Here is a 55,616-nt window from a genome sequence, read left to right as displayed (position 1 = left end):
GCAAAGGCTGTAGATAGTCCTCGCGTAGCACTTCGCCAGGGTGTATAGGCCGCATGCCGTTTTTGCTCATGATGTGCATCCCTCCAATTTACAGCCCATCCCCGCTCATTTCCCACCCCCCACTCCTAAGCCCTTGATCCAAAACCACACCCTCCAGATCCCCCTTCGCTTATCCCCGAGCTTGTCCACAATTTTCGTGGATAAGTTCAGCACAGCGGGTTATTTTTGTGCGCTGCACCCAAGTCCTTGATCTCCCGGCATAATCAGTAGTAACCCTTGGTTTATCCATGACCTTATCCACACGAGCGGTGGATAAACCAGCCGCGCCACACGCCAACAGACGCTGGTCAAATTTCCATCATCATCGATAAGCATTTGATTGGAAATAACAAATCACCGCGATCCCAGACTTGTCCATGACCTTGTCCACAATCCGCGTGGACAAATCCGGCACGGTAAAATCCTCCGGTCTTTCCCAACTACATAAATGGCCTAATCATGGAACAATTCCGAATTTTCTGGGCATCCATGCCTGACTTTCAAGACGCCGTCGTGCACTTGGCCGTGACCTTGCTCATCCTGATCATCGGTTGGGCGATTTCCAATCTGCTGGGTCGCCTGGTGCGCCGTCTGGCGGATCATTCCTCGCGCATCGACCCCACGGTCATCCCCATTTTGCGCAGCGTCACGGTCTGGTCCGTGCGCACGGTCGTGCTGTTGGCGGTGCTGGCCCGTTTGGGGGTGCAGACGGCCAGCCTGGTGGCGATGTTGGGGGCTTCCGCCCTGGCCATCGGTTTGGCTTTGCAGGGGACGCTGCAGAATTTCGCGGCCGGCATCATGCTGCTGCTGTTGCGCCCGGTGCGGGCAGGCGAATTCGTCTCGGTGGAAGGCAAGGGCTTGGGGACGGTCGATGAAATCGGCCTGTTCATGACGCGGCTGGTACAGGTCGATGGCATTCATCTGCTGCTGCCCAATTCGCTGGTGTGGGGCAACCCTATCATCAATTACAGCCGCAACGCCACACGCCGTCTGGACCTGATGGTGGGGGTGCGTCACGACGACGATCTGGAATCCGCCCTGGCGGCCTTGCAGCGGCTGGTGGACCAGCATGCCGACGTTCTGAAAGACCCGGCGCCGGAAGTCATGGTGATGGAATACCGTGACAGCACCGTGATGCTGAACATCCGTTTGTGGACGCTGTCGGATAAATATTGGGATGTGCGCTTCGATCTGCAGCGCCGGGCGCCGCAGACCTTGCGGGATGCGGGTCTGCGCAGCCCGATTCCGCTGCGCGAGGTGCGCACCACGGTGGATGCGGCGGCTTAATCCACCATCCGGTTCAGGCGCTCCACATCCAGCGGGCGCTGACCGTTTTCAACACGCTGGCCCAGGTCTTCCATGGCCTGGCACAAACGATGAATGCGTTTGTCCTGCTGGGCGGTGTGGTTGATCAGTTCGTGCAGCACCTTGACCAGGGGGTCGTCGTCCGCGCGGCCTACCCCGTAGGCGGCGAACTCCTCTGCCGGATCGGCAGGGGCGGCAGGACCGTCTTCGTTGGGGCGGCTGCGCTGCAGCAGTTCCTGCAGGGGGCGCGCGGTCCACTCGGACTGGCAGGGCAGCTCGTCTTGCGCCGTGGATGCAGCGGGCGCCGGCGCCGGTTCTGCCGCGCCGGATGCGGCATCTGCCGCGTGGTCCTGCGGCAAGATGATGCGGGCCGGATTGCCGACGGCAGTGGCGCCGGACGGGACAGGCTTGATCACCACGGCATTGGACCCGATGCGGGCGTGGGCCCCCACGGTGAATCCGCCCAGGATCTGTGCGCCGGCGCCGACTACGACGCCGGTTTCCAGGGTGGGATGGCGCTTTTCGCCTTTGTACAGGCGGGTGCCACCCAGGGTGACTCCCTGGTAGATCGTGCAGTCGTCGCCGATTTCAGCGGTTTCCCCGATCACGACCCCGAATCCGTGATCGATGAAGACGCGCCGGCCGATCTGGGCGCCGGGGTGAATTTCAATGCCGGTCAGCAGGCGCCCGCAGTGCGAGACGCAGCGCCCGGCCAGGTACCAGCCGCGCCGCCACAGGCCGTGGGCCATGCGATGGATCAGGATGGCATGCAGGCCGGGATAGCAGAGCAGGATCTCGATGCGGCTGCGGGCGGCCGGATCGCGTTCGTGGATGCAGGTGATTTCTTCGCGGAGCTGTTCAAACATGATGGTTCAGACGGGGTCCTGGGAGTGGGCGCGTCGGGCGGTGCGGATCATGGCGGTGCACAGGCCGCGCAGCATGTCGACTTCGTCGATGCTCAGGCGGTTGCGCGTCCACATCTGGCGCATGCGGGGCGCAAGTTTCTTGGGGTGCTGCGGGTCCAGAAATTCGACGGCGATCAGCGCCTGTTCAAAATGATCCAACAGGGCCTGGACGCGGTCGCTGCCGGCCGGATCGGCGCCGGGGTCGTGGCGTCCGTGGGTGTCGGGCAGGCGGGCCTGATGCGTCAGGGGCAGCAGGGCATAGCGCATTTCCCAGGCCGCCAGCTGCAGCGCCTGCGATACGTTCAGGGAACTGTAGACCGGATTGGCCGGGATGTGGCAGATCTGCTGGCACAGCATGATGTCGTCGTTCGACAGGCCGGATCGTTCCGTCCCCAGCACGATGGCGACCTGGGCGTCGGCTTGCGCCAATTCAGCTGCGGCCTGTGTGGCGGCTTCACGGATATCACAGGGCGGGGGGCCCAGGGCGCGCGCACGGGCCGTCAGGGCAAAGGCCAAGGTGGTCGATCCCAGCGCCTCGGCCAGGCTGCCGTGGATGCGGGCCTGTTCCAGGATGTCGCCCGCCCCGCTGGCCAGGGCCTGGGCGTCGGGGTGGCTGAGCACATCCGGGTCGCCTGGCGCGACCAGATGCAGGTCGTGAAACCCCATGGTCTTGATGGCCCGCGCCGCCGATCCGACGTTGCCGGGATGGCTGGGGCTGACCATGATGAAGCGCACCCGGGCAAAGATATCCGGCCCGCAAAGGGGTGAATCGGAGGAAACTGGTAGAGTCATTTAAAATAGAGAACTTGTTACCCGTGATCTTTGGAAACCTATGCATCCGATGCTTAACACCGCCATCAAGGCGGCACGCCGTGCAGGCGCCATCATCAACCGCGCCAGCCTGGACCTTGAACGCCTGAATGTGGCGCGTAAAGGCCCAAAGGACTACGTGACCGAAGTCGATCGCGCGGCCGAGGAATCCATTATCGACATTTTACGCACAGCCTATCCCGAACATGGGTTTCTGGGCGAAGAATCCGGCGAACATGCCGGGTCTGGCGGCGCGGAACCTGAATTCCGCTGGGTGATCGACCCCCTGGACGGCACCACGAACTTCATTCATGGCTTCCAGCACTATGCGGTATCCATCGCCCTCATGCATCGCGGGCAGGCCGCGCATGCGGTGGTCTACGATCCCGCCCGCAATGAAATGTTCACCGCCAGCCGGGGCAGCGGCGCTTTCCTGAACGACCGCCGCGTGCGGGTGTCGTCCTGCCTGCGCTATCACGACGCGTTGCTGGCCTCGCACATTCCCCAATCCACGGCGCTGCCGGCGGGTTCGCCGTTTGTGCCGCTGCTGGCCGATTGCGCCGCCGCTCGCCGCACGGGGTCCACCGTGCTGGACCTGGCCTGGGTGGCCAGCGGGCGTCTGGACGGTTTTTGCGGCGTCAGCCTGAAACCCTGGGACATGGCGGCAGGCAGCTTGCTGGTGCTGGAATCCGGCGGGTTGGTGGCGGATTTCCAGGGCGAGCAAACCTGGATGAAGTCCGGCAATGTGCTGGCAGCCGCACCCAAGATCTTCGCGCAAATGATGACCCGCCTGCAGGCCTGATAAGGAAATATGATGGAATGGTTGCTGGATCCGGCAGCCTGGGTGGGCTTGTTCACCCTGATTGTCCTGGAAATCGTCCTGGGCATCGACAATCTGGTTTTCATCGCCATTTTGGTCGACAAGCTCCCCCCCAAAGAGCGCGATCGGGCCAGGGTGCTGGGCCTTAGCCTGGCTCTGATCATGCGGCTGTTGCTGCTGACCCTGATGTCCCATCTGGTCAAATTGACCGCCCCCTTGTTCCACCTGGGTGACATGGGGTTTTCGGGGCGCGATCTGATCCTGATCGTGGGCGGGTTCTTTCTGCTCTTCAAAGGCACGTTTGAGCTGCATGACCGTATCGAAGGCCGCACGCAGCACGCGACCGGGTCGCGCATCCATGCCGGTTTCTGGGTGATCGTCACGCAGATCGTGATTCTGGATGCGGTGTTTTCCATCGATTCCGTCATCACGGCCGTCGGGATGGTGGACCATCTGGAAATCATGATGGCGGCGGTGATCATTGCCATGGGGGTGATGTTGGTGGCATCCAAGCCGCTGACCGCCTTTGTCAATGCGCACCAGACCGTGGTCATTCTGTGCCTGGGCTTTTTGTTGACGATCGGATTTTCGCTGGTCGCCGATGGCTTCAAATTCGCGGTGCCCAAAGGCTATCTGTACGCGGCCATCATATTCTCGGTGCTGATCGAAACCCTGAACCAATGGGCCAAGCGCAATGTGCGCCGGGCGGAAATGCGCCGGCCTTTGCGCGAACGCACTGCCGAAACCGTGCTGCTGATGCTGGGGCGCAAGCCCCTGGTCGGCCCGGAACCCGAATCCGATCAGACATCCCCCCAGCCGCTGCAGGCGTTCGTCGACGAGGAACGCAATATGGTCAGCGGCGTGCTGACCTTAAGCGACCGCAATGTGCATTCGGTCATGACACCGCGCACCGACGTCTCCTGGATCAATCTGGCGTCTTCGGCGGAAGAACTGCGCGAACAGCTGATCCGGGAACCCCATAGTTTCTTCCCGGTCTGCCGGGGCACGCTGGACGAAGTCGTCGGGGTCGGCCGGGCCAAGGAACTGCTGCTGGACCTGCTGGAGCACGGCCATATCCGCGAAACCCGGCTGCGCGAACCGATCATCGTGCATGAAACCATCCAGATCCTGCAGCTGATGGAAACGCTCAAGCGCGCCCATGGCCTGCTGGTGCTGGTGGCCGACGAATTCGGTTCCATCGTCGGGGTGGTGACGCCCATCGATATTTTCGAGGCCATTGCCGGCGAATTCCCGGACGAGGACGAAGCCCCCGACATCATCGACCAGGGGCATGGCCGCTGGCGGGTGGATGGCGCGGCCGACTTGCATCATCTGGAACAGATCCTGCATACCGACGGCCTGGTGGGCGACGACGAGGAATACTCCACGCTTGCGGGCTATCTGCTCAGCCGCTTCGGGCGCCTGCCCGAAGTGGGCGACCAGTGCGAACTGGTGCACGATTACGATGGCTTCCGCTTTACGATTGCCGCCCTGGAAGGCCGCCGGATCGCTGCCGTGCAGATCGAACGCCTGGGTCCGCTGGGCGTGGACCCGGATGTCGAGGTCTTAGGGTAGGGGCGGCCACGGGTGCATCCGCACGCCGTCCGTCTTTGAAACCGAAATCCAGCCGCCGCGCGGCGGTTGGGCATGGTCGCATTCCCAATCGGGCAGCACGTAGCGTTGCGCGGGGCGGCCATCCAGATCCAGCGCATGCACGGCAGGCCGGTGCGTGTGTCCGTGGATCAGCACGTCGCAGCCAGCGGATTGCAGCGCCTGCGTAACGGCTTGGGTATTCACATCCATGATCTGCAGCGGCTTGCCTTGCTGGGCCTGACGGCTGCGGTTCCGCGCCCAGCCGGCGATCTTGCGGCGCAGGGTCAGCGGCAGCGCCAGAAACAGGGATTGAATCCAGGGTGTGTGCACCACGCGCCGAAAACGTTGGTAGGCCAGGTCGTCCGTGCAGTATTCGTCGCCGTGCGCCAGCAGGATGGGGCCGGCGTCCGTATCCAGGCGGATAGGGGCGGCCATCAGCCGTGCGCCCAGCGCGTTCGCCAGGGCCTTGCCCATCAGAAAATCACGATTGCCCCGGACCAGCCAGACGGGGATGAGCTGCGCGGTCAGGCGCAGTTCGTGCAGCGCGGTCTCCAGCCAGTCGGGCGGCTGGCGCAGCGCATGGTCGTCACCGATCCAGGCATCGAAAATGTCGCCGCACAGGATCAGAGCCTGCGCCTGCGTTCGGGCGTGCGCCAGAAAATCGTAAAAGGCGCGGGCTGTCTGCGGGGCAGCCGCGCCCAGATGGATGTCCGAGGCGATCCAGAGATCGCCTGGCAGTGCGGTCTTATTCAACCAGCGTCGCGCTTTCGAGGATCACGTCCTCGACGGGGACGTCTTGGTGAAAGCCCTTGCTGCCGGTCTTGACCTTTTTGATCTCGTCGACGATGTCGGTGCCTTCGATGACCCGGCCAAAGACCGCATAACCCCAGCCGTTGGACGTGGGGGCGGTGAAATTCAGGAATTCGTTGTCCGCCACGTTGATGAAGAACTGTGCGGTGGCCGAATGCGGGTCGGACGTGCGGGCCATGGCCAGCGTGTAGCGGTCGTTCTTCAGGCCGTTGTTGGCCTCGTTTTCCACGGGGGCGTGGGTCTGTTTCTGTTTCATGCCGGGTTCAAAGCCGCCGCCCTGGATCATGAAGTTGTTGATGACGCGGTGAAAGACCGTGCCGTTGTAGAAGCCTTCCTGGACGTAGCTCAGGAAATTTTCGACCGTCTTGGGCGCCTTTTCGGCATCCAGTTCGATCAGCATATCGCCCTTGTTGGTATGCAGCTTGACGTGCGGGTTTGTGCTCATGGATGTGCCTTGGGTGGATTGAAGAGGAGTGGTCTGGGCGCTTGACAGGCCGGGGGCCAGGATCAGAGCGCAGCCCAGACTGAGGACGCGCATTCCGGTCAGGATGCGCGGAGAGGAAAAGGGGTGGGACATGGCGGGATATGTGGAAAGAAAAGAATCAGCGGGATGCCGGCGTGGGCGATGCGGCTGGCTTGGCTTGTGCTGCCCGCGCCTTGGCAAAGGATGCCTGGGCCAGCGCCATCTGCACGTGGCCCAGGTTTTCCAGGGCAGGAGCAAACGACGGGTCGGATGCCAGGGCCATGTTCAGCGCATTGCGGGCCAGCTCCAGCTGGCCCTGGCGGGCATATTCGATGGCCAGGGCGTTCCAGGGTTCGGGCAGTTCAGGATAGTTTTCGGTCATGGACTGCCACAGGGCCTGGGCCTGGTCGTGCTGCCCCAGGGCGGCCAGAGCGCGGGCTTTTTGATAGTCCAGCTGGACGTCCGTGCCGATCGGGTCGGCGGCTGCGCGGGCGGATTCGCGTTTCTGGATCAGGTCCAGCGCGTCCTGGGCGTGGCCGCTGTCGGTCAGGGCGGCGATGCGGTCCGTGATCTGCGATGGCGTCAGGGGAATCCCGGTATTGACCGACGGGGTGATTTTCTGCAGCAGGTCGGCAAAGGCCTGCCAGCCGCCATCGGGCGTTTCGGCAGGGGTGAATTCCCCGGTGCTCGGGTCGAACGTCAGGTCTTGGATCGTGGTCGCGGACGCGTTAGTATCAGGGGATGCGCCCTGGGCCGGCCCTGCAGCCAGGCCGGCGTACACAGCAAAGAGAATCAGAAAAACACGGATCACGACACGCAGCGCCTAATGAGGGGGTTTCAGAGATGAGTCCGGGGGACGGTATACTTGGCAGTCCATTTTACATCCCATCGCGCAGCCAGCCGGCCTGGCGCGTCGGGATGGCTTGACCTTATCCGACCGACATGCTGCACATTTATAACACCCTTTCGCGCCAGAAAACCCCGTTCAAGACAGCGGAATCCGGGGTGGTGCGGATGTACGTCTGCGGCATGACGGTCTACGATTTCTGCCACCTGGGCCATGCGCGCATGCTGGTCGGCTTTGACATCGTGCAGCGCTGGCTGCGGGCTTCGGGCTATCAGGTGCGCTACGTGCGCAACATCACCGACATCGACGACAAGATCATCCGCCGCGCCGTCGAGCGCGGGGTGCCGATCAGCACCCTGACCGGGTTCTTCATCGATGCCATGCACGCCGACGAACGCGCGCTGGGCGTCCAATCGCCGGACGACGAGCCCCGCGCGACCGAACACGTGGCGGGCATGCTCGACATCATCGGCGTGCTGCAGGCCAAAGGCCTGGCATATCAGGGGGGCGATGGCGACGTCAATTTCTCCGTGCGCAAATTCCCCGGTTACGGCAAATTGTCCGGCAAGTCGCTGGACGATCTGCGGGCGGGCGAACGGATCGCCGTGTCCGCCGGCAAGCAGGACCCGTTGGATTTCGTGCTGTGGAAGTCAGCCAAGCCTGACGAGCCCGCCGATACCCGCTGGGATTCCCCCTATGGGCCGGGGCGTCCGGGCTGGCATATCGAATGCTCGGCCATGAGCCACAGCCTGCTGGGCATGCCGCTGGATATCCACGGCGGCGGGCCGGACCTGAAATTCCCCCATCACGAAAACGAGATCGCCCAAAGCGAGGGCGCGTTTGGCGGCACGCTGGCGACGACCTGGATGCACTGCGGGCCGATGATGGTCGATGCCGACAAGATGTCCAAGTCCCTGGGCAATTTCCGCCGCATCCGCGATACGGTCGCCGACACGCTGTCCGATGATGCCGCCGACTACACGGCCAATCCCCGCGAATCCGAAATGCTGCGTTTCTTTCTGGCGCGCAGCCACTATCGCAGCGTGCAGAACTACACGCCCGACAACCTGCAGGATGCCCAGCATGCGCTGGACCGCCTGTATCAGGCGCTGGCCAATGTGCCGCCGGCATCCGTCGCGATCGACTGGCAGTCGCCCCAGGCCCAGGCCTTTCAGGCGGCGATGGACGACGATTTCAACACAGCCGGCGCTGTCGCCGTACTGTTCGATCTGGCCAATCAGGCCAATCGGGATGCCGATGCGCAGGCCAGCGGTCTGCTGTTGGCCCTGGGCGGCGTGTTGGGGCTGTTGCAGGCCGATCCGCAAACCTATCTGCAGTCGTCCACCCGGTTTCTGCCGGGGGGCGCCTCGTCGGCGCAGTTGTCGGCGCAGGCCGTCGAAGCCCTGATCGCTCAACGCGCCCAGGCCAAGACGTCGCGTGACTTTGCCCTGGCCGACCAGATCCGTGCCGATTTGCGTGCGCAGGGCGTGGAATTGGCCGATGCCGCGGGCGGTGCAACGCAATGGCGGCGGGTATAACCATGGACATGTCCTATCCCGAATCCCAGACGCAGCGCCCCGCCTACTGGACGCAAGCCTGCCAGGACCTGATGCAGCGCGACCGCATCCTGCGCAAATTGATTCCGGTCTACCGGCAGGAATGCATCCAGGCGCAACATGGCCCGTATCAGACCCTGATCCGCATCATCGTGGGCCAGCAGGTGTCCCTGGCGCTGGGGCGCAAGCTGTGGCAGCAGCTGGCGCAGGCCTGCGGCCAGGACTTGCGGCCGGACTGCATCATGGCGCATTCTGAAACCGATCTGCGCGCCATGGGCCTGTCTTTGCGCAAGGCGCAGTACGTGCGTGATGCCGCCCAGTATTTCAAGCAGGGTGATCGTCTGGACCCGGCCTGGTGGCAGGGGCAGGACGATGCCGCCGTCGTGACGCAGCTGTGCGAAATCCGCGGGGTAGGACGCTGGTCGGCCGAGATGTTCCTGATTTTCTTCCTGGGGCGCCCCGACGTGCTGCCGCTGGATGATACGGCCTTGTTAAAGGCCATTTCCCATCATTACTTCAGCGGCGAACCCGTGTCGCGCTTCGAGGCTCGCGAAGTCGCGCAGGCCTGGGCGCCATGGCGCACCGTCGCCAGCTGGTACTTGTGGCGCAGCATGGATGCCGCTGCCGTCGAATATTGATTTTTCCATTCTGGAAATCCCGTTCTCATGCGAAATACCTTTCTTGAATTCGAACAGCCCCTGGCCGAACTAGAGCAGAAAATCGAAGAACTGCGCTATGTGCAGACGGATTCTGCGGTGGATATCTCCGAAGAAGTCGGGCGCCTGCAGCAGAAAAGCCAGTCTTTGGCCAAGAACATCTATGCCAAGCTGACCCCCTGGCAGACCGCCCTGGTGGCCCGCCATCCGCAGCGGCCCTACACGATGGATTACGTGCAGGCCCTGTTCACCGATTTCCACGAGCTGCACGGCGACCGCATGTACGCCGATGACCAGTCCATCGTGGGGGGGCTGGCGCGGTTCAATGGCACGCCCTGCATGGTGATCGGTCACCAGAAAGGCCGCGACACCAAAGAACGCGCTATGCGCAATTTCGGCATGCCGTTGCCCGAGGGCTACCGCAAGGCCCTGCGCCTGATGCGCCTGGCCGAAAAATTCCGCCTGCCGGTCTTTACCTTTGTCGATACGCCGGGCGCATACCCCGGCGTGGGGGCCGAAGAACGCGGCCAGTCCGAAGCCATCGGCCACAATCTGTTTGCCATGGCGGGGCTGAAAGTCCCCATCATCGTCACCATCATCGGCGAAGGCGGTTCGGGCGGCGCCCTGGCCATTGCCGTGGGCGATACTGTCATGATGCTGCAATACGCCACCTATGCGGTGATTTCCCCCGAGGGCTGCGCGTCCATCCTGTGGCGCAGCGCCGACAAGGCCGCCACTGCCGCCGAAGCCCTGGCCATCACGGCGCCGCGCCTGAAAGACCTGGGCCTGATCGACCGCGTGGTCAACGAACCGGTGGGCGGCGCCCACCGCGATCCGGATACCATGGCGCGCCAGCTGCATCGTGCGCTGGCTGATGCCCTGCGCGAATTGTCCGGCCTGGATACCGACGAACTGCTGCGCCGCCGCCTGGAACGCATCACCGCCTATGGGCGCTTCCAGGAAGCGCGCTGATCATCCTGCCGTGACCCGGTGGCGGGCAGCCTGCGACGATGATCTGCTAGCCGCCGTGCGCGGGGCGCTGGCCGGTCTGCCGGCCGATGCCGCCATCGGCGTGGCGCTTAGCGGCGGGGCGGATTCCGCCATGCTGGCCTTGCATGCTGCGGCAGCGGCGGATGGCCGGCCCCTGCATTGTTTCCATATTCATCACGGCCTGCAGCAGGCGGCAGACGACTGGCTGCAGCACGCGCATCGTTTATCCGGCTTGCTGGGGGCGTCTTGCCATAGCCGCCGCGTCCAGGTCGTCATCCAGGGAGACGGCATGGAAGCCGCTGCCCGGGCGGCACGCTACGCCGCCTTGGCAGATCTGGCGGCTCATGCCGGGGTGGCGTGCATGCTGCTGGCCCATCACCAGGACGATCAGGCTGAGACCGTCTTGCTGCGGCTGCTGCGCGGCGCCGGGCCGCTGGGGCTGACCGCCATGCTGCCTGTCATGCAACGCCAGGGGGTAACTTACCGCCGGCCCTGGCTGGATCAAGCAAGAGACCGCATCCTGCAGGCGGCAGAACAGTTTGCGGCGCTGAGCGGCTGGCATGCGGTACAGGACCCCAGCAACCAGGATGCCCGCTACAAGCGCGCCGCGCTGCGCCAGGATCTGGCCCCTGTGCTGGATGCGTATTGGCCCGCCTGGCGGCGGACGCTCGGCCGGCACGCCCGCCAGGCGCAAGACCTGGCGCAGTGGGCGCAGGATGCCGCCCATCAGGATTGGCGGGGACTGGACCCGCAAGACGCGGACGCCAGTTTCTCTTTGGCCGCCTGGCGCGCTCTGCCGGCGGTGCGGCAGGCGCCGGTGCTGCGCTTCTGGTTGCAGGATCAAGGCCTGCTGATGCCGACCGAAGCCCGCCTGGATGATTGGCTGCGGCAATTGCGCGAAGTCCATGCCCTGGGACATGACCGCCAGGTGCGCCTGCGCCACGAAAAACACTGGATCGTGGTGCAAAAAGGCCGTGTTCGGCTGGTATCAGGGCTATCTGACGAAAACATCCGCAAAACCCAGTTAGAATAATCAGCTTGTTTTCCTGCCTGCCGGGTTTGTTTCCTGCAGCGTTTCACTGTCTATCCATCATGCTCATCGTCCAGAAATACGGCGGCACCTCCATGGGTTCCGTTGATCGCATTCAGAACGTCGCCCGGCGCGTAGCCAAATGGCATGCCGCAGGCCATCAGGTCGTTGTCGTGCCGTCGGCCATGTCGGGGGAAACCAACCGTCTGCTGGGACTGGCGAAAGAAATTTCCCCCCAGCCTGACCTGCGCGAACTGGACATGCTGGCTGCGACCGGCGAACAGGCCAGCAGCGCCTTGCTGGCCATCGCCCTGATGCGCCAGGGGGTCGCGGCCCGCAGCTACGCCGGTTGGCAGGTGCCTGTGCGCACCGACAGTTCCTACACCAAGGCCCGCATCCAGTCGATCGACGATACCCGCGTGCGGGCCGATCTGGATTCCGGCCGGGTGGTCATCATCACCGGCTTCCAGGGCGTCGATGACGACGGCCAGATCACCACGCTGGGCCGAGGCGGTTCCGATACGTCCGCCGTGGCGGTGGCCGCCGCCATGAAGGCCGACGAATGTCTGATCTTCACGGATGTCGACGGCGTCTACACCACCGATCCGCGCGTGGTGCCGGAAGCCCGCCGCATGAATGTCATTTCCTTCGAGGAAATGCTGGAAATGGCGTCTCTGGGATCGAAAGTCCTGCAGATCCGTTCCGTGGAATTCGCCGGCAAATACCAGGTGCCCCTGCGCGTGCTGTCGTCCCTGACCGATCCCTTGATCCCGGTCGACGTGGAAATGCATTCGGGCACGCTCATTACTTTCGAGGAAGATCACAAAATGGAATCCGCCGTTGTCTCCGGCATCGCCTTCAGCCGCGACGAAGCCAAAGTCACCCTGCGCAACGTCCCCGATACCCCGGGCGTCGCTTATTCGATCCTGGGGCCGGTGGCGGCCGCCAATATCGACGTCGACATGATCCTGCAAAATATCTCGCAGCAGGGCATGACCGACTTTTCTTTCACGGTCAACCGCAATGACTTTGCGCGCACCCTGGATCTGCTGTCCAACCAGATCGGCCCGGCCGTCGGCGCGGGCGATGTGGTGTCAGACGACAAGGTCGCCAAGGTCTCCATCGTGGGCATCGGCATGCGCAGCCACGTGGGCGTAGCCAGCCTGATGTTCCGCACCCTGGCCGAAGAAGGCATCAATATCCAGATGATCAGCACCTCGGAAATCAAGACTTCCGTGCTGATCAACGACAAATATATGGAACTGGCCGTGCGCGCCTTGCACAAGGCCTTTGAACTGGATCAGGAACCGGCCAAGGCCGAAGCCTGATTCATGGCACAACTTGCCGTCGGCGCCAGGCGCAGGCGGCAAGGATGCGGAATCCGGGTTTTTCGGCCAGCCTGAATTCCTATGCTAGAATGCCGGTCTTGCGGGAGACGTGGCCGAGTGGTTGAAGGTACTCCCCTGCTAAGGGAGCATGCGGCTTATACCCGCATCGAGGGTTCGAATCCCTCCGTCTCCGCCAATCCGCAAGAGTCAAAGCCCTGTTCTGCAGGGCTTTTTCTTTTGGGCTGCCTTCAGAACCAGGGCATCATGTCGCCATGGTCGTACATCGGGTCCGGCCCTGGGTGGAATTTCGTCACCTGGCCGCCATCGGGGCCCATGAACACATACATCAGCGAATTCCAGACGTGGTCCTGCTTGTAGCGGTAGCTCCAGACGATCTGGCGCACGCTGGGCAGACCGGCTGAATCGACGATGGCCGGCGGACCGAACTCGCAGCGCACCTGATCCGCCGTCCAGACGCCTTGTTTCAGCACCTGGAAATGCTCGTCGGTCAGAACCGGCTGGATCGGCCCGACCCGGCCCTGATCATCCACTGTCGCGCCCCAGGCATATTGCCCGAACGGCTGCTGTGACCAGACGGCGCGCGCCTGTCCCTGCCGGTCGATACATTGCAGGGTCGGGGCGCCGAACTGCGCCGTCACCTGCGCCAGGGGCGTACCCGGCGGCGTACTGCCGATGCTGGCGCAACCGGCCAGCGTCAGGCTGGCGCCGGCCATCAGACCGATCAAGAAGGTTCGGGGCAGGGAGCGATGCAGCATGTTGGTCTCTTGCAGAGGGTGGAGGGCATAACGATCAGCATATCCCGAAAGCGCCGGACGCGAATACCCTACAATCAGCCGGAGTCCGTCGGCAGAGGGCCGGGGCGGGCAGCTTGGGGCGGGGGATTCTCCTGTCCTTGGACCAGGAGATCATCGTGGAATCGACCTTCATGCAGACCGTGCGTATGCGCACCGATGCGGCCATCGCCTCGGGCGATCTGCAACCCATCCAGGCGGAACAGGTGGTGCTGCAGGATCAGGGCCTGCCCTTTATCGTGCGCTGGGTAGCCGCATTGGCTGCCAAGGATGCGGCAGGCAAGCCGGCGTCCCAGGGTGCTGCCGCGACGACCCTGCCCGGCGGGCCGCGCGATCCCGATTTCAATCCCTTCCTGAGTCCTGATCCGGCCCTGCTGGTGGGCCCGGTAGGCGATCACCACGTCGCCATTCTGAATAAGTTTCCCGTCTGCCTGCACCATCTGGTCCTGGCGCGGCGTGAATTCGCAGAACAATGTTCACCATTGGAAGCCATCGATTTTCAGGCGCTGGCCACCGTGCTGTCGGCGCAAGGCGGCCTGGGGTTCTATAACGGCGGCGCTGCGGCCGGCGCCAGCCAGCGGCACAAACATGTGCAGTGGATTCCTGCGTCGGACCAGAACGCCTCGTTGCGGGCGTTGGGGGCGGGTATGCCGAGTGATTTTCCCGTGGGGAATCTCGCCCGCCATCCGGTGCTGCCGCTGACGCATTGTTTCGTGCGGGTGGATGCCGGGCAGGGGGTGGATATCCAGGCCAGCGCCGCCAGCATGCTGACGGCGTTCAGCCAGGCGTGCGTTGCACTGGACTTGCGGGCGGACGCCGCCGGTTTGTTGCCGCCGTGCAATATGCTGGTGGGCGATGGTTGGATGCTGGTGCTGCCGCGCAGCCAGGAACATTTTCAAGGCGTGTCCCTGAATGCTTTGTCTTTCGGCGGCACCATCTATGTGCGCGACCCGGCTCAGATCGATGCTATCCGTGCTGCCGGGCCATTGCAGGCGCTGGCGAGCGTGGCTTATTGACCGGGAAGGAAGGCTGTGAAATATTTGCTAACCTGAATTGACGATTTTTGATAGTTGTTAAGACTAGTCACAGGCACTGCCGATTTGTATAATGCAACATCATTTGTAATGCGTTTCATATAGAAACGCCCTCAAGACGTAGGTTTATGCTTCAAGAATACCGGCCAGAAGCCGGTAGCTCCGACCTGCGCTCAGGCTAGCTGGCCTGATTCAAAAGGCTGAACCCCTTCCATGAAGGTTCTTTCTATATTCGGGACGCGTCCCGAAGCCATTAAGATGGCGCCGTTGGTGCGCCAACTGGAACTTACCCCTACTGTTCATAGTCTAGTGTGCGTCACAGGTCAGCACAGGCAGATGCTTGATCAGGTGACTGCTCTGTTTGATCTGCGGGTAGATCATGACCTGGATGTCATGGTGCCTGATCAGACTCTGAATGGACTATTCGGACGGGCGGTGCATCGGCTAGATGCAGTGTTGGCGGCTGAGTCTCCAGATTTGGTGTTGGTTCATGGCGATACGACTACGGCGTGCGCGGCCTCGATAGCCAGTTTCCATCGCCGCATCCCGGTTGGGCACGTCGAGGCTGGTTTGCGGACCGGCGATCTGAGCCAGCCTTTCCCGGAAGAAATGAATCGGCGCGTCATCGACAGCATGAGCCAGTGGCTGTTCGCCCCCACGGCTCAATCCGCTGCCAATCTTGCCAGAGAGAGCCTCTCTGGTCGAGTCTATGTGACAGGCAATACAGTGATCGATGCGCTGGCCTGGACGTGCGATATCCTGGCTCCGGGCTCGCAGCATAGCTTGGTGCTGGAGAATAAATATCCCTGGCTGGAGCCTCAGAAACGTTTGATTCTGGTGACGGGCCATCGTCGGGAAAATTTCGGCAGCGGGTTCGATAATGTTTGCGCCGCTTTGGCTACTTTGGCTAAACGCGACGATGTGCAAATTGTCTACCCTGTACATCTCAACCCTAAGGTGCGTGAGATCGTCATGTCCCGGTTGAGTGGCTTGTCTTCCGTGCGTCTGATCGATCCGTTGGCTTACCTGGATTTCGTCTGGTTTATGCAACGGGCCGATATCATTTTGACTGACTCCGGTGGAGTTCAGGAAGAAGCTCCCTACCTGGGGAAACCCGTGCTGGTCATGCGGGAAGTCACGGAACGCCCGGAAGCGGTGCAGGCCGGTACGGTGGTGCTAGTGGGGACTGATCCCGACCGTATTTGCTACGAAGTCAGCCACCTGTTGGATGACGCTGAACATCACGCCGTTTTTTGTCGCCGTATCAATCCTTACGGCGATGGAAAAGCAAGTGTCCGCATCGTGTCCGCATTGCTTGGCGAGCCGGTCAGAGAGTTTTTGCCCGATCAACAGCGGGCTTAGCCAGCTTCGCTGGATGCTCAAAATTCAACTATTTTGCAATGGATGAAATCATGCATGTCTTTTCACGTGCCACAGCCGGGTGGCAGAACTATCTGCTGGCTGGTGTCATGGCGGTTTTTGCGGGCTTGACGCCAGGCGGAGCTCAGGCCAGCCCGGCCGGTGATGCGCTGGGATCCATTGGACAAAATACCTGGGTCTACCGGTCTCTCACCCTTAGGGATGCTGGCTTGGCAGATCCTGTGACGCTGAGCAGCAACAATGCGCGACAGGAATTTTTCTTTCCGGTTCCGCGCGGTGTTGCCTTGTCTGATGCGCAAATTCAGTTTCATGGCAGCTACCTGAAAGGCACGGCTCGTTTTGGCGGCTTGGCCATGCTGGTGAATGATCGGCCTGTGCGTGGGCATAGAATTCTTGATGGCGCCGGCCAATTGGATGATGTGCTGCCGGTCGCTGGCGGACGGCATGAAACCGGGTTTGTCCGGTTAGCGGTGGATTGGAGCTTCAATACGGATTTGCGTGTTTGTGAGATTGATCAGTCCAGAACCAATGCGCTGACTGTCGATCCAGACACCACGTTGCGTTACCGTTACGATCTCGGTAACCCGCCCTCATTGGAATCCGCCTGGGGCAGCCTGCCGCATGAGGTTGTGTTGACGGTTCCAGGCCGGTCTCTGGACGCTGAGGCGTTTGATAGCGCGTGGCGATTGGGAGTGGCCCTGGAGCGTAGCGGCCGTCGTGTGACGGTGCAGGAATTCCCTATGGTCGGGTCAACGATAGCGCTGGGCCCTGAGCTGGTGGTGCCGGTTGGCTTGTCCGGTATTCCTGCGTTTGATGCGTTGCGTGGGGTCAAATCCCTGACGGTGCGGGATGAAGCGCAGTTGGCTGCTTTGTTGGTACTGGATGCTCGGACGGTTGTCGGGGATGTGGTCCTGACGGATGCGGCCTTTGCAGAGAGAGTCCACACCATGGCAGCTGCCCTGAAAGCGCAGTTGCAGGCGGATCCGGATGCCTTGGCGCAGTACCAGAACTGGTTAAAGAACCGGGTCCAGCTACCGTTTGTCCAGCGCCAGGACGCTAATATTGCCGTTGCCTTGTTGGGCGCCCACCCTTTTGTCGCCGTCAAGTCCAACGCGGGGGTTCAGGCCGCCAGCTTGTTTGATGCCGCTTGGAAGGGGATGCTGAAAACAGCCAGTCTGAATACCATTCAGGCGCTTCCACCTATCGAGCAGGACAGGACTGCGATTGCTCTTGATTATCTCGGGGGGGATGCGGTTAGCTTGGATGTGCTGTCCAAGGGAGACTGGTTCGCTAATTTTCCGTTAGGCGCTGTGGTGGTCGATGGCCGTGTGCCGGAGCAACTCTTGATTGATGTGTCAGCCGCGCCAGGGGCATCGAGTACGCGACCAGTTGCGTCCGTATTCTGGAATGGCATTTTGTTGGCGGCAGAACGTCTGCGAGCCGATGGTCATCCCGAACGCCTAGTGGCACGGGTGCCTGGCTATGCGCTGGGAGTAACAAACTCGGTGCGTGTGTCCTTTCAGCGTCAACCTCTGTCTGTGGATTGCAATGAAGTGCCACAGGGATATCCGGTCTCTGTGCTGCCCAGCAGCTACGTCAATCTAGGTGTAGGTACGGATGCTGCCTCGTTCCTGGGGGTGCTGCCCAAGATGGCTGGCGCCGCTGATCTGATCATTCCCGCCTCGTATTTGCAGCATGCTGCTGACTCCTTGGAGCAGGTGGTGCGCCTGGGTAGCGCCAGCGCATTGTCTCCTTGGGGGACGCGCCTGGTTTTGGCCGAGGAGGGTAAGTCCGTGACGCCGGAACGTCCGTTCTTGTCGATGGAGGTTCCGATCACTGGTACAAAACCACGCATCGTGGTCGATCAGGATCATCTGCAGATCAACGGTAAACAAACCTCTTGGCTGGATGTTGTTGGTTTGGAAAACTTGAGCGCTGCTGAGGTGGCCAAGGGTGGTGATCACATCGGGATTCTCTGGCATGCGCTGGGCGCTCAGACCCATGCGTTCAAGCGTCCTTTTGTCCTGAATCGTGGTGATTTGGTCGTCATCGGCGATACGGGGCCTGTGGTGTGGATCGACAGTGAAAACCCGTCGGCGAGTTTGCCTCCTGGTGCGGAAGGCAGCCCGTTCTTCGAGTGGCGTAATTATCTGTCATGGGGAATTCCGGTTGGTGCGTTCGTTCTGTTCCTGATTCTGTTGACCATGCTGATGGCGCGCAGGGCTAGTCGCAAGCGTCGTTCGGAATAATGCAGGAAGACATAGGCTAACCATGGCATCGCTTTATTGGCCCTACTTTGTTGCCGATTATTATCGTGGTATTGAAATTGCCACTGCGATTGTCGGGATCGCCATACTGTTGTCGGGGCTGGATGATTTATTTATCGACGCCTGGTATTGGCTGCGCCGGGTTTATCGCTATTTCACCGTCAAGCGGAAATACGCTCCGCTGACGGCTGAGCAGGTGCGCAGCCGCCCGGAGCAGCCGCTGGCCATTATGGTGCCGGCTTGGCAGGAATATGACGTGATTGCGGCCATGTTGGAGAACATGGTATCTACCTTGGAATACAAGGAATATCGTATTTTTGTTGGGACATATCGCAACGACTCTAAAACCATCCGCGAGGTTGAGCGGATGCGGGTGCGGTATCGTCACCTCTCGCGAGTGGAGGTCCCCCATGATGGGCCGACCTGTAAGGCGGATTGCCTGAATTGGGTAGTCCAAGCCATATTCGCTGATGAGAAAAAGACTGGCAACGCCTATGCCGGCATTATTCTGCATGACAGCGAGGACGTGCTGCATCCGTTGGAACTCAAGTTCTACAACTATCTGCTGCCGCGAATGGATTTCATTCAATTGCCGGTCACCTCTTTGGAGCGCAATTGGTATGAGATGGTCGCCGGCACCTACATGGATGAATTTGCGGAGTCTCATGCCAAGGATCTGGTAGTACGGGAAAGCATGGTGAGCGAGGTCCCGTCGGCCGGAGTGGGCACTTGTTTTTCGCACCGAGCAATGGCTGAGTTGGCGGTGCAGACCAATAACCAGCCATTCAATTCGGATACTTTGACCGAAGATTATGACATCGGCGCGCGCTTGGGCCGTATGGATATGAAGCAGATTTTTGCTTTGTTCCCAGTGGATTATGTCGTACGGCGCAGTTCCATCTTTCGGCCCAGCCAGGATAGAGTCAAGGCGCTGTCTATGCCCTTAGGCGTGCGGGAATATTTCCCTAATACGTTTCGCACTGCCTACCGCCAAAAGGCGCGCTGGTTGCTGGGAATCGGATTTCAGGGTTGGGAGCAAGTGGGTTGGAAAGGCAGTTTATTGGTCAAGTATTTGCTGTACCGGGATCGCAAGGCGTTGTTTACCTCGTTCGTGACCATGCTCGCCTATGTGTTGTTCGCCCATTTCATCATTTTTTATCTATTGCTTTTCTTTGATATCTGGACGGTCTACTACCCATCCATATTTTCGGCGCATGGCTGGCTGGTGCCGTTGATGGTAGCCAATGCCGCAGTGTTGTTGCTGCGCATTGCTCAGCGCTGCTATTTCGTCAATGCTATTTATGGTTGGGAGCATGCTTTGCTGTCGGTGCCGCGACTGATCGTCGGCAATTTCGTCAATGCGATGGCGGCTGCTCGTGCGTGGCGGCTGTATATCGTGCATTTGATCACAGGCAAGCGCCTGGCCTGGGATAAGACCATGCATGACTTTCCATCCACTGACCAGTTGGTCGCCCAGCGTCAGTTGTTGGGCGATTTGTTGGTCTCCTGGCAGGCTATCGACAGCAAGAAGCTTGCTCATGCGTTGACGATTCAAGCTGAAGAAGGCCGTCGATTAGGCGAGATCCTAACCGAAAAAGGCTGGCTTGATCCTGATACCTTGCACGAGGCTGTAAGGTTTCAAGAGGCGGCGGTGACAGCATGAAATCGATCGCGTATGTATTGGCATCAATGACGTGGTTGATGCTGGTGGGAGCCGATGTATCGGCGCAAGCTGCGCCCGCTGTCGTAGAGCAGCCGTTACAGCCGGGTGGAGCATGGGTTCTGGCGGATCAGGCCTTTAAAGCGTATGACCGGAGGGATTTTCCGCTTGCAGCTGAGCTGGCGCAGCAGTCAATCCGCCTGCAGCCGAGCAATGCACAGATTTGGCTGCTTCGGGTGTACGCCTTGCAGAATATGGGCCAGATTCAAAAGGCCTCGGAGGTGGCGGATGATGCTTTATCCAGAGGGTACCGCACGCCTGGTTTGCTGGACGCTAAGAAAAACCTGAGTGCCGCACTGAGTCCGCGCAAGACGCCAGCGGGACAAAAAACGGTTGGTACCATGGCTTCGCTAGCCTATAGGGCGGGGGTTGCTGCATATAAAGCTTATGAGGCGGGGCAATATGAAGTAGCCGAAAGCAAGGCACGACAATCGCTTCGCTTGCAGCCTCGGGATCCCGGCATGCAGGGGTTGTTGGTCTATGCGTTGGAGCGCCAGCATAAGGTACGTGAGGCAGCCTCGGCGGCGGATATTGCCGTGCAACTGGCGCCTGAAGACCAGGCTCTGTTGGCATTGAGGGACCGGATGCACCGGCTGCTTGCGCCAGAGCCAGCGCGGCAGGCGTGGCGCGCATATCAGGATGGCAACTACTCGCTGGCGGCGCAGAAGGCGCGGGAAGCGGTTCGAGAAGCACCCGATATCCAAAGCTACTACTATCTGCTGGCAGGTTCTCTGTTGAAAGCAGGGCAGTTTCCTGAGGCCCTGGCCGTGGCGAATCAAGCTCTGGAGCAGGATAACGAGAATGCCATGTCACTGTCGTTACAGGGCTTTGCGCTGATGCGGTTGGGACGTGACGCCGAGGCTGGGGCGGCGCTGAACAAGGCAACCGCCGCTGATTGGCTTTCCGAGCAAGAGACCGCGACGGTCAAGAAGATCGCTGCCGATACCTTGCGCAGTCGCTCGGTGTCGAGCAAACAGGCAGGGCAGGTACCGGGTGTATTTTGCACCACCAGTGGTGATGACATTCTCTGCGGGCTGTTACCCGTGGGCTTCCTCTCGGCGGGTGGAGGGCCGGGCTATGCGGCGGCCTCACGTGCATATGCCGCGTTAGCCCAGCAGCGCTATCAGGAAGCTGCGCAAGCTGCGCACGAGGCGTCCCTGGCAGAGCCGGACAATATCGCCTATCGCTTGCTGGAGAGCAATGCGCTAAGCCTGGCCGGTGATCAGTCCCAGGCGCAAAGCATTTACCGATCCATTGCTACAGATCAGGTTCCGCCAAGCGATATGCTGGGCGCAGCTTATGGCGCCCTGCGGATTTCGGAGGCCGATCAAGCCAAGTATTGGTTCATGAAAGCCGTTGATGCTGAAGAGGCAGGTGATATCGAGTTGGAGCCACAGCAAAAACTCAATGTCAGGCAGGCGGTGTCGGATCTTGATCGTACTTGGGGCGCCAACCTGGCTTTGGGGTACGGCACCGTGGGTGTCATGAACCCGGCTTTCGCTCCTTCGCTGAGTGACCGCAAGACGCTGCAATCATCAGAGGAAATATATTGGCGGCCGCCAGTAATCGGCAACCGTGATGGCAGCACGTTTGAGGTATATGCGCGGTTGAATCAGGCGCTCTACGACGGCACGGGCGGTGCGACCGGATGGTCCACGACCCAGGGTGCGGTGGGCGCACGCTGGAAGCCTTTCAAGCGGCAGAATTTCGTATTTGCCGTCGAGCGCCTGATTCCGGTGAGTGAGCATAGTCGATCTGATACCTTGCTTCGCGCGGCATGGTCTGCTGGTGAAGGCGGGAGTTTGCGAGCGGATAAGACAAACTGGCCCTATTGGTCCATCTATGCGGAAGGTGATTATTTCATTGAACAGCCGCAAACGATAGGGGTGGCAGAAGCCAGGTATGGGCGGGCCTATCGGGTGGATAGCGCCTCCAAGAACCTTATGGTGATCCCGTTTCTGGCTGTGAATGCTGGCTATGACGATTTATTGGCGGATCAGACGACGGTGGGGGCCGGGCCTGGCGTCCTGATCAGGAAATGGTTCAGAGAAGATAAATATCATGCTCCGCAGTCATTTGTGGATTTCACGGTGCAGTACCGGTTCAAGGTATTGGGCGGGGATAGATCAGAAGGAATATTTGCGGGACTCTATTTTGCATACTGAGGTAACCATGAAGAAATTGATTGCTTGTTTTATCGACGGGATGGGTGTGCGCCTGGCCGCTGCGTGCATAGCGCTGGTGCTGCCTGCAGCGTCCCCTGCCGCGCCGGTGGATGATATGGCCCAGCTATATGCCTTGCCGCCTGCCGGGTCGGTGTATGCGCGAGTCATCAATGCGACAGGCAATAATCTCAATGCAGCGCTCGCAGAGTACAAGGCCGTCGAGCTAACGGCTAGCGGCGACACCTTGGCGTCTGGATATTATTCGATCGATGGGACTGCGCCTTATACGGTGCAGATCAATGGCAAGACTGTTTCGGCTGATCCGCTGGCCTCAGGCGCCGGGTTTGTTTCCTTGCTTTTGCTGAACGGTAGCGCGGGCCTGTATATCCAGCCTGTCGAAGATAAAGCGGTAGCGGCTGACGGCCTGAAGGCGGAGCTTGCGGTGTACAACCTTGTACCTGCGTGTTCCGCCGCTAGTATTGCTTTAAACGGCGGGCAGCAGGTTTTTAGCGATGTGGTGTTTGGGGGTAGGAAAGCAAGGGCAATCAACCCGATCAAGGCCGGGTTGATTGGTGGTTGTGCTGAGAGTCACTCCCCTGTTTTTGATCTGCCCGAGTTAAAAGGCGGGGACCACTTTAGCTTGTTCTTGCTCGGTAACCCGACATCCCCGGTTCTGACAGGGGCGCTGAATAAATTGATGCCGATAGTTCGCTAAGCGGAACCCAACTCAACATCTACTACTAACAGGATGGATACGATGATTGTTCGTCGGTTCAGCAAGTGTTTTTTTCAGTTGGCCCTCTTGGCGGGATTTTTGCAGGTTCCTACGGTCTATGCCCAGGCTGTTATTACGGGCCAGGACGGATGGCTATTCTATGGTCATGACAATATGACAGAGGCGGGCCAGGCCCAGATCGGTCAATCCGTTGATTTGATGAAAGCCGCCTCTGATGCACTGCAGGCCAAGGGGATCGGTTTTGTGGTGTTGGTCGCGCCGATGAAGGCCCGATTTTATGAGGACAAGCTGCCTGCCGGGGTGAAGATGGCCCCAAGCGTCCAAGATCGCTATACGCGGATGATCGATGCGATGGGGCAAGCGGGACTGGTTGCGCCGAACCTCACGCCGATGCTGAAGCAGGTCCAGCAGGGAGAGCAAACCGCCTTTCTGCAGAAAGACTCGCATTGGACCGCGTGGAGCGCTGAGGCGGTTGCTGCCGAAACCGCGAAAATCATCCAGAGCAAATGGAAGCTGGAAGGTGTGGCTGGTTCTGGGCAGAAGCTTGGGGCATGGACCAAAGAGCGTCGTTTCTCTGATTTTGCACAGTTGATGACCGCCGATCAACGCAAGAAAGTGGGGCCCCAGATATACGTGGTGCGTACGGGCGGCGATCAGTCCAAGGGGCTGCTGGATACCCAAGAAGCGCCGGTTCATGTCGTCGGAAATAGTTTTGTTCAGCCTTACCTTGGGTTTACTCAGGCGCTGTCCGCTGATCTGGATCGTCCGGTGGGACTGACCTGGAAATATGGGAACTTTGGCCCGTGGTCGGTGTTCCTCGAATACCTTGAATCACCGGACTTCAAGCAGTCCCAGCCACAAGTGATCCTATGGCAGTTAAATGAAACACAGATGCTATATGGGCCAGATGCTGCGGGGCAATGGGATGCGAGCTCTCTGATGTCCGCAGCTACATGGCGTGACCGTATTAAAAATGCTTTAGTTAAATAATTCGACATGTCTGCCGCAGTGGATACCGTGGATAAAGACTGGCCGATCAAGCATTCCGGCCACAGGCTTTCTTCCCTATGCTTTTTGATCTTGATTGTGCTTGCTTTCGCATATGGCATGTATCAGGTTTTTTCCGACAATCTGGCAAAAGGCGGTATCGGCGCCTGGCTTGACGGAACAGCAGAGAAACAGCTTGATGACAAGCTGGTGTTGCCGGGTTATGGGCAGTTCCAAACGCTGGATGCTGCGTGGCGTTACCGGGTCCTGGGGCATTTGGGATCGCAAGTCCAGCAAGGATGTCCAGGCTGGCTTTTCTACACTGATGGGTTGAAGTCTCCGTTGGCGAATCCGGAGTCTGTGCTGGAGCAGCGTGTCCGGCTGATGAAATCGCTGGCGGCGCGTTTGGAATCCACTAGGGTGCGCCTTTTGGTGGTTACGGTGCCGGATAAATCCAGGGTTCTGAATGACCGCTTGTGTGGACTGCATCGATCAGTCGGGACACAGAATATTCTGCCCCGTTGGCATCGGGCAGTAGAGGCGCAGGGCATACCCTATGTTTCCTTGCTTGAGTCATTGGCAACTGTGTCGGATCCCTATTACAGAACGGATGTGCATATGACGCAGCAGGGCGCTGCTCAGGCTGCACAGGCGGTAGCGGCCTACGTCAAATCTCTGGTCGGAGATTCTGGTGAGACGGATTACGAAATATCCAGAGCGTCAAGGCCAGAGCAGAGAATAGGCGATCTGCTTTCGCTGGCAGGCTTGGCTGACGCCCCTGAAGGTTGGCGTCCCGTGCCTGATGTGTATACCCCGGAAATTTTTGCCTTGGCCTCTTCCGGCGGCCTGCTGGCAGACGATCCCCCGTTGAAGATTCTCTTGGCTGGCAGTTCTAACTCACGGCGTAGCAATTTTGCGGAACAACTGAGTCATGATTTAAAACAGCCGGTCTGGAATGTAAGCCGTGATGGCGGAAAGTTTGCGGATACGTTGTCGGCAACTTTGCGGGATAGAGACAGTTGGCCAGAGAGTCTGGAGCTGGTTATTTGGGAGATGTCAGAGATGTCGCTATATACTCCTTTGACCGAAGAAGAGAAAGCGGCACTGGATGCTTTGTGATTCTTGGACCTTGTACGATAAATCGAGTCGATAATGTTGAAATTTGATTGGTTGCCTAAATCGAATGATTGGGGACTGAGATTAAATGCTGCGTTTAAAGGCGCCGCCCCGGCTTGGCCCGAGTTAGTTCGCTTGGCTGACGAGGATCTTGATTTTGTTCAGATTGCGCGATTTGACAAGAGGCTGTCTGCAGTATTAGCTGAGCGGGTTCCTGAGGGTTATGTCCAGCCAGCCACAAAGATTGCTCTGTTGGGTAGCTCTACCCTTGAACATCTGGTTCCAGGGTTGCGGGTCGGAGCGATCCGTCAGGGGTTTTGGCCACGGTTTTATGTCCCTGATTATGGGCAATATATCCAGGAAATGCTGGATGAAAAATCGGATTTGAATCGGTTCCAACCCGATGTGATCGTTTGCGCATTGGATCATTTTCACCTGTTGGGGGACGACATTTCCAGCCTGTCCGTGGAGGCAGCTGAAGGTCGTCTGCAGGAAGCCTTGAAGACCTTGGTGATGCTCTGGACGCGAGCCCATGAGCGATTCGGTGCGCAGGTTATTCAGCAGACTCTGCTGCCTGCTCAGGCGCCATTGATGGGTCATAACGAACATCTGATGGGAAATTCCGGCCTGTGGTTGACTCACCGGTTGAACAGTTTGATCCGGAAAACCGCGCATGAGCGGGGTGTGGATGTACTTTCACTGGATATGCTGTCTGCCTGCGATGGTCTGGATGCTTGGCATGATGTGCGTCTATGGCATCGGGCAAAGCAATACATCAGCCCTGCCGCTGGTCCGTATTATGGCGAGCAGGTGGCCCGTTTGATCCGTGCCCGGCGCGGTGGTAGCGCTAAATGCCTGGTGTTGGATCTGGATAACACCTTGTGGGGGGGCGTGATCGGGGACGATGGCCTGGCTGGCATTGTTCTGGGTCAGGGTTCTGCCGAGGGCGAGGCATTTCTGGCGTTTCAGCGGTATGTTCGTGCACTTTCCCGTCGAGGCGTCATCTTGGCGGTTTGTTCCAAGAATGACGTGAAAAATGCCAAGCAACCGTTTTCCTCTCATCCCGATATGTTGTTGAAGTTAGAGGATATCGCCTGTTTTGTGGCTAATTGGCAGGATAAGGCCAGCAATCTGCGATATATCGCCAAGACACTGAATATCGGTATTGATTCTCTGGTTTTTACCGATGACAATCCGTTTGAGAGGAATCTGATCCGACAGGAACTGCCAATGGTTCGGGTTCCTGAGCTTCCTGATGATCCGTCGTTTTATGTGCATACGTTGGCTCGATCTGGTTATTTTGAAAGTGTGTCGTTAACGTCAGAAGATCTGCAGCGATCAGTGCAATATCAAGCAAACCTGCAGCGTGCGGCATTGCTAGAAGAGCAGACCGATCTGGGCGCTTATCTGAATAGTCTGGGCATGGTGCTGGAATGGAGCCGGTTCAACGATACGAACCTTCCAAGAATTGTTCAATTGATCAATAAGTCCAATCAATTCAATCTGACGACCCGCCGCTATACGGAAGAGGATGTGAGTTTGATGATGCAGGCTGATCAGGGGGTTTTCATCAGCTTGCGTCTGACTGACCGCTTTGGTGATAACGGGATTATTGCAGTGGTGATGGCGCTTGCAGATCACTCCCATCCTCAGCTGTCAGCGGCATTGCGCATTGATACCTGGCTGATGAGCTGTCGGGTGTTGGGCCGTCAGGTGGAGCAGGCGACGCTTCAGGTTTTGGTCGGTTTGGCGAAAAACGCTGGTGTTGAGCATCTAATAGGCGAATACCTGCCTACTGCAAAGAACGGTATGGTATCAGATCACTACCAAGAACTTGGATTTGAGCGTCTATCCGAGGCCACCGATGGGACTACCCAGTGGAGCCTTGCTTTGAACGCATTTAACTATGGCCAAGTGCCCATGACCATTAAGGAGTCGGTATGAATAATGAAGAGATTCTCGCAGCATTGAATGAAATTTTTCGTGATGTGTTGGATGATGAAGAGATCGTGATCACCGAAAACTCTAGTGCTGCAGACTATGATGCATGGGATTCATTGGCCAATGTCAATCTGATCGTTGCCTCAGAGATGCGTTTTGGCGTGCGTTTCCGCACATCAGAGGTGGAGAGTCTGCGGAATGTCGGAGAGCTGATGGCGCTGATTCAGAAGCAATTGCTGGCTAAAGGCTAAGGGTATCGCCAGGGTGGCGCCGCAGGGATTCTGACATGCTTTTTAATTCGCTTCCATTTTTGTTGTTATTCCTGCCCGTTTCCTTAGGAGGATATTATCTGGCCGGATACTTTCGGCCGCATTGGGCAGCAGCCTGGCTTTGCCTTGTGTCATTGATTTTTTATGGTTGGTGGAATCCAGCCTTTGTTTTGCTGCTCATGTTGTCTATTCTGTTTAATTATGGGATGGGGCGGCTGATATTAGCGACGGAAGATATCCCCCGCAGGCAACTGCTCATATTGACAGCCGGCGTTGTTCTCAATCTTGGGGTGTTGTTTTATTACAAGTACATGATGGCGATGCTGTCTGTCTTGTCTGGCTATGGCTTGGTGTCAGGTACGACCAATAGCATCATTCTGCCTCTGGGGATTTCATTTTTTACCTTCACTCAGCTTGGCTTCCTTTTGGATTGTCGAGCAGGAGCGGTTCGGGAAAAAGGCTTTGTGAGTTATGTGCTGTTTGTCACTTTTTTTCCTCATCTGATTGCTGGTCCAATCTTGCATCATAAGGAAATGATGCCGCAATTTGCGGATTCTGGCATCTACAGGTTCAAGTCCGAGAATATCTCTATTGGTATGACACTGTTTGTCATCGGTTTGGCAAAGAAGGTCCTGATAGCGGATAACATTGCGCCTTGGGCGGAAGCAGGATTTGATGCGCCGGTAGGCCTGCAGTTCTTAGCGGCATGGGGAGTCGCACTAGCTTATGCCTTACAGTTATATTTCGATTTTTCGGGCTATTCAGATATGGCAATGGGGTTGGGTAAGATGTTTGGTATCCGGTTCCCACTGAATTTCAACTCACCTTATAAATCTACCGGCATTATTGAATTTTGGACCAGATTTCATATGACGCTAACTCGTTACCTGACTGCGTACATCTATAATCCTGTAGCCATGTTCGTGACTAGAGCCCGAGCACGCAAAGGATTGGCAGTTGGGAAGAAGGCGATCAGAACGCCCAGGGGGTTTTCTGAGATGGTGCTGTTCCCAACCTTGTTCACTATGGGGTTGGCCGGCGTTTGGCATGGCGCTGGGTTTCAGTTCCTTATTTTTGGCTTGTTACATGGGTTTTACCTATGTGTTAACCATGCGTGGCGTCAATTTGGCCCCAAGAGAACCTCTCCAGCGACTGGTTGGTCGCGTGCAGTCTATATAGGGCTTACCTTTTTGTGTGCGGTAGTGGCGTTATTGTTCTTTCGTGCCAACAGCACAGCAGACGCCTGGGCTTTGATTCTGGGTATGGCAGGTTTCAATGGTGTGGAGCCCTGGGGGCCGCTTGTTTATCCGGTGCAACTCCTGCTGGACCCTGCCACGGATTGGGCAGGCTGGGATTTGATGCGGTTGGTGCTGGAACGCTGGGCGCAAGGTTTGATGATCATTGCGTTGCTGGCAATCATCTGGTTTGCTCCTAATTCCGTTCAGATATTGGGTTCTTATTCTCCGGCTTTGGAAGGCGAGATTCCTGGCGCTGCGCGTGGCCTGCGCTGGCAGCCCTCGGTGACATGGTTGGCGCTGACGCTCATGGTTTTGATCTATGCAGCGTTCAATGTGCACAAGACTGCTCGATTCCTGTACTTCCAGTTTTAATGTTTGGATGACTATGACAGATAATCTTTCTGGCGCGTCTCTGCAAGAATTGGGATGCTCTTTCCACCATATTGGCATTGCATGCAAAGACCTCGACCGGGAGCAGCGGGTTTGGGAGCAGCTTGGTTATGTTCAGGAGTCTCCTGCATTTGAAGATCTCATTCAGCAGGTGAAAGGACGATTTTTGGTCGGCCTCGGGCCTCGCCTGGAGCTTCTCGCCCCCTTGGCGGTTGGGTCTCCTGTGGATGGGGTGTTAAAGCGCCGCACCAAGATGTACCACCAGGCATTCACCGCGCCAGAATTTGATTCGGTTTTGGCTGCCCTGGAAGGAATTGGAGCCCGTCGGACTGCTGATCCTGCTCCTGCCGTAGCGTTTGGAGGGCGCCGGATCGTATTTTTATTCCTGCCCAATGGAAATCTTATCGAGATTGTTGAATCGCCGCTAGAGGAAAACTAATACCCGAGACTATCCCATTGGCTGCGTAGATGTTCGGCAGTTTCTGTTTCATTGGTCAGCCAGGGGTAGGCGGCAAAGGCGATGGCATGCCGGGCTCCGGAGGCCTCGAACCGGCGTAGTTGGTGTTTGATTCTGTCCGGGGAGGCTGATACCGCTGTGAAGTCTTGTAGATCTTTGCTGATGGGCTGTTGCTGCTGGAACAGTTCTATGATCAGATCGAATGTTATCTTCTGTGATTGAAAATACCGCTGTAGCTGGTCCAGCTCTTCTGTTTGCTGCTGTCCGTAGACACCTGCACCGTCCTGGAGCAAGGGGCGTACTTGGGCACCATATTGGATGATGCCGCTCCATAGGGAGGCCATCGTCTGCTGGGTCTGCAACTGGCTGCAGTAGGTTGATATGGACGGCATCGCATTGCTATACCGGGATATTGTGGCTGCCAGGGTCTTCAACCAATCCGCCAAGAGCAGCGCTTTCTGCTTGTGGCTCCAGTTGTACTGTTCTAGCTCATAGGGGATATACCAACCTTTGACGGCTGAATGGTTGGCCCATGATGAATGCTGAATCAATGCATCTGCTGCTTCTACTGTCTGGTCGAAAAACCGGCTGATCTCCGATAGGCTATCGCTGCCAAGTACATCGTTCCAGCGATTATCGTAGGGTAGACCGATGACCAAACTCATGCCCTGGCTGTTGGCGATGTTCAGCAAGTTCTTTATTGTTTGATCTGATAGCATCCAGTTGTCCGTGCCGTGGGTATGTCCTAGCCATTGGATATAGATTTGCCTGAAACCCAGCTGCTGTATATCGGCAAACAACTTGGACCAGTCTTGTTCTGACATATCAGCATGTTGCTTCCAGGGTTGAAAGAAAGTCGCTGCCCACTGTGTTTTTTTTGTGCATCCGCTGAGGATCCCGCTGCCCGCAAGCAGTGCGGCAATCATCAGGCTCCGGCGCGACAGTCGTACTGGCAGGAAATTGCTGCCTGGCGGCTGCGTATTATGTACGGTGGCGGTGGAGAGAGGGGATGGGTGAGGTGGCTGGTACATGGGGTGTTTGTGTGATTTGATGGGCAAAATGCGGGTCGAGGGCTTTTCGCCGTGATGCCGTAAAAAGGGAATGTCATGTCTTTGCTGAGGCAATTGCTGTTGAGTGTAACGCTGGTGATCCTGGTGATTCTGGTGGGGGCGACGGTGTTCAGCATCGGCTCGGCCCGTCAGTATCTGGACGCTCAGCTGCAGGCGCAAAGCGATTCCGCGGCGACGTCGCTGGCGCTGACCTTGTCGCAGCCGTCCAATCAGGACCCTGCCGTGCGGGAATTGCTGATTTCTGTGCTGTTCGACAATGGTCAGTTTCAAGTGGTGGAATTCCTCGATTCGACTGGGCGGATACTGATCCGTAGGGAAATCAGCGATGGCCAGGGCGCGCAGGTCCAGGCGCCGGGGTGGTTCAGCTATCTATTGCCGCTGCAGCGCCACGAGGCCCAGCGTCAGGTCATGAATGGCTGGTCGCAGTTGGGCGTGGTGCGCCTGCAGGCCAATGACGTTTACGCGCGTGAGGTGCTGTGGACCAGCACGGAGCGTATCGTGACCCTGACCCTGGGGGCCGGGATTTTATGGGGGGGGTTCGTCAGCCTGCTGATGCGCTGGCTGCGTCGGTCTCTGCGTGACGATGTGGTTGCCTGGGTGCATGCATTGGCGGATTCGGGCGGTCAGGCGGATCTGCCCCCGGCACGCCATCCCGCGATAGCCGAACTGCGAGATGTTTCGCAGGCCATCGTGCGCACGCATGCGCAGGTCAGGGCGACGGTCAGCGAACGGGAAGCCCGGATCGAAGCCTTGCAGCTGGAATTGAATCAGGACACGGTCACTGGCCTGGCCAATCGAAAATATTTCATGAATGAATTGCGGCGCGTGCTGGAACTGTCCGCTTGCCAAGAGGGTAGCGGCGGCCATGTGATGCTATTCCGGCAATGCGATTTGCGGGCGGTGAACCAGTCCCTGAACCGTGCAGTGGTGGACCAATGGCTGCGCAACGTCGGCCAGCTGGTGCTGGAATTGTTGCGTGCGCGAGTCGGACCGCAGGTCTGGGTGGCGCGGCTGAATGGCTCGGATTTTGCCTTCGTGCTGCCGATGATGCCGGGGCCCGTGGCCGTGCGGGTGGCCAAGGCGGTTGCGGATGTGCTGCAGGCCCAGCGCATCCAGCTGGGGCAGGCGGGGCTGTGCCGCTGGCGCAGGGCGCTGACGGACTACGAGTCAGGAGAAGACATCATTGATGTGATGGTGCGCCTGGACGAAGCCTTGATGCGGGCGGAAAGTGCTGGCAGCAACGAGGTCGAATATCTACCCACTCAGGATGTGCGCCGGGACGCTGCGGGCCGGATGGGAGGCGAGCAGGTCTGGTGCGGTCTGCTGCGCAACGCGTTGGACGAAGGCTGGTTTTCCCTGTCGATGCAGCGAGATGGATCTGCCGTGGTGGGCGCAGATTGCATGATGGGTACGCTGATGCTGCAGGAACCCGGTACGTCGGAACCCTTATCCGGCTATCTGTTCATGCCCCCCGCCGTGCGCCTGGGCTTGTCGGGAGCCTGCGATATCCAGGCGGTCAGCCTGGGCTTGAATTGGCTGTCAACACATCCCGGCAATCTGACCCTGCGCATGTCGCTGGCATCGATTCTGCAGGATGATTTTCGTGCGGAAATCGCCGCCCGCCTGACAGGGCGACCGGATCAAAGCGCCTGCCTGCTGATCGAGCTGGATTCCTATGGCCTGGTGTCGTATCGGGCGCAGCTCATCAAATTTGCGGACATGCTGCGCGAACATGGTGTGCGGCTGGGCCTGCGGCGGTTTGCCGAGCAGCCTGATGCATTGCTGTATCTGCACGAGCTCAAGCCCGATTACGTGCGGGTGTCCGGCGCCCTGATGGCGGTGCAGACGGACAGCCCCGGTGCGCGGCGGTTACTGACAGCGGTGCGGGAAACCGCCCGGGAAATCGGCGCCAAGGTCGATCTGGACAGTGCGCTGGGCTATGGTTGATCACGATTGCTGCGAGGCGTGATTTATACTGGCGGACTTCGCCTGCCTGGCGACCGCCGTCTCCTTAGTTAAATGGATATAACTTTCCCCTCCTAAGGGAAGATTGCAGGTTCGATTCCTGCAGGAGACGCCAGAAATTCTGCTGCGGGCTGTCTCGTGATGTCGCTATCCGGCGAGATCCCTGTCATCCCCCAGCGCCACTTCCACCGGCTTGGCGCCTAGTGCGTCCGTCAGCACGCCGGCTGCCACACTGATCAGGTAGCCGCGCCGGCCGCCGTTCAGGTAGACGGTGTCGTAGTCCAGCAAGGTCTTTTCCACCCAGACCGGCATGCGCTTGCGCGTGGCGAATGGGGATGTGCCGCCCACCTGGTAGCCCGAATTGCGCTGGGCGTTGTCGGGCGTGCAAGGGCTGATTTTTTTGGCGCCCGTCTGTCGCGCCAGGTTTTTGGTAGAGACCTCGCAATCCCCGTGCATCAGCACCACCAGCGGGTGGCCTTGTTCGTCTTCCATGATCAGCGTCTTGGCGACCTGATGCAGCGGGACGCCCAGTTGCTGCGCCGCTTCGCGCGCGCCGCCATGATCGACGTAGTCGTAAGGGTGTTCGCCAAAGGCGATTTTTTGCTGCCGCAGCCAGTGCGTGGCGGGTGTCTCGGATGTGTGTTTTGTTTTACTCATATCAGGCAGGGCTGGACCGTATGAAATGGTTTTTGGCGGATGATGACCTGTACGTTTTTAGCCGCGTCGGGGTAAGCCTGGTGGCGAATATCCCAGAGCTCGACAGCATGTTGGATGTTGAGCCAGAATTCGGGCGTATTGCCTAGAGCGACGGCGAGCTTGATGGCCATGGGGGCTGTGAGCGCACCCTTGTCATGCACCAGACGGCTTAAGGTATTACGGTGTACGCCCATGGCGTTGGCTAGGGTGCCGAGCTCGATAGCCATGGGTTCTAGAAATTCGGTCGTCAGCATTTCACCAACCGTAAGAGGGCGACGTGTCGTGCTGCGCATCGTGTGATCCTTTTGCTGATCTTGCTTAGCTATCGTATTGATGAGGGTCCAAGTAGGTGCTGGAAGCTATGCCGTCCGCCCATTGAAAGATCAAGCGATATTGCTTGTTGACTCGAATGCTGCACCATCCTGATAGCCTGCCTGAAAGATGTTCAAAGCGATTTCCTGGAGGAACCCTGAGATCCACTTTTTGGGTTGCTGCGTCTAGTATCTGCAGTTTTCTGAATAGCGCGTCTTCGAGTGATCTTGGTATTTTTCGATAGCCTAGGTTTTCTTCGTAAAAAACTTCCAGCCAAGGGTCTCTGAACTTGATTGCCATAGGTTCCCCGATATCTTATGCACAATGATGTTGTGCGTCAATGACTGGGTCGATAAGCTGCCGCACAGGCAGCTTAGAGTCGTTGCTGGTTCAGGGGAAACTTTCTTGGGATAAAAACAACCTGCCGCGCATCACGCTCGCGGGTGGTGCTGGGCATGCAGGGCTTTCAGCCGTTCGCGGGCGACGTGGGTGTAGATCTGGGTGGTGGAAATATCGGCGTGGCCCAGCAGCATCTGCACCACGCGCAGGTCGGCGCCGTGGTTCAGCAGATGCGTGGCGAATGCGTGACGCAGCACATGCGGCGACAGGGGGACGCGGATGTCGGCCTGTTGGGCGTATTTGCGGATCAGCAGCCAGAAGGCCTGGCGCGTCATGGAAGCGCCGCGCGTGGTGGCGAACAGGGCGTCGCAGGCACGGGCGCCCAGGATGGCGGGCCGGCTTTCGCGCAGATAGCGTTCGATCCAGTGCAGGGCTTCGTCGCCCAGGGGCACCAGGCGGTCCTTGGCGCCTTTGCCCATGACCACGCGCGCCACGCCGTCGCTCAGACTGGTGTCGTGTACGTTCAGGTGAACCAGTTCGCTGACGCGCAGACCCGTGGCGTACAGGGTTTCCAGCATGGCGCGGTCGCGCAGGCCCAAGGTAGTGCCGGTATCCGGGGCGTTCAGCAGGTCGTCGACCTGGGCTTCGGACAGGGTCTTGGGAAAGCGGGCGGGTTGCCGGGCGCTGTGCAGACCCAGACAGGGGTCTTCCTGGCACAGGTTGCGGCGCAGCGCCCACAGATAGAAACGGCGCAGCGCCGCCAGGCGGCGGTTGGCCGTGCTGGCCTTGGTCTGCTGGTATTGGGCCGCCATCCAGGCCTGGATGTCTTCCTTGTGCGCGGATTCCGGCGGGCGTTTTCGTTCAGCCTGCAGCCAGCGAGCGAAGGCATTCAGGTCGCGCCGGTAGGCGGCCAGCGTGTTGTCCGCCAAGCCGTCTTCCAGCCACAGGGCATCCAGAAAGGTGTCGATCGCGGGGAAGGGCGAAGGCTGGGTGGCCATGGCCGCCTATGGATTCTGCATGGTCATGGATGTGATTTTACCTGCCCCGACAAGGAGTGCCTGCGGTTGTGCCGGATGGACATCATGAATCGCTGATGGTCATGATCATTTGTTTTCAGTCAAATTCAGGGTGTTTTCGATAGCGGAATATACCTATATATATTACGATGGGCGCATCTATTTCACAGGAGTGCAAAGATGTCGTTTCGCCGTGTATTGATCGCCTGCGCCTTGTCCTGCGCCGTGGCGCCCGCCCTGGCCGGTGAGGTGCTGGTGTCGGCTGCCGCCAGCCTGACCAACGCCTTCAAGGACCTGGCCACCCAGTACGAGGCGGCTCATCCGGATACCAAGATCTTGACGACGTTCGGCGCGTCGGACGTGGTGCTGCGCCAGATCACCGAAGGCGCGCCTGCCGATATCTTTGCATCCGCCGATCAGAAAGCCATGGACAAGGCTGCTGCTGCGCAGGCCATCGATCCGGCCAGCCGGATGAATTTCGTGCGCAACGAAGTCGTGTTGGTGGTGCCGGCTGATAATCCGCGCCAGATCCAGTCCCTGCAGGACCTGGCCAAACCGGACGTGCAGCGCATTGCGCTGGGCAACCCGGACTCTGTGCCGGTGGGACGCTACACCCGGGCGGCGCTGGAAAAGGCCGGCGCCTGGGAGGTGGTCAAGGCGCATGAAATCCTGGGCCAGAACGTACGCCAGGTGCTCAGCTACGTGGAACGCGGCGAGGTCGATGCCGGTTTCGTGTTCGCCACCGATGCCGCCATCATGAAAGACAAGGTCAAGGTCGTACAAAGCGTGGCTACTCCTGAACCGGTGGTCTACCCGATCGCGTTGGTCCGCCGTGATGGCCGTGCGCCGGAGGCCGCCGATTTCCTGAAGTACGTCGTGTCACCGGCAGGGCAAGCCGTGCTGGCGCAGTACGGCTTCGCCAAGCCATAATGCGGCTTTTGTCCGGCGGCGTTCTGCGGGGGCCGTTGGGCGCAGCCGGTCTCGTTCATGTCTGATCTCTGGATTCCTCTGCTCTTGTCCCTGAAGGTCGCTGGTTGGGCGACGGCGCTGGCGGCGGTCGCAGGCATCGCGGTGGCCTACGGGCTGTCGCGCTGGTCATCGCGCTGGTGCGACGTGGTTGATGCCTTTCTGACGCTGCCCATGGTGCTGCCGCCTACCGTCACCGGCTATTACTTGCTGGTGCTGTTTGGCCGGCGCGGCTGGCTGGGGGCCTGGCTGCAGTCGCATGGGATCGAACTGGTCTTTACCTGGCAGGGGGCTGTGGTGGCGGCGTCCGTGGTGGCGTTTCCCATGGTGCTCAAGGCCGCCCGGGCAGCTTTTCTGGATGTGGATCATCGGCTGGAGCAGGCCGCTGCCGTGCTGGGGGTATCGTCCGCCGCCGTGTTTTTCCGGGTCAGCCTGCCTTTGGCTGCCCGAGGCATCCTGGCGGGGGTGTTGCTGGCCTTTGCGCGGGCGCTGGGTGAGTTCGGCGCCACCTTGATGGTGGCGGGCAATATCCCCGGCAGGACGCAGACGTTGTCGATTGCGATTTACGAAGCCGTTCAGGCCGGCAATGACGGGATGGCCAATGTGCTGGTGCTGGTCACGTCGGCCACGTGCGTGGCGGTGTTGTGCCTGGCGGCCTGGCTGATGCCGGGGGGGCGCACCGCGCGCCGCTCACGGAGCGCCGCATGAGTCTGATCGTGGATATCCGCTGCCGCGTCGGCGGCCCGGGCGGTTTCCTGCTGCAGCCGGTGTGGCAGACCGATGGGCGCCGGGTGGCGCTGTTCGGACCGTCCGGCTCGGGCAAGAGCCTGACCATGCAGGCGATCGCCGGTCTGCTGCGACCCGATGAGGGACGTATCGTGGTCGATGGCCGCATCCTGTTCGATCAGGCCGCTGGTATCGATGTGCCGCCCCGCGACCGGCGCCTGGCTTATCTGTTTCAGGACTATGCTCTGTTCCCGCACCTGACGGTGCGCCAGAATATCGGCTTTGGCCTGCAACGCAGCTGGCTGAACTGGCATGGCTGGATCTGGTCTGGCCGCCGCCCCGGACGGCGCGAACTGCCGCCGGCTGCCTTGCGCTGGGTGCGGGCGTTTCATCTGGACGGGCTGCTGGGCCGCTATCCGGCGGAACTGTCGGGCGGACAGCGCCAGCGCGTCGCCCTGGCGCGCGCCTTGTCCACCGATCCCGGCCTGTTGCTGCTGGATGAACCTTTGTCTGCACTGGACGCGGATCTGCGCGCGCAGATGCGCCGGGAACTGGCCCAGCTGCAGCGCGATATCGACATCCCCACGATCCTGATCACGCACGATCCGGCCGATGTGCAGGCGCTGGCCGATCAGGTGTTTCATATCGCTCAGGGGCGGATACAGGGGCAGGAAGAGGTAGCGCAGACGCCGCGCTTTCAGCCTCAGTCCAGCGTGCCGATCAGCACGTCGGAGGCCTGAAAGCAGGCCTGGGCCGTGGATTTTGTGGAAATGTCGACAGCCGACAGGCCGGTGATGCGGATGTGTTCGGTGATGTCCAGACTGACTTCCGTCAGCCCATCGCCGGTCACGACGTGGCCGATGCGGCCGGTCCAGCGCGTGTCGCCGGGCGCCGGTTCGGACAGCTGCGGTGTGGTCGGGTCGGCGGCCTGGATGCGCACGGCCTGCGCCTTGAGGAAAGCCAAAGCCCGTCGTCCTGGCGCCAGTCCCAGGCGTTCGGTGCTGGCATGGGTCAGGGTGGCGGTCAGGACGACGTCGGCGGCCAGTTGCAGGGTCAGACGGTCGTTGACCGGGCCGGACTCGATGTGCTGAATGATGCCTTCGAAGCGGTTGCGGGCGGAGGTCTGCAGCGCCATGCTGTGCAGCAAGTCCAGGTGCCGGGTGCCGTCGGGGCCGAAGTGTGACAGCGCATCCATGAAGCGCTGGTGTTCGGCTTGCGCGGCCTGGTACCAGGCGACCAGTTCGCGGGCGCGGCCGGTCAGCAGCGCGCCGCCGCCGCGCTTGCCGCCGGTGACGCGTTCGACCAGCAGGTCGCCGGCGACGTTGTTCATCATGTCCACGGCATCCCAGGCGGCTTTGTAGCTTAAGCCGACCTTGCGGGCGGCAGCGCTGATCGAGCCTTCGGTGCCGATGGCGGCCAGCAGCGCCATGCGGCGTTCCGAGCCCCAGCTTTGATCGCCGCTGCGCAGGCTGAGCGTCGTGCTGAAGGCAAGAGGGGCGGGATGATCCGGCATCGGCCAAGTCCAGGAGAGTCGCGTGATCGGGCGGGCCTTCATTCTACGATAGGGGCGGCGGGCCGAAAGATGCGGTCCGTACAATAGAATGATCCTCGTCTCAGCGCTTTCCCGGATGTTCTTATGTCAGATCGCTTTCCTTTGCAACGCAGCCATCCCGATGAATTGATTGTCGGTCTTGTGTCGGTCTCCGATCGGGCTTCGTCCGGCGTTTATCAGGACCAGGGTGTTCCGGCGCTGGCCGATTGGCTGCGGCGGGCCGTGACGCGGCCCCCGCGCATCGTCTCGCGCCTGATTCCCGATGATCGGGCGGGCATTGCCGACACTCTGCGGGAACTGGTGGACGAGGCCCGCTGCGATCTGGTGCTGACCACCGGCGGCACCGGGCCTGCCCGCCGGGATGTGACGCCGGAAGCGACGCTGGATGTGGCCACGCGCGAGATGCCGGGCTTTGGCGAACAGATGCGCCAGGTCAGTCTGGCATTCGTGCCGACCGCGATTTTGTCGCGCCAGGTGGCCGTGATTCGTGAATTGCCGGACCATGCGGCCCTGATCATCAATCTGCCGGGGCAGCCCAAGGCCATCCAGGAAACCCTGGAAGGGCTGCGCGCAGAGGACGGGGTCGTGCGGATTCCGGGGGTTTTTGCTGCGGTACCGTACTGCCTGGACCTGATCGGCGGCCCGTACATCGAGACGCATGGCGCGGTGGTCAAGGCTTTCCGGCCCAAGTCAGCCCGCCGGGCAGGTGACCAGCAGTAATTCCCATTCCGCCTTAAAATCTGGGCAATTCGGTTTTTTCCACTATTTCATCCTCTGGAGGTCCAGCCATGGCCCTGGTTTCCATGCGTCAGCTTCTCGATCACGCCGCCGAGCACGGCTACGGGATCCCCGCTTTCAACGTCAATAATCTGGAACAGGTCCAGGCCATCATGGAGGCGGCCGACCAGACCGACAGCCCCGTGATCATGCAGGCTTCGGCCGGCGCCCGCAAATACGCCGGCGAAGGCTTCCTGAAACTCCTGATCCAGGCGGCGGTCGACTCTTATCCGCACATCCCCGTTGTCATGCACCAGGACCACGGCCAGTCGCCGGCGGTCTGCCAAGGCGCCATCGACCTGGGCTTTTCCAGCGTCATGATGGACGGCTCGCTGATGGCCGACGGCAAGACGATCGCCTCTTATGAATACAACATGGACGTCACCCGTCAGGTCGTCCAGATCGCGCACAAGCTGGGCATCACGGTCGAAGGCGAACTGGGCTGCCTGGGGTCCCTGGAAACCATGAAGGGCGACAAGGAAGACGGCCACGGCGCCGAAGGCACCATGACCCGCGAACAGCTGCTGACCGATCCGGAACAGGCGGCCGATTTCGTGCAGCAGACCCAGCTGGATGCGCTGGCGATTGCGGTGGGCACCAGCCACGGCGCGTATAAATTCACGCGCAAGCCCACCGGCGACATCCTGTCGATCCAGCGGGTCAAGGAAATCCACGCCCGCCTGCCCAATACCCACCTGGTCATGCACGGCAGCTCCAGCGTGCCCCAGGAACTGCTGGCTGAAATCCGCCAGTTCGGCGGCGACATGAAGGAAACCTACGGCGTGCCCGTGGAAGAACTCCAGGAAGCCATCAAGCACGGCGTGCGCAAGGTCAATATCGACACGGATATCCGCCTGGCCATGACCGGCGCCATCCGCCGTTTCATGGCGGAAAATCCGGCCAAGTTCGACCCGCGTGAATATCTGAAACCTGCCCGCGAAGCCGCGAAAAAGGTCTGCCTGGCCCGCTACGAGCAATTCGGCACCGCGGGCAATGCGTCCAAGATCAAGGCCATTCCCTTGTCCGACATGGCAGCCCGCTATGCGTCGGGTGCGCTCAAGCAACTGGTGAAATAAGCCGATGAAGGCCCTGCTCGAATCCACTATCCAGTCGCTGCCCCTGTTGGGGCGCGGCAAGGTCCGCGACATGTATGCCGTGGGTGAAGACAAACTGCTGATCGTCGCCACCGACCGGATCTCGGCCTTTGACGTGATTCTGGACGATCCGATTCCGGGCAAGGGCAAGGTCCTGACCGCCTTGACGGAATTTTGGCTGCGACGCCTGGAACACCTGGTGCCCACCCACGTCACGGGGATCGCCCCCGAAGACGTGGTATCGCCCGAAGAGCGCGATCAGGTGGCGGGGCGGGCCATGGTGGTCAAACGCCTGGAACCCATTTTGGTCGAGGCCGTGGCGCGGGGCTATCTGATCGGCTCCGGCTGGAAAGACTATCAGGCCAGCGGCTCGATCTGCGGGGTGGCGCTGCCGCGCGGCCTGCGCCAGGCGGAAAAACTGGCTGAACCGATTTTCACCCCGGCGGCCAAAGCTGAATTCGGCCAGCACGATGAAAACGTGGACTTCAACTACGTCGTGGCCCAGGTCGGCGCCGATCTGGCGGCAGAAATCCGCCGCGTCACGCTGGCGCTGTATGCCGAGGCCGCCGATTACGCCCGTCGCCAGGGCATTCTGATCGCCGATACCAAATTTGAATTCGGCCTGGATGCGCGCGGCACGCTGCATCTGATGGACGAGGTCCTGACGCCCGATTCCTCGCGTTTCTGGCCCGCCGATGGTCATGTCCTGGGCATCAGTCCGCCGTCCTTCGACAAACAGTTCGTGCGCGACTGGCTGGAAAGCCAGCACTGGAACAAGACGCCCCCGGCGCCGCGCCTGCCGGCCGATGTGCTGGAGCGCACCGCCGCCAAATACCGCGAAGCCCAGGATCGCCTGACCCAGGGGGCAATATGAACGAGTCTGGCCGCACCCCGGTGGTGGGCCTGATCATGGGGTCGTCCAGCGATTGGGACGTCATGCGACATGCGGCGGCCGTTTTCGATGAATTCGACATTGCCCACGAAACCCGGGTGGTGTCTGCGCACCGCATGCCGCTGGATATGGTCGAATATGGCGCTCAGGCCGTGTCGCGAGGCTTGCGGGCCATCGTGGCGGGAGCCGGCGGAGCCGCCCATCTGCCGGGCATGATGGCGGCCTTGACGCCGGTGCCTGTGTTCGGGGTGCCTGTGCCGTCGCGCTACCTGCGCGGCGAAGACTCTCTGTTGTCCATCGTGCAGATGCCCCGAGGCGTGCCGGTCGGCACCTTTGCCATCGGCGAATCAGGGGCGGCCAATGCAGCCCTGCATGTGGTGGCCAATCTGGCCATGACGGACGCCGATCTGCTGCAGCGCCTGCAGGCCTATCGGGCGCGGCAGACTCAGGTCGCGCGTGCCATGGTCGTGCCGCCGGAGGCCTCGTGATGGCTGCTGACGGTCTGCCGGCTGCACCTGGGTCCTGGTTGGGCGTGCTGGGCGGCGGTCAGTTGGGCCGCATGTTCTGCCACGCCGCCCAGGCGCTGGGCTATCGTGTAGCGGTGTTGGACCCTGCGGAATCCAGTCCTGCAGGCATGGTGGCGGACCGCCATCTGCGTGCGGCTTACGATGATCCGCAGGCGCTCGATACCTTAGGCCGTCTGTGTGTGGCGGTCACCACCGAATTTGAAAATGTACCGGCCGACAGTCTGCGCCGCTTGGCCCGCTTATGCCGCACGGCGCCGTCGGGCGATGCCGTGGCGATCGCTCAGGACCGTCTGGCGGAAAAGGCCTATCTGCAGGCCTCCGGCGTGCCGGTGGCCGCGCATGCGGCCGTGCGCTGTGCGTCCGATCTGGATGCCTGTGCCGATGCCCTGTTTCCTGGCATTCTGAAGACCGCCCGCCTGGGGTACGACGGCAAGGGCCAGGTCCGGGTGGCGACCCGCGAACAGGCCCGGCAAGCCTTTGCGTCCCTGCGCGAAGTCGGCTGTGTGCTGGAAGCCCTGCAGCCGCTGGACTACGAAATCTCCGTGGTGGTGGCGCGTGGCCTGGATGGCCGTACGGTCGCCTACCCGCCGTCGCGCAATGTGCACCTGGACGGCATCCTGGCGCTGTCGACGGTCGATGGCCTGATCGCCCCGGCCGTGGCGGATCAGGCCCGCGGACATGCCTTGCAGGTGGCGGAACACCTGGATTACCACGGCGTGCTGTGCGTTGAATTCTTTGTGCTGCGTGATGGCGCCGTCATTGCCAATGAAATGGCGCCGCGTCCCCACAACAGCGGCCACTACACGCAGGACGGCTGCCTGGTCAGCCAGTTCGAACAGCAGGCCCGTGTCATGGCCGGCCTGCCGCTGGGGGATACGGATACCTTGCGTCCCGCCGCCATGCTGAATCTGCTGGGGGATCTGTGGTTCGGGGCCGACGGGCAACGGCGCGAGCCGGACTGGGCGGGTGTGCTGGCCGTGTCCGGGACGCGGCTGCATCTGTATGCCAAAGCGGATGCCCGGCCAGGCCGCAAGATGGGCCACATCAATATCCTGGGCGCCACGGCGGCCGAATTGCAGGCCCGCATCGCCCTGGTCAGGGGCGTGCTGGGATTGCCGGATGCCTGACTCCATCCAGGCCCGGATCATCGAGGCCGCCCGCCGCTTAGAGCAGGGCCGCCTGGTGGCCTTTCCGACCGAGACGGTCTACGGTCTGGGCGCCGATGCCGAAAACCCTCAGGCGGTGGCCCGCATTTATGCCGCCAAGAAACGCCCCGCCGATCACCCCGTCATCGTCCATCTGGCGCCCGACACGGATCCCGCGTATTGGGCGGCGGCGCTGCCGGTCCAGGCGCGTCAGTTGATGGCGGCGTTCTGGCCGGGGCCGCTGACTTTGATTCTGCCCCGCGCAGACCGCATTCCGGATGCTGTCAGCGGAGGGCAGGACAGCATCGGCTTGCGCTGCCCATCCCATCCGGTGGCGCAGACCTTGCTGCACGTGTTTGCCACGCTCAAGCCACATGGCTGCGGCGGCGTGGCGGCGCCGTCCGCCAATCAGTTCGGCCAGGTCTCGCCCACGCGGGCGGATCACGTACGCCAGGAGTTTCCCGATCTGGATGAGCAGGCCCTGATGATCCTGGAAGGCGGTGAATCGCAGGTCGGCATCGAATCGACGATTCTGGACTTGTCCCGCCTGGATCAGGGCGTGGGTCCCGTGTTGTTGCGCCCAGGCCAGATCAATATTCTGCAGCTGGCGGAAGTGCTGGGCGATCTGCCCGCCTTGCCTGATGCGGCCGCGCCCCGGGTATCGGGGTCGTTGAAGGCGCACTATGCCCCGCATACGCCGGTCGTCTTGGCCGGTGCGGCAGCGCTGTCGGCCTGGGCCGCAGGCGGCCCTGACGCGGTGACAGCAGGAATGTTTGGCGCAGCCTTGCCGTCGTGCGGGCGCATGGCTGTCGTGGTGCTGGATGCGCCGCCCGGTCCGGCGCCGCAAGGCGTGGACTGGGTCGTGGTGCAGGCTGATCCGGGACACTATGCTCGCCGTCTGTATGCGCTGCTGCGCGAACTGGATACGGCGGGCTACGAGCGCATCGTGTTGCAGCGCCCGCCCGATGACCCTGTCTGGCAAGGCGTCAATGACCGGATCAGCCGGGCGGCAGCGGCGTTTTCCGGCTGAACGGCAACATCATTCCGTCTGTGCGCACAGCCCAGGGGCGCCGGCGTCGCTGGCATCGCGGGTAGATACGAGTAAACTGGCGGATTGTTCTTTTCGCGCCTCGTCTGCCGCAGTTCTGCGCCGGGAGGGCTGTCAGGATCATGAGTCCTGGGATTGTCCTGGAAAATTGCAATGAAATTCAAGGAATTCGAACCCGGCATGGTGATACACCATGGGCCGGTGACGGTGCATGAAGCCGATATGCTGGCATTCGCCCGCGCCTACGATCCGCAGTGGTTCCATGTGGATGCCGAGCGCGCCCAGTCCGGGCGCTGGGGGGGACTGATCGCCAGTGGCTGGATGACCTGCGGCCTGGCGATGCGGATGGCGGTGGAATCCGCCCTGCATGATTCCGAGTCCTTCGGTTCGCCGGGGCTGGAACGCTTGCGCTGGATTCAGCCGGTGCGGCCCGACGACCAACTGCGCCTGGAAGCCACGGTGGATTCCAAGCGGGTGTCGTCGTCACGCGACGATCTGGGCATTATCCGTTGGACCTGGCGTCTGTTCAATCAGAACGATCAGCAGGTGCTGGAAGTCGAAGCCACCAGCCTGTTTGAATTGGAACTGCCGGCGGGTTCGGACTGACAGGCTGCAGTTCTTAGCGAAACACCACCGTGCGCCGGCCATTCAGCAGAATGCGATGTTCCACATGCCAGCGCACGGCGCGTGACAGCACCACGGATTCGACATCGCTGCCGATGCGGGTCAGGTCCTGCGGCCCCATGGCGTGATCCACGCGCTCGATGTCCTGCTCGATGATGGGGCCTTCATCCAGGTCCTGCGTGACATAGTGGGCGGTAGCGCCGATGATCTTCACGCCCCGTGCATGGGCCTGGTAATAGGGTCGCGCGCCCTTGAAGCTGGGCAGGAAGCTGTGGTGGATATTGATGGCGCGGCCCGTCAGCGCCCGGCATAGATCGGATGACAGGATCTGCATATAGCGGGCCAATACGACCAGATCCACCCGTTCACGCTCGACCAGGTCCAGAATCTGCTGTTCTTGCGCCGCCCGGGTGTCGGCGGATACCGGCAGGTGGTGAAACGGCAGCCCGTGCGCCTGGGCCAGGACTTGGAAATCCGGGTGGTTGGAGATCACACCGGCGATTTCCGCCGGCATCTGTCCGCTTTGCACGCGAAACAGCAGGTCATTCAGACAGTGTCCCTGACGGCTGACCAGCACCAGCAGCCGCGCCTTGCGGCGGGCATCATGAATCTGAAACTGCATGCCGAAGCGTTCGGCCACCGTAGCGAAATCCTGCTGCAGGGTGTCGACCTCATCGTCAGCCGGCAGGGAAAAATGTACGCGTAGAAAGAACTGCTGGCTGTCGGGGTCGCCGAACTGCTGGGCGTGCACGATGTTGCCGTGGCGGGTCAGCAGCCAGCTGCTGACGGAATGAACAATGCCCATGCGATCAGGGCAGGAAAGCGTCAGGATATAGTCGTGCATGGAGTGCGGGGTGGCGGCGTGTCGTTCAGTTGCGGGACAGGGGTTCGCTGGCCTGGGTCAATTCAAAGTCCCCGGCATGATAGATCAGGGGCGACAGCAGCTGGCGCTGGCAGTGTTCCACCTGGCCGACGAAGATCGTGTGATCTCCGGCCTGATGCTGCTGGGTGTTGTGGCATTCGAACCAGGCGGCGCAGCGCGTATCGCCCAGCATCAGCGTGCCGCTGGGCGCGCGTTCCAGCGGCAGGCCTGCAAACCGGTCTGCCTGCGGACCTTTGGCAAAGCGGCGGGCCAGATCGACCTGGCTGGCTGACAGAACATGGATGACGTAATGGTCCAGGGCCAGGAATGCCTCTAGGGACGAGGCCGTGTGGGTCAATGTCCACAGGACCATGGGCGGGTCCAGCGAGACCGAACTGAAGGAACTGATGGTCAATCCCAGCGGGGCGCCGGTATCCGGGTGTTCAGCAGTGACGATGGTCACGCCCGTCGGGAAGCGACCCAAGGCTGAACGGAAATACAGGGATGGAAAGTCCGCCGGCGTCGGAGGGGCAGTCATGGCGCTCATCAGGGGGCCAGACGGTCCAGATCCCAGCCACCCGCTGCATTCAGGGTGTAGACCAGCCGGTCATGCAGACGGGATGGCCGGCCTTGCCAGAATTCGATGTGCGTCGCCTGCAGGCGGTAGCCGCCCCAGTGAGGCGGGCGGGGCGGGGCATCGCCCAGTTCCAACGTCAAGTCCTGCACGCGCTGGGCCAGGGCCTCGTGGCTGATGGAATGGCTTTGAGGCGACGCCCAGGCGCCGATGCGCGACCCCAGCGGCCGGCTGGCATAGTAGGCGTCGGACTCGGCGGCGGATACGGGGGCGACGCCGCCTTCGATGCGGATCTGGCGCTCCAGTTCGGGCCAGAAGAACAACAGGCTGGCGTGCGGATTGGTGCTCAGTTCCTGGCCTTTGCGTGATTGGTAATTGGTGTAGAACACGAAGCCCTGGGCATCGAAGCCTTTCAGCAGCACGATGCGGGCGGACGGGTGTCCGGCGGTATCGGCGGTGGCCAGCGTCATGGCGGTCGGCTCGTGGACCTCGCTGTGCAGGGCCTGTTGGAACCATTGTTCAAATTGTGCGTAGGGGTCCGTTGCGGCAGCGGATTCCAGCAGTTCGAATTTTTGATAGGTTTGGCGGATATCGGCGATGGACATGAGGCCAGCTCAGGAGAAGGAGGAATGAGAGGATTGCAGCGCTTGGGCGATGGCCTGCAGCCGTTGGTCAGGGATGTCGGCGGCGTTCAGGGCCTGGGCGGTTTGCAGCACGTAATCGGTGCAGGCGCCATAGCGGCCATGGCCTTGGCGCACGGCGGCCAGGATCTGATCAAGCGACAGATCCGAGGCATAGCCCGTATCCTGGCGGTTCATGGTGAACACCAGTCCGGACAGGATGCCGTCGGCCGTGTGGCAGCGCAGCCAGCGCGGAATATAGGCGGCGCTGGGCATTTCGCGCCGCCACAGGTTCTGCAGAATGTCGGGCGCCTGGTCGGCGGCGATGCGAAAGGCGCGTCCCGTGCAGGAGCCGCCCAGATCCAGGCCAAAAACCAGGCCGGGTTGTTCCGGCGTACCGCGGTTGATGCGCGACCACAGGCACAGCGCCCGGTGGTAGCCGTGGATCCGCGCCCGGCGGGCTTCCAGAAAGTCGAATTCTGGCCGCCAGATCAGGGAACCGTAGCCGAACACCCAGAGATCGCTGCGGCCATCCCAGTGCTGCAGCGTTTGCCGGATGGAAGCCGCGTGCCAGGCATCGTCCCGCAGCCGGAATGCCTCGGGCGGCGGTGGCTGGCGGGTAGAGCGGTGCACAGAGGCGTTCACGGGGCAAAAGGCGGTGGCAAAGAGATGCGTTCTATTGTAGAGGACTTGCGCAGACCGTGAATGCCGGCCCAGGCGCGGCGCAGGGAGAATACGGGTCCATGGCAAAATGCCGTATTCCCCGTTTGTATTGCCGCACTGCCGCCATGTCTGCTCCAGATCCTGCCACGCCCGCCTTGCCCGCCTTTGCAGCGCCCGATGCCGATCCGGAACGCCGTTTTGGCGGCTTGGATCGTTTGTACGGCGCTGGCGCCTGGCAGGCCTTGTCGGCGCTGCATGTGGTGGTGGCCGGGATCGGCGGGGTGGGCGCCTGGTGCGTCGAAGCCCTGGCGCGTTCCGGGGTGGGCGCGCTGACCCTGGTGGACATGGACCATATCGCCGAATCCAACATCAATCGTCAGGCCCATGCCCTGGGCAGCACACTGGGCATGGCCAAGATCCGCGCCATGGCGGATCGCGTGCGCGACATCCATCCGGGTTGCCGGGTCACGGAAATCGACGATTTTGTCAGCGCCGGCAATCTGGACGGGATTCTGTCGGCGGGGCCGGCGGGCATCCTGCTGGACTGCACGGACCAGGTGCCGGCCAAGATCGCCATGATTCTGCAGGCGCGCGCCCAAGGCTGGCCTGTGCTGGTGTGTGGCGGGGCGGGGGGCAAGACCGATCCGCTGGCGTTGCGGGCCGGGGATCTGTCCGCGTCCGTGCATGATGCCTTGCTGGGCCGCATCCGCCAGGAACTGCGGCAGCGCCATGGCTACCCCAAGGGCGGCGCCGCCGGCGGCAAGCCCCGGCGGCGGGTGCCGCGCATGGGCGTGCCCTGCTTGTGGTTCGACCAGCCGGTCGTGCTGCCGTCCGCCTGGACGCAGCCGGCGGCGGCTTGCGCCGCGCCCGACGCCGTGGCGGCAGCGCCTCAGGGCTTGTCCTGCGCCGGGTATGGCTCCATCGTGACGGTCACGGCCTGCATGGGGCTGGCCGCTGCCAACTGGGCGGTTCAGCAAGCGCTGGCCCGACGGGATGCCTGACGGCGGTTCGCGGTAGCGGGCGCGTCAGCCTCGTGTCAGCCAGCCCCTGTACGTTCGGGGCTGGTGTAGCATGTGAGCACCCAAAATAATTCAGGAATCATCCGCGCTTCGGGTGTCTGACAGGATGCCGGGACTGCAGGATGGCAGGAGACGACATCATGCAGAAAATCCGTGAGTTCCACCGCCAGTCGGTGCAGGACAGGGATGCCTTCTGGGCCCGCGAAGCCCAGCGCATCCATTGGGAAACCCCCTTTACCCAGGTGCTGGATTATTCCCGCCCGCCGTTTGCCCGCTGGTTCGTGGGCGGGCGCACCAATCTGTGCTACAACGCGGTCGACCGCTGGCTGGATACGCAGGCAGATCAGCCTGCCCTGATCTGGGTCTCGACGGAAGTCGATCAGGAAATCGTCTACACCCGCACCGATCTGGCCCGCGAAGTCAACGCCGCCGCCGCTATCTTGCAGCAGCTGGGGGTGGTGCAGGGCGACCGGGTGCTGCTGTATCTGCCCATGATTCCCCAGGCGGCGTTTTTCATGCTGGCCTGCGCCCGCATCGGCGCCATCCATTCGGTGGTGTTCGGCGGTTTTGCATCCCATAACCTGGCGCAGCGCATCGACGATGCCGCGCCCAAGGTCATCATCTCGACCGACGCCGGTTCACGCGGCGGGCGTCCCATCGCCTATAAGCCACTGCTGGATCAGGCGATTGCGCAGTCCTCGCATGCGCCTGAACACGTCGTGCTGGTCAATCGCGGCCTGGCGGCGATGGATCTGACCGCAGGCCGGGATCTGGATTACGCGACCTTGCGCGCCCGCCATCTGGACGTGCAAGTGCCCGTGGTCTGGCTGGAATCCAATACGCCCAGCTATATCCTGTATACCTCGGGCACGACGGGCAACCCCAAAGGCGTGCAGCGCGACGTCGGCGGCTATGCCGTGGCCCTGTGCGCATCCATGGAATACATCTTCGGCGGCAAGCCGGGCGACGTCTATTTTTCCAGCAGCGACGTGGGCTGGGTGGTGGGGCATTCCTACGTCGTCTATGGGCCGCTGCTGAACGGCCAGGCCACGGTCATGTACGAAGGCACGCCGGTGCGCCCCGACGCGGCCATCCTGTGGCGCATCGTCGAGACCTATCGGGTCAATGCCTTGTTTTCCGCGCCCACGGCCATCCGGGTGCTGAAAAAGCACGACCCGGCCTTGTTGAAGCGTCACGATCTGTCCAGCCTGGATCGCATTTATCTGGCAGGCGAACCATTGGATGAATTGACCGGGCAGTGGCTGTCCGAAGCCCTGGGCAAGCCCGTGGTCGACAATTACTGGCAGACCGAAACCGGCTGGCCCATCCTGTCGGCGCAGCCTGGGGTCGAGGAAATCCCCGCGCGTTTCGGCAGTCCCACGGTGCCGGTCTACGGCTTTGACGTGCGGGCCATCGATGAATCCACCGGACAGGACTGCGGCCCGAACCAAAAGGGCGTGGTGGCGATCGAGCCGCCGCTGCCGCCTGGCGCCATGAGTACCATCTGGGGCGACGATGATCGTTTCGTGCGGACGTACTTCCAGTCCTTTTCCGGTCGCCTGACGTATTCCACGTCCGACTGGGGCTTGGTGGACAAGGACGGCTACTGGTTCATCCTGGGGCGTACCGACGACGTCATCAACGTTGCCGGCCACCGCCTGGGCACCCGCGAAATCGAGGAATCCGTGAATACCCATCCTGCCGTGGCCGAATCGGCAGTGGTGGGGGTGGCCGACCCATTGAAAGGCCAGGAAGCCATGGCGTTTGCCGTGTTGCGCAATCCGGCGTTGCTGGATGAGGCCGGCGGACGCGAGCGGCTGGAAGCCGAGATCAAGCGCGTGATCGAACAGCGTAATGGCGCCGTGGCGCGGCCCGCCCGCATTCTGTTCGTCAACAGCCTGCCGAAAACGCGTTCGGGCAAGGTGCTGCGCCGCGCCATCGTGGCCTTGTGCGAAGGGCGCGACCCGGGTGACCTGACGACGATCGAGGACCCCGGCGTCCTGGATCAGATCCGTTCGGCCCTGTGAATACCCGTCTGCTGCAGCCGGGGGTCGGCCGGCGCGAGGTCTGGTCGTGGGCCATGTACGACTTCGCCAATTCCGGCTACACCACGGTGGTTCTGACGGCGGTATTCAACGCGTATTTCGTCGGCGTGGTGGCAGACGGTCAGGCCTGGGGCACGCTGGCGCTGACGGCGGCCCTGTCGGTGTCGTACCTGGCGGTGATGTTCGCCATGCCGGGTCTGGGGGCGCGGGCCGATGCCCGCGCCGGACATCGGCGGCTGTTGTTCACCAGCACAGTCGGCTGTGTGCTGGCCACGGCGGTCCTGGCCAGCGTCGGTCCGGGGGATGTGGTCTGGGGCCTGTTCTGGCTGGCGCTCTCGAATGCCTTTTATTGTGTCGGTGAATCCGCCGTGGCGTCCTTTCTGCCTGGCCTGGCCCGCACGGAATCCATGGGACGCGTGTCGGGGTGGGGCTGGAGCTTTGGCTACTGCGGCGGCATGCTGGCTTTGGGACTGGCGCTGTGGATCGCCGGGTCGGCGGCTGCCGGCGGTCTGCCGGCCCAGGCCTATGTCCCCTGGATCATGGTGCTGACGGCGGGGATCTTCGCCCTGGCGGCCACGCCGTCGTTTCTGTGGCTGCGTGAACCGGCCCAGACGGCGGCCGCCCCGGCGCCGGCCATGCTGGCGCAGCTGCGCCGCGCCTGGCGGGAAACCCGCCGCGACTATCCCGATTTCCGGCGTTTGCTGATGTGCATCGCCTGCTACCAGGCGGGGATTGCCGTCGTCATCACGCTGTCGGCGGTCTATGCGACCGAGGTCATGGGCTTCGAGATGCGCCAGACCATGCTGCTGGTGTTTCTGGTCAATATCGCGGCAGCGGTCGGCGCCTTCGGTTTCGGCTATCTGCAGGATCGCATCGGGCACAAGCGGGCGCTGGCCCTGACCCTGTGCGGCTGGCTGCTGATGGTGGGGTTGGCCGTGTCGGCGCAGTCCCTGCCGGTGTTCTGGGCCGCTGCGGCCTTGGCTGGTTTGTGCATGGGTACCAGCCAGAGCGCCGGGCGGGCCATGGTGGGCGTCTTGGCCCCTGCCCGCCGGCCGGCGGAATTCTTTGCCTTGTGGACCTTTGCCGTGCAGTTGGCGGCGGTCGTGGGGCCGCTGAGTTATGGTCTGCTGGTCTGGCTGACGCAAGGCAATCATCGGGTCGCCCTGCTGGCGACCGGCTTGTTCTTCCTGGCGGGACTATGGTTGCTGGGCCGCCTGGATTTCGCCCGGGGCCAGAGAGATCGGGATGCCGTTCACCCGTCCGACGGCGTCCAGCCGGCCTGACGGCGGCCAGGTTTCATTTGTCAGAATCAAGTAAGACTCGTGCAGTACGGTTGCAAATAACACAATTCAAACATGATGTGAATTACATCACTCAAAAGGAGCGAACAAAATGGCTACGGAGATTGAATCCATATTGGTGGAAAATCGTGTGTTTCCGCCGCCCGCCGATCTGGTCAAACAGGCCAATGTGTCCGGGATGGAAGGTTACAAGGCGCTGTGCGATGAAGCCAATCGGGATCCGAATGCATTCTGGGCGCGACTGGCCAATGAAAACCTGGTGTGGGAAAAGCCCTTTACCCAGGTGCTGGATGAATCCAACAAGCCGTTTTACAAGTTCTATCCCGATGGTCAGCTGAACGTCTCGGCCAACTGTCTGGACAAACATCTGGGCACGCCTGCGGAAAACCGCGCGGCCCTGATTTTCGAAGCGGATGACGGCAAGGTCACCAAGGTCACCTATAAAGAACTGCATGCGCTCGTGTCGCAGTTCGCCAATGCGCTCAAGGCGCAGGGTTTCAAGACCGGCGAACGCGCCGTGCTGTACCTGCCGATGTCCATCGAGGCCGTGGTGGCCATGCAGGCCTGCGCTCGTTTGGGCATCATCCATTCCGTGGTGTTCGGCGGCTTCTCGGCCAAGAGCATCCACGAACGCGTGGTGGACGTGGGCGCGACCCTGATCATCACGGCTGACGCGCAAGCCCGCGGCGGCAAGATCATCCCCCTGAAGAACGCGGTGGACGAGGCCCTGGCCATGGGCGATTGCGAAGCCGTGCGCAAGGTCATCACCTACAAGCGCGCCGGTTCGGACGTCAAATGGGACGCCAGCCGCGACCTGTGGTGGCACGATGTGATCCAGGGACAGTCCTTTGATTGCCCGCCGGTGCCGGTCGATGCCGACCATCCGCTGTTCATTCTGTATACGTCCGGTTCCACCGGCAAGCCCAAAGGCGTGCAGCATTCCAGCGCCGGGTTCCTGCTGTGGTCCCTGATCACCATGAAATGGACCTTCGACGCCAAGCCCGACGACGTGTTCTGGTGCACGGCCGACGTGGGTTGGGTCACGGGGCACTCCTACGTCACCTACGGCCCCTTGGCGGCCGGCGTGACTCAGGTGGTCTTCGAAGGCGTTCCCACCTATCCGGATGCCGGTCGCTTCTGGAAAATGATCCAGGAACACAAGGTGTCGGTGTTCTATACGGCCCCGACGGCGATCCGTTCGCTGACCAAGGCGTCCGAAGCCGATGCCAAGGTTCACCCGAAATCCTATGACCTCAGTTCCCTGCGCATCATCGGTTCTGTGGGCGAACCCATCAATCCGGAAGCCTGGGTCTGGTACTACAACAACGTCGGCAACCAGCGCTGTCCGGTGATCGATACGTGGTGGCAGACTGAAACCGGCGCCCACATGATCACGCCGCTGCCGGGCGTCACGCCGCTGAAACCCGGTTCCTGCACCTTGCCGCTGCCCGGCATCGATGCTGCCATCGTCGATGAAACCGGCGAAGAAGTCGAACGCGGCAAGGGTGGTTTCCTGGTGGTGCGCCGTCCGTGGCCGTCCATGATTCGCACAATCTGGGGCGACCCGGAACGCTTCAAGAAAACCTATTTCCCGGAAGAGCTGAAAGGCTACTACCTGGCGGGCGACGGCGCCCAGCGCGACAAGGACGGCTATTTCTGGATCATGGGCCGCATCGACGACGTGCTGAACGTCTCGGGCCACCGTCTGGGCACGATGGAAGTCGAATCGGCCCTGGTGGCGCACGAACTGGTGGCCGAGGCCGCCGTGGTGGGCCGCCCGGATGCGACGACGGGCGAAGCCGTGGTGGCGTTCGTGGTGCTCAACGGCCCGTTGCCGCAAGGCGACGCCGCTGCCGCAATGGCCAAGCAGCTGCGCGACTGGGTCGCCAAGGAAATCGGCCCCATCGCCAAGCCGCGTGAAATCCGTTTCGGGGAAAACCTGCCAAAGACGCGTTCAGGCAAGATCATGCGCCGTCTGCTGCGCGTGGTCGCCAAGGGTGAGCCCATCACCCAGGACGTCTCTACGCTGGAGAACCCCGGCATCCTGGATCAGTTGTCCCAGGTGCAGTAAAGCGTGTTGAACGATGCCCTGTGATCCAGGGCATCGAGCACAGCCAAAGGGGCGGGAATACATTCCCGCCCCTTTTTTCGTCCGTGTGGCGTGTGCAGCTGCCGGAGGCGGGAAATCCGGACCGGATGAATACGGGCGCCCGGATGCCGGGCCCGGCGCAATTGCCTAGTGCGCCAAGCCCGGCAGCATCGCCTTGGCGCCTGCAAACACCATTTCCACGGCGATGGCAGCCAGGATGATGCCCATGACGCGGGCCATGATGACCCGCATCTTGGTGGACAGCAGTTTGCCGATGGATGCGGCGAAGTACAGCACGGCGAACAGGGCGGCCAGGACGGCGACCAGGACGATGCCGAAACCCAGGTATTGGGCCGTCTGACGGGCCTGCGCCCCGTAGATGATCAGGGTGGCGATGGTGCCTGGGCCCACGATCATGGGGAAGGTCAGGGGATAGAAAGCCGGGTTGTCGTCGGCTCCCGCCGCAGCAGCGGCGGCAGTGTTGGCGCTTTTTTCCTGGGTGGCGCGTTCGTGCGACGTGATCGGCTGGCCATTGAGCATGGACATCGCAATACCGATCAGCACGAAGCCGCCCGCCACCCGGAAGGAATCCAGGCTGACGCCGAAAAACCGGATGATGTGGCTGCCCGCCAGGGAAATGATCAGGCACATCACTGCCGTATAGCCCAGAATGGAAATCGCCAGACTGCGCTGTTCCGCCACGGATTTGTGGCTGGTCAGCGCCAGAAACAGCGGCAGCGTGATGAAGGGATTCATGATGGCGAACAGGGCGCCCAGAAATTTGGTGGCGAAGGTGATGTCCATCATGGGCGGGCTGTCGCCCGGAATCCTTGCGTGATTGAGATCGGGCGCCGCACAGTGCGGCGCCCGGATCGCATTTTACATGCCGTTGTAGACAGGGCCTTCGCCGCCCTGCGGTGTGACCCAGACGATGTTCTGGGTCGGATCCTTGATGTCACAGGTCTTGCAGTGGATGCAGTTCTGGGCATTGATCTGCAGCTTGTCTTCGCCCGTGTCTGTTTTGACGAATTCGTAGACCCCCGCCGGGCAGAAACGCGCCTCGGGGCCGCCGAATTTCGCCAGATTGATCTTGACCGGCACGGTATCGTCTTTCAGGGTCAGGTGGCCAGGCTCGTTTTCGTCGTGGTTGGTGTTGGAAATGAACACCGAGCTGAGCCGGTCAAAGGTCAGCTTGCCATCGGGCTTCGGATAGTCGATACGGGCGCATTCGGCTGCCGGTTGCAGACAGGCGTGGTCGGGCTTGGTGCGATGGATGGTCCAGGGGATATTGCCCTTCAGCAGCCATTGCTCGATGCCGGTCATCAGGGTGCCGACGGTGCGGCCCTTTTTGAACCATTGCTTGAAATTGCGCGATTTGTTCAGCTCGGCATGCAGCCAGGAGGCTTCGAAGGCAGCCGGGTAGGCCGCCAGTTCGTCATGGCTGCGGCCGGCGGCCAGAGCGTCGAAGGCGGCTTCGGCAGCCAGCGCGCCGGTCTTGATGGCCGAATGGCTGCCCTTGATGCGTGATGCGTTCAGCACGCCGGCTTCGCAGCCCACCATCACCCCGCCGGGGAAGGTCATTTTCGGCAGCGATAGCAGGCCGCCCGCCGTCAGCGACCGGGCGCCGTAGGCGATGCGCTTGCCGCCTTCCAGGGTCGTGCGAATGGCGGGATGGGTCTTGTAGCGCTGGAATTCTTCAAAGGGCGACAGCCAGGGGTTGGCGTAGTCCAGGCCGACCACCAGGCCGATGGCGACCAGGTTGTCGCCCAGGTGGTACAGAAAGGATCCGCCGTAGGTGTCGGAATCCAGCGGCCAGCCGGCCGTGTGCATGACGGTGCCGGGCCGGGCCTGGGCGGGATCGACTTCCCACAGTTCCTTGATGCCGATCGCGTAGCTTTGCGGATCGCGGTCGGCATCCAGGCGGTATTTTTCGATCAGCTGGCGGCCCAGGTGGCCGCGTGAGCCTTCGGCGAAAATCGTGTAGCGGGCCAGCAGTTCCATGCCGGGCTGATAGGCGTCGGTGTGGCTGC

The 55,616-nt window shown here is 61.1% G+C and carries 54 protein-coding genes and 2 tRNA genes (2 of these 56 running past the window's edge); 37 read left to right on the top strand and 19 right to left on the bottom strand.

Annotated elements, in window-relative coordinates; all coding sequences use genetic code 11:
* Positions 1 to 70 carry the start of a HigA family addiction module antitoxin gene (locus VDP79_RS00830; protein ID WP_323016334.1) on the bottom strand. It extends 242 nt beyond the left edge of the window, so only the first 70 of its 312 coding nucleotides appear in the window; it begins with the start codon at positions 68 to 70; its stop codon lies beyond the left edge, outside the window.
* A gap of 458 nt (positions 71 to 528) precedes the next feature.
* Between VDP79_RS00830 and VDP79_RS00825 the strand changes: the two genes are divergently transcribed.
* A complete protein-coding gene (locus tag VDP79_RS00825; RefSeq protein ID WP_323016333.1) occupies positions 529 to 1,326 on the top strand; it encodes a mechanosensitive ion channel family protein in 798 nt (265 codons plus the stop codon).
* Here the strand turns inward: VDP79_RS00825 and cysE are convergent.
* Positions 1,323 to 2,210, bottom strand: coding sequence for a serine O-acetyltransferase (cysE, locus tag VDP79_RS00820; protein WP_323016332.1), 888 nt, complete (start codon positions 2,208 to 2,210; stop codon positions 1,323 to 1,325). The two genes, VDP79_RS00825 and cysE, sit on opposite strands and share 4 nt — an antisense overlap.
* Positions 2,211 to 2,216: 6 nt before the next feature.
* Positions 2,217 to 3,041: an RNA methyltransferase gene (locus VDP79_RS00815; protein WP_323016331.1), complete on the bottom strand. Its 825-nt coding sequence runs from the start codon at positions 3,039 to 3,041 to the stop codon at positions 2,217 to 2,219.
* A gap of 40 nt (positions 3,042 to 3,081) precedes the next feature.
* Here VDP79_RS00815 and VDP79_RS00810 point away from each other — a divergent pair, with 40 nt between their 5' ends.
* A complete protein-coding gene (locus VDP79_RS00810) occupies positions 3,082 to 3,861 on the top strand; it encodes an inositol monophosphatase family protein (protein WP_323016330.1) in 780 nt (259 codons plus the stop codon).
* A gap of 12 nt (positions 3,862 to 3,873) precedes the next feature.
* Complete coding sequence (locus VDP79_RS00805; RefSeq protein ID WP_323016329.1) at positions 3,874 to 5,454, top strand: TerC family protein; 1,581 nt, start codon at positions 3,874 to 3,876, stop codon at positions 5,452 to 5,454.
* On the opposite strand, the gene VDP79_RS00800 is transcribed toward VDP79_RS00805, so the two are convergent.
* The 3 genes from VDP79_RS00800 to VDP79_RS00790 form a co-directional block, all read right to left on the bottom strand.
* Positions 5,446 to 6,225, bottom strand: a complete 780-nt coding sequence (locus VDP79_RS00800; RefSeq protein ID WP_323016328.1) for a UDP-2,3-diacylglucosamine diphosphatase — start codon at positions 6,223 to 6,225, stop codon at positions 5,446 to 5,448. The genes VDP79_RS00805 and VDP79_RS00800 overlap by 9 nt on opposite strands.
* Entirely contained in the window at positions 6,218 to 6,727 is a 510-nt protein-coding gene (locus VDP79_RS00795) for a peptidylprolyl isomerase (protein WP_323016345.1), read from the bottom strand. Before VDP79_RS00795 ends, VDP79_RS00800 begins: the two co-directional genes overlap by 8 nt.
* Before the next feature lie 157 nt (positions 6,728 to 6,884).
* Positions 6,885 to 7,556, bottom strand: a complete 672-nt coding sequence (locus VDP79_RS00790; RefSeq protein ID WP_323016327.1) for a tetratricopeptide repeat protein — start codon at positions 7,554 to 7,556, stop codon at positions 6,885 to 6,887.
* 131 nt (positions 7,557 to 7,687) lie between these two features.
* On the opposite strand from VDP79_RS00790, the gene cysS reads away from it, so the two are divergent.
* The 6 genes from cysS (at position 7,688) to VDP79_RS00760 (ending at position 13,348) form a co-directional block, all read left to right on the top strand.
* A complete protein-coding gene (gene cysS / locus VDP79_RS00785; protein WP_323016326.1) occupies positions 7,688 to 9,130 on the top strand; it encodes a cysteine--tRNA ligase in 1,443 nt (480 codons plus the stop codon).
* A gap of 8 nt (positions 9,131 to 9,138) precedes the next feature.
* Positions 9,139 to 9,786, top strand: a complete 648-nt coding sequence (locus VDP79_RS00780) for a DNA-3-methyladenine glycosylase 2 family protein (RefSeq protein ID WP_323016344.1) — start codon at positions 9,139 to 9,141, stop codon at positions 9,784 to 9,786.
* A 27-nt stretch (positions 9,787 to 9,813) separates the two neighbouring features.
* Complete coding sequence (locus VDP79_RS00775; RefSeq protein WP_323016325.1) at positions 9,814 to 10,776, top strand: acetyl-CoA carboxylase carboxyltransferase subunit alpha; 963 nt, start codon at positions 9,814 to 9,816, stop codon at positions 10,774 to 10,776.
* Entirely contained in the window at positions 10,751 to 11,827 is a 1,077-nt protein-coding gene (gene tilS, locus VDP79_RS00770; RefSeq protein ID WP_323016324.1) for a tRNA lysidine(34) synthetase TilS, read from the top strand. The genes VDP79_RS00775 and tilS overlap by 26 nt, the downstream gene beginning before the upstream one ends.
* 59 nt (positions 11,828 to 11,886) lie before the next feature.
* Positions 11,887 to 13,152 (top strand): aspartate kinase, encoded by a 1,266-nt coding sequence (locus VDP79_RS00765; protein WP_416233023.1) that lies wholly within the window; start codon positions 11,887 to 11,889, stop codon positions 13,150 to 13,152.
* A gap of 103 nt (positions 13,153 to 13,255) precedes the next feature.
* Positions 13,256 to 13,348: transfer RNA gene (locus tag VDP79_RS00760), tRNA-Ser, on the top strand.
* 52 nt (positions 13,349 to 13,400) lie between these two features.
* Here VDP79_RS00760 and VDP79_RS00755 read toward each other — a convergent pair.
* Positions 13,401 to 13,928, bottom strand: coding sequence for a hypothetical protein (locus VDP79_RS00755; protein ID WP_323016323.1), 528 nt, complete (start codon positions 13,926 to 13,928; stop codon positions 13,401 to 13,403).
* A 155-nt stretch (positions 13,929 to 14,083) separates the two neighbouring features.
* Between VDP79_RS00755 and VDP79_RS00750 the strand changes: the two genes are divergently transcribed.
* The 12 genes from VDP79_RS00750 to VDP79_RS00695 all read left to right on the top strand — a co-directional run bounded on the left by VDP79_RS00750 (position 14,084) and on the right by VDP79_RS00695 (position 29,646).
* Entirely contained in the window at positions 14,084 to 14,980 is an 897-nt protein-coding gene (locus tag VDP79_RS00750; protein WP_323016322.1) for a phosphorylase, read from the top strand.
* 231 nt (positions 14,981 to 15,211) lie between these two features.
* Positions 15,212 to 16,360: a non-hydrolyzing UDP-N-acetylglucosamine 2-epimerase gene (gene wecB, locus VDP79_RS00745; protein WP_323016321.1), complete on the top strand. Its 1,149-nt coding sequence runs from the start codon at positions 15,212 to 15,214 to the stop codon at positions 16,358 to 16,360.
* Between the two features lie 38 nt (positions 16,361 to 16,398).
* Positions 16,399 to 18,627 carry a hypothetical protein gene (locus tag VDP79_RS00740; protein WP_323016320.1) on the top strand — a complete coding sequence of 743 codons (2,229 nt, stop codon included), beginning with the start codon at positions 16,399 to 16,401 and terminating at the stop codon, positions 18,625 to 18,627.
* A 22-nt stretch (positions 18,628 to 18,649) separates the two neighbouring features.
* Entirely contained in the window at positions 18,650 to 20,308 is a 1,659-nt protein-coding gene (locus VDP79_RS00735; protein ID WP_323016319.1) for a glycosyl transferase family protein, read from the top strand.
* Positions 20,305 to 22,530 (top strand): bacteriophage N4 adsorption protein A, encoded by a 2,226-nt coding sequence (locus tag VDP79_RS00730; RefSeq protein WP_323016318.1) that lies wholly within the window; start codon positions 20,305 to 20,307, stop codon positions 22,528 to 22,530. The genes VDP79_RS00735 and VDP79_RS00730 overlap by 4 nt, the downstream gene beginning before the upstream one ends.
* A gap of 7 nt (positions 22,531 to 22,537) precedes the next feature.
* Positions 22,538 to 23,245, top strand: coding sequence for an alginate O-acetyltransferase AlgF (locus tag VDP79_RS00725; RefSeq protein ID WP_323016317.1), 708 nt, complete (start codon positions 22,538 to 22,540; stop codon positions 23,243 to 23,245).
* A gap of 42 nt (positions 23,246 to 23,287) precedes the next feature.
* A complete protein-coding gene (locus tag VDP79_RS00720) occupies positions 23,288 to 24,256 on the top strand; it encodes an alginate O-acetyltransferase AlgX-related protein (protein WP_323016316.1) in 969 nt (322 codons plus the stop codon).
* A 6-nt stretch (positions 24,257 to 24,262) separates the two neighbouring features.
* The gene (locus VDP79_RS00715) at positions 24,263 to 25,372 is read left to right on the top strand and encodes an alginate O-acetyltransferase AlgX-related protein (protein WP_323016315.1); all 1,110 of its coding nucleotides are present in this window, start codon (positions 24,263 to 24,265) and stop codon (positions 25,370 to 25,372) included.
* 33 nt (positions 25,373 to 25,405) lie between these two features.
* Complete coding sequence (locus VDP79_RS00710) at positions 25,406 to 27,313, top strand: HAD-IIIC family phosphatase (RefSeq protein ID WP_323016314.1); 1,908 nt, start codon at positions 25,406 to 25,408, stop codon at positions 27,311 to 27,313.
* The gene (locus VDP79_RS00705) at positions 27,310 to 27,561 is read left to right on the top strand and encodes an acyl carrier protein (protein WP_323016313.1); all 252 of its coding nucleotides are present in this window, start codon (positions 27,310 to 27,312) and stop codon (positions 27,559 to 27,561) included. Before VDP79_RS00710 ends, VDP79_RS00705 begins: the two co-directional genes overlap by 4 nt.
* A 35-nt stretch (positions 27,562 to 27,596) precedes the next feature.
* Positions 27,597 to 29,189 carry an MBOAT family O-acyltransferase gene (locus VDP79_RS00700; protein WP_323016312.1) on the top strand — a complete coding sequence of 531 codons (1,593 nt, stop codon included), beginning with the start codon at positions 27,597 to 27,599 and terminating at the stop codon, positions 29,187 to 29,189.
* A gap of 13 nt (positions 29,190 to 29,202) precedes the next feature.
* On the top strand, positions 29,203 to 29,646 hold the full coding sequence (locus tag VDP79_RS00695; RefSeq protein ID WP_323016311.1) for a VOC family protein: 444 nt from the start codon (positions 29,203 to 29,205) through the stop codon (positions 29,644 to 29,646).
* Here the strand turns inward: VDP79_RS00695 and VDP79_RS00690 are convergent.
* Positions 29,643 to 30,590, bottom strand: coding sequence for a DUF4434 domain-containing protein (locus VDP79_RS00690; protein WP_323016310.1), 948 nt, complete (start codon positions 30,588 to 30,590; stop codon positions 29,643 to 29,645). The genes VDP79_RS00695 and VDP79_RS00690 overlap by 4 nt on opposite strands.
* Before the next feature lie 180 nt (positions 30,591 to 30,770).
* Here VDP79_RS00690 and VDP79_RS00685 point away from each other — a divergent pair, with 180 nt between their 5' ends.
* Positions 30,771 to 32,681, top strand: coding sequence for a LapD/MoxY N-terminal periplasmic domain-containing protein (locus VDP79_RS00685; protein ID WP_323016309.1), 1,911 nt, complete (start codon positions 30,771 to 30,773; stop codon positions 32,679 to 32,681).
* Positions 32,682 to 32,739: 58 nt separating this feature from the next.
* A tRNA-Arg gene (locus VDP79_RS00680) sits at positions 32,740 to 32,814 on the top strand.
* A 32-nt stretch (positions 32,815 to 32,846) separates the two neighbouring features.
* On the opposite strand, the gene VDP79_RS00675 is transcribed toward VDP79_RS00680, so the two are convergent.
* The 4 genes from VDP79_RS00675 to xerD form a co-directional block, all read right to left on the bottom strand.
* Positions 32,847 to 33,356 (bottom strand): aminoacyl-tRNA deacylase, encoded by a 510-nt coding sequence (locus VDP79_RS00675; RefSeq protein WP_323016308.1) that lies wholly within the window; start codon positions 33,354 to 33,356, stop codon positions 32,847 to 32,849.
* Entirely contained in the window at positions 33,353 to 33,688 is a 336-nt protein-coding gene (locus tag VDP79_RS00670) for a HigA family addiction module antitoxin (RefSeq protein ID WP_323016307.1), read from the bottom strand. The genes VDP79_RS00675 and VDP79_RS00670 overlap by 4 nt, the downstream gene beginning before the upstream one ends.
* 25 nt (positions 33,689 to 33,713) lie before the next feature.
* A complete protein-coding gene (locus tag VDP79_RS00665) occupies positions 33,714 to 34,007 on the bottom strand; it encodes a type II toxin-antitoxin system RelE/ParE family toxin (RefSeq protein WP_323016306.1) in 294 nt (97 codons plus the stop codon).
* Positions 34,008 to 34,138: 131 nt separating this feature from the next.
* Positions 34,139 to 35,044 carry a site-specific tyrosine recombinase XerD gene (xerD, locus tag VDP79_RS00660; protein ID WP_323016305.1) on the bottom strand — a complete coding sequence of 302 codons (906 nt, stop codon included), beginning with the start codon at positions 35,042 to 35,044 and terminating at the stop codon, positions 34,139 to 34,141.
* A 198-nt stretch (positions 35,045 to 35,242) separates the two neighbouring features.
* Here xerD and modA point away from each other — a divergent pair, with 198 nt between their 5' ends.
* The 3 genes from modA to VDP79_RS00645 are packed head-to-tail and all read left to right on the top strand — an operon-like array spanning position 35,243 to position 37,494.
* On the top strand, positions 35,243 to 35,992 hold the full coding sequence (gene modA / locus VDP79_RS00655) for a molybdate ABC transporter substrate-binding protein (RefSeq protein WP_323016304.1): 750 nt from the start codon (positions 35,243 to 35,245) through the stop codon (positions 35,990 to 35,992).
* 57 nt (positions 35,993 to 36,049) lie between these two features.
* Positions 36,050 to 36,736, top strand: a complete 687-nt coding sequence (gene modB, locus VDP79_RS00650; protein ID WP_323016303.1) for a molybdate ABC transporter permease subunit — start codon at positions 36,050 to 36,052, stop codon at positions 36,734 to 36,736.
* On the top strand, positions 36,733 to 37,494 hold the full coding sequence (locus VDP79_RS00645) for an ABC transporter ATP-binding protein (RefSeq protein ID WP_323016302.1): 762 nt from the start codon (positions 36,733 to 36,735) through the stop codon (positions 37,492 to 37,494). The genes modB and VDP79_RS00645 overlap by 4 nt, the downstream gene beginning before the upstream one ends.
* Here the strand turns inward: VDP79_RS00645 and VDP79_RS00640 are convergent.
* On the bottom strand, positions 37,458 to 38,267 hold the full coding sequence (locus VDP79_RS00640) for a TOBE domain-containing protein (protein ID WP_323016301.1): 810 nt from the start codon (positions 38,265 to 38,267) through the stop codon (positions 37,458 to 37,460). The two genes, VDP79_RS00645 and VDP79_RS00640, sit on opposite strands and share 37 nt — an antisense overlap.
* Before the next feature lie 123 nt (positions 38,268 to 38,390).
* Here VDP79_RS00640 and mog point away from each other — a divergent pair, with 123 nt between their 5' ends.
* From mog to VDP79_RS00605, 7 genes are all read left to right on the top strand, one after another.
* Positions 38,391 to 39,026: a molybdopterin adenylyltransferase gene (gene mog / locus VDP79_RS00635; RefSeq protein WP_323016300.1), complete on the top strand. Its 636-nt coding sequence runs from the start codon at positions 38,391 to 38,393 to the stop codon at positions 39,024 to 39,026.
* A 68-nt stretch (positions 39,027 to 39,094) separates the two neighbouring features.
* On the top strand, positions 39,095 to 40,159 hold the full coding sequence (fba, locus tag VDP79_RS00630; protein WP_323016299.1) for a class II fructose-bisphosphate aldolase: 1,065 nt from the start codon (positions 39,095 to 39,097) through the stop codon (positions 40,157 to 40,159).
* 4 nt (positions 40,160 to 40,163) lie between these two features.
* A complete protein-coding gene (locus VDP79_RS00625) occupies positions 40,164 to 41,051 on the top strand; it encodes a phosphoribosylaminoimidazolesuccinocarboxamide synthase (protein ID WP_323016298.1) in 888 nt (295 codons plus the stop codon).
* The gene (gene purE / locus VDP79_RS00620) at positions 41,048 to 41,557 is read left to right on the top strand and encodes a 5-(carboxyamino)imidazole ribonucleotide mutase (protein WP_323016297.1); all 510 of its coding nucleotides are present in this window, start codon (positions 41,048 to 41,050) and stop codon (positions 41,555 to 41,557) included. The genes VDP79_RS00625 and purE overlap by 4 nt, the downstream gene beginning before the upstream one ends.
* The gene (locus tag VDP79_RS00615) at positions 41,557 to 42,723 is read left to right on the top strand and encodes a 5-(carboxyamino)imidazole ribonucleotide synthase (protein WP_323016296.1); all 1,167 of its coding nucleotides are present in this window, start codon (positions 41,557 to 41,559) and stop codon (positions 42,721 to 42,723) included. The genes purE and VDP79_RS00615 overlap by 1 nt, the downstream gene beginning before the upstream one ends.
* Complete coding sequence (locus VDP79_RS00610) at positions 42,716 to 43,771, top strand: L-threonylcarbamoyladenylate synthase (RefSeq protein WP_323016295.1); 1,056 nt, start codon at positions 42,716 to 42,718, stop codon at positions 43,769 to 43,771. The genes VDP79_RS00615 and VDP79_RS00610 overlap by 8 nt, the downstream gene beginning before the upstream one ends.
* 171 nt (positions 43,772 to 43,942) lie before the next feature.
* Positions 43,943 to 44,395: a MaoC family dehydratase gene (locus tag VDP79_RS00605; RefSeq protein ID WP_323016294.1), complete on the top strand. Its 453-nt coding sequence runs from the start codon at positions 43,943 to 43,945 to the stop codon at positions 44,393 to 44,395.
* Positions 44,396 to 44,408: 13 nt separating this feature from the next.
* Here the strand turns inward: VDP79_RS00605 and purU are convergent, their stop codons facing one another.
* Genes purU through VDP79_RS00585 form a run of 4 tightly spaced genes read right to left on the bottom strand, consistent with a single transcriptional unit; the run spans position 44,409 to position 47,114 of the window.
* Positions 44,409 to 45,257 carry a formyltetrahydrofolate deformylase gene (gene purU / locus VDP79_RS00600; RefSeq protein WP_323016293.1) on the bottom strand — a complete coding sequence of 283 codons (849 nt, stop codon included), beginning with the start codon at positions 45,255 to 45,257 and terminating at the stop codon, positions 44,409 to 44,411.
* A 25-nt stretch (positions 45,258 to 45,282) separates the two neighbouring features.
* Complete coding sequence (locus tag VDP79_RS00595; RefSeq protein WP_323016292.1) at positions 45,283 to 45,813, bottom strand: flavin reductase family protein; 531 nt, start codon at positions 45,811 to 45,813, stop codon at positions 45,283 to 45,285.
* A gap of 8 nt (positions 45,814 to 45,821) precedes the next feature.
* On the bottom strand, positions 45,822 to 46,454 hold the full coding sequence (pdxH, locus tag VDP79_RS00590) for a pyridoxamine 5'-phosphate oxidase (RefSeq protein WP_323016291.1): 633 nt from the start codon (positions 46,452 to 46,454) through the stop codon (positions 45,822 to 45,824).
* 9 nt (positions 46,455 to 46,463) lie between these two features.
* The gene (locus VDP79_RS00585) at positions 46,464 to 47,114 is read right to left on the bottom strand and encodes a gamma-glutamylcyclotransferase (RefSeq protein ID WP_416233022.1); all 651 of its coding nucleotides are present in this window, start codon (positions 47,112 to 47,114) and stop codon (positions 46,464 to 46,466) included.
* Between the two features lie 143 nt (positions 47,115 to 47,257).
* Between VDP79_RS00585 and VDP79_RS00580 the strand changes: the two genes are divergently transcribed.
* The 4 genes from VDP79_RS00580 to acs all read left to right on the top strand — a co-directional run bounded on the left by VDP79_RS00580 (position 47,258) and on the right by acs (position 53,568).
* Positions 47,258 to 48,133 carry a tRNA threonylcarbamoyladenosine dehydratase gene (locus VDP79_RS00580; RefSeq protein WP_323016290.1) on the top strand — a complete coding sequence of 292 codons (876 nt, stop codon included), beginning with the start codon at positions 47,258 to 47,260 and terminating at the stop codon, positions 48,131 to 48,133.
* Positions 48,134 to 48,291: 158 nt separating this feature from the next.
* Entirely contained in the window at positions 48,292 to 50,178 is a 1,887-nt protein-coding gene (locus VDP79_RS00575; RefSeq protein WP_323016289.1) for a propionate--CoA ligase, read from the top strand.
* A gap of 53 nt (positions 50,179 to 50,231) precedes the next feature.
* Positions 50,232 to 51,479 (top strand): MFS transporter, encoded by a 1,248-nt coding sequence (locus VDP79_RS00570; RefSeq protein WP_323016341.1) that lies wholly within the window; start codon positions 50,232 to 50,234, stop codon positions 51,477 to 51,479.
* A gap of 109 nt (positions 51,480 to 51,588) precedes the next feature.
* A complete protein-coding gene (gene acs / locus VDP79_RS00565; RefSeq protein WP_323016288.1) occupies positions 51,589 to 53,568 on the top strand; it encodes an acetate--CoA ligase in 1,980 nt (659 codons plus the stop codon).
* Between the two features lie 165 nt (positions 53,569 to 53,733).
* Here acs and VDP79_RS00560 read toward each other — a convergent pair whose 3' ends face one another.
* Positions 53,734 to 54,393, bottom strand: coding sequence for a MarC family protein (locus VDP79_RS00560; protein ID WP_323016287.1), 660 nt, complete (start codon positions 54,391 to 54,393; stop codon positions 53,734 to 53,736).
* 72 nt (positions 54,394 to 54,465) lie between these two features.
* Positions 54,466 to 55,616, bottom strand: partial view of an electron transfer flavoprotein-ubiquinone oxidoreductase gene (locus VDP79_RS00555; protein WP_323016286.1) — the 3' portion only. It continues 496 nt past the right edge of the window; 1,151 of the gene's 1,647 nt are visible here — the last part of the coding sequence; the start codon falls outside the window, past its right edge; its stop codon occupies positions 54,466 to 54,468.

This window comes from Castellaniella sp., assembly GCF_034675905.1.
GTDB lineage: Bacteria > Pseudomonadota > Gammaproteobacteria > Burkholderiales > Burkholderiaceae_B > Castellaniella.
The sequence above is the reverse complement of the archived record's forward strand: the minus strand, read 5'-3'. Positions and strand labels throughout refer to the sequence as shown.

Coding starts and splice junctions, on each gene's coding strand:
- VDP79_RS00825 (WP_323016333.1), top strand. CDS start 529: ATGCCTGACTTTCAAGACGCCGTCGTGCACTTGGCCGTGACCTTGCTC.
- cysE (WP_323016332.1), bottom strand. CDS start 2,210: ATGTTTGAACAGCTCCGCGAAGAAATCACCTGCATCCACGAACGCGAT.
- VDP79_RS00815 (WP_323016331.1), bottom strand. CDS start 3,041: ATGACTCTACCAGTTTCCTCCGATTCACCCCTTTGCGGGCCGGATATC.
- VDP79_RS00810 (WP_323016330.1), top strand. CDS start 3,082: ATGCATCCGATGCTTAACACCGCCATCAAGGCGGCACGCCGTGCAGGC.
- VDP79_RS00805 (WP_323016329.1), top strand. CDS start 3,874: ATGGAATGGTTGCTGGATCCGGCAGCCTGGGTGGGCTTGTTCACCCTG.
- VDP79_RS00795 (WP_323016345.1), bottom strand. CDS start 6,727: ATGAGCACAAACCCGCACGTCAAGCTGCATACCAACAAGGGCGATATG.
- cysS (WP_323016326.1), top strand. CDS start 7,688: ATGCTGCACATTTATAACACCCTTTCGCGCCAGAAAACCCCGTTCAAG.
- VDP79_RS00780 (WP_323016344.1), top strand. CDS start 9,139: ATGTCCTATCCCGAATCCCAGACGCAGCGCCCCGCCTACTGGACGCAA.
- VDP79_RS00775 (WP_323016325.1), top strand. CDS start 9,814: ATGCGAAATACCTTTCTTGAATTCGAACAGCCCCTGGCCGAACTAGAG.
- tilS (WP_323016324.1), top strand. CDS start 10,751: ATGGGCGCTTCCAGGAAGCGCGCTGATCATCCTGCCGTGACCCGGTGG.
- VDP79_RS00765 (WP_416233023.1), top strand. CDS start 11,887: ATGCTCATCGTCCAGAAATACGGCGGCACCTCCATGGGTTCCGTTGAT.
- VDP79_RS00755 (WP_323016323.1), bottom strand. CDS start 13,928: ATGCTGCATCGCTCCCTGCCCCGAACCTTCTTGATCGGTCTGATGGCC.
- wecB (WP_323016321.1), top strand. CDS start 15,212: ATGAAGGTTCTTTCTATATTCGGGACGCGTCCCGAAGCCATTAAGATG.
- VDP79_RS00740 (WP_323016320.1), top strand. CDS start 16,399: ATGGATGAAATCATGCATGTCTTTTCACGTGCCACAGCCGGGTGGCAG.
- VDP79_RS00735 (WP_323016319.1), top strand. CDS start 18,650: ATGGCATCGCTTTATTGGCCCTACTTTGTTGCCGATTATTATCGTGGT.
- VDP79_RS00730 (WP_323016318.1), top strand. CDS start 20,305: ATGAAATCGATCGCGTATGTATTGGCATCAATGACGTGGTTGATGCTG.
- VDP79_RS00725 (WP_323016317.1), top strand. CDS start 22,538: ATGAAGAAATTGATTGCTTGTTTTATCGACGGGATGGGTGTGCGCCTG.
- VDP79_RS00720 (WP_323016316.1), top strand. CDS start 23,288: ATGATTGTTCGTCGGTTCAGCAAGTGTTTTTTTCAGTTGGCCCTCTTG.
- VDP79_RS00715 (WP_323016315.1), top strand. CDS start 24,263: ATGTCTGCCGCAGTGGATACCGTGGATAAAGACTGGCCGATCAAGCAT.
- VDP79_RS00710 (WP_323016314.1), top strand. CDS start 25,406: ATGTTGAAATTTGATTGGTTGCCTAAATCGAATGATTGGGGACTGAGA.
- VDP79_RS00705 (WP_323016313.1), top strand. CDS start 27,310: ATGAATAATGAAGAGATTCTCGCAGCATTGAATGAAATTTTTCGTGAT.
- VDP79_RS00700 (WP_323016312.1), top strand. CDS start 27,597: ATGCTTTTTAATTCGCTTCCATTTTTGTTGTTATTCCTGCCCGTTTCC.
- VDP79_RS00695 (WP_323016311.1), top strand. CDS start 29,203: ATGACAGATAATCTTTCTGGCGCGTCTCTGCAAGAATTGGGATGCTCT.
- VDP79_RS00690 (WP_323016310.1), bottom strand. CDS start 30,590: ATGATTGCCGCACTGCTTGCGGGCAGCGGGATCCTCAGCGGATGCACA.
- VDP79_RS00685 (WP_323016309.1), top strand. CDS start 30,771: ATGTCTTTGCTGAGGCAATTGCTGTTGAGTGTAACGCTGGTGATCCTG.
- VDP79_RS00675 (WP_323016308.1), bottom strand. CDS start 33,356: ATGAGTAAAACAAAACACACATCCGAGACACCCGCCACGCACTGGCTG.
- VDP79_RS00670 (WP_323016307.1), bottom strand. CDS start 33,688: ATGCGCAGCACGACACGTCGCCCTCTTACGGTTGGTGAAATGCTGACG.
- VDP79_RS00665 (WP_323016306.1), bottom strand. CDS start 34,007: ATGGCAATCAAGTTCAGAGACCCTTGGCTGGAAGTTTTTTACGAAGAA.
- xerD (WP_323016305.1), bottom strand. CDS start 35,044: ATGGCCACCCAGCCTTCGCCCTTCCCCGCGATCGACACCTTTCTGGAT.
- modA (WP_323016304.1), top strand. CDS start 35,243: ATGTCGTTTCGCCGTGTATTGATCGCCTGCGCCTTGTCCTGCGCCGTG.
- modB (WP_323016303.1), top strand. CDS start 36,050: ATGTCTGATCTCTGGATTCCTCTGCTCTTGTCCCTGAAGGTCGCTGGT.
- VDP79_RS00645 (WP_323016302.1), top strand. CDS start 36,733: ATGAGTCTGATCGTGGATATCCGCTGCCGCGTCGGCGGCCCGGGCGGT.
- VDP79_RS00640 (WP_323016301.1), bottom strand. CDS start 38,267: ATGCCGGATCATCCCGCCCCTCTTGCCTTCAGCACGACGCTCAGCCTG.
- mog (WP_323016300.1), top strand. CDS start 38,391: ATGTCAGATCGCTTTCCTTTGCAACGCAGCCATCCCGATGAATTGATT.
- fba (WP_323016299.1), top strand. CDS start 39,095: ATGGCCCTGGTTTCCATGCGTCAGCTTCTCGATCACGCCGCCGAGCAC.
- VDP79_RS00625 (WP_323016298.1), top strand. CDS start 40,164: ATGAAGGCCCTGCTCGAATCCACTATCCAGTCGCTGCCCCTGTTGGGG.
- purE (WP_323016297.1), top strand. CDS start 41,048: ATGAACGAGTCTGGCCGCACCCCGGTGGTGGGCCTGATCATGGGGTCG.
- VDP79_RS00615 (WP_323016296.1), top strand. CDS start 41,557: ATGGCTGCTGACGGTCTGCCGGCTGCACCTGGGTCCTGGTTGGGCGTG.
- VDP79_RS00610 (WP_323016295.1), top strand. CDS start 42,716: ATGCCTGACTCCATCCAGGCCCGGATCATCGAGGCCGCCCGCCGCTTA.
- VDP79_RS00605 (WP_323016294.1), top strand. CDS start 43,943: ATGAAATTCAAGGAATTCGAACCCGGCATGGTGATACACCATGGGCCG.
- purU (WP_323016293.1), bottom strand. CDS start 45,257: ATGCACGACTATATCCTGACGCTTTCCTGCCCTGATCGCATGGGCATT.
- VDP79_RS00595 (WP_323016292.1), bottom strand. CDS start 45,813: ATGACTGCCCCTCCGACGCCGGCGGACTTTCCATCCCTGTATTTCCGT.
- pdxH (WP_323016291.1), bottom strand. CDS start 46,454: ATGTCCATCGCCGATATCCGCCAAACCTATCAAAAATTCGAACTGCTG.
- VDP79_RS00580 (WP_323016290.1), top strand. CDS start 47,258: ATGTCTGCTCCAGATCCTGCCACGCCCGCCTTGCCCGCCTTTGCAGCG.
- VDP79_RS00575 (WP_323016289.1), top strand. CDS start 48,292: ATGCAGAAAATCCGTGAGTTCCACCGCCAGTCGGTGCAGGACAGGGAT.
- VDP79_RS00570 (WP_323016341.1), top strand. CDS start 50,232: ATGTACGACTTCGCCAATTCCGGCTACACCACGGTGGTTCTGACGGCG.
- acs (WP_323016288.1), top strand. CDS start 51,589: ATGGCTACGGAGATTGAATCCATATTGGTGGAAAATCGTGTGTTTCCG.
- VDP79_RS00560 (WP_323016287.1), bottom strand. CDS start 54,393: ATGATGGACATCACCTTCGCCACCAAATTTCTGGGCGCCCTGTTCGCC.